Here is a 57,333-nt window from a genome sequence, read left to right on the forward strand (position 1 = left end):
TAATACCGATTATGTATTGCTTCGCCTGTTCGCTATCGCTCGGGTCAATATAGTCCAATAAATATCGGACTATTTTCATACTATATCGGCATTATGCCATATCTCTTTGGACTATAATAAAAATACGTTTGGTATAAGTTTTTTACTTAAAAACCACAAAAAACCCTGATATATTTGCTATATGCTTCTTTTTTAATAAAGTATTTTCTTAAAAAAACAATTATTTGCTAAAAATATTAATATATTTATCCTATTTACTAAAAATATTTATTATATTCGGCAATTCTATTTGTAATTAATTGAAAGTAGCTACATTATGATGAAAATAAACTTGCATTCAAGTGATAATTTGCCATATTGGAGCACTTGATTTTTTTAAATTTTATTAACTTAATAACCAACAAAAACTATGAACAAGAATTACCATTTATGGAAAGACAATTTAGGATTGACTTTCAGGGATCGTGCCGAAAAGCCTACGGTTAGGCAAACGGGCACGGCAAGGAAAACTATTTTATTACAATTAATGCTCCTAGCTATTATAATGGCTTGGAGTGGAACTGCTTTTGGGCAAGATACATTTACTAGTACGGGCTCTGGTAATTGGAATACTGCAGGGACTTGGTCTGGACAAGTATCAGATGCAGACGGAATACCGGATGCGGATGATAATGTAATAATTGCTGCTACACATACCATAACTATTGATGCCAATTCTGCCTGTATTAATATCACACTACAGGGTGTTACTACCGGTACACGACTTGCTATAGGAGATTTCACTCTTGAGGCTAGTGGCACACTAAATGGTGATGGTACTACCTTAAGTGCTACATTAATTACGACTGGCACTGGTAGATTAAAATTTATTGGAAATAGCCGTGCTTTATTTGGAGCAAACTGGGCAGGTACCACTCCAAGCTGGCGCTTTGAAGTTGCTTTAACTGCCGGACAAACTGGAACCGCTTCTACAAGCGTAAGCGCGGGTGATATAATTATTACTTCCGGCACTTTCGATTTATTACTAATCAGCGAATTACGTCCTAATAATAACGCAGCAAATACGGGTAGTTTGACTATTGAAACGGGTGCTGTTCTTAAATGTTTGCGTTTATCGCGAACTGGAACAGCTAATACCCCATTTGGTTCTATGACAATGAATGGAACAGCTAAATTCCAACCAAACTCTACTGCAGCCTCTTCCAATTATCTTCCTGCTGTATCGAGTGGTTTTCCGGTTTATACTTTTAGCCCAACTTCTGTAATTGAGTACGTAGGTTCTAGTTCAGGAACAATATCAGTGGTTCCTTACCAAAATCTTGCTGTAACACTTGCTAATTCTGGAGGTTCAAGAAGTTTTGGAGCTGCAAATTCTATTGCTGGAAATTTAATCGTTACTACCGGAACTGTTTCATTCACAACGGGAATAAATATTAATGTTGGAGGTAATGTGACAATTAATGGTGATGGTGTATTGACATCTGGTTCAGGTTCGTCAACACTTACTGGAAGTGGAGCGTCAAATACATTAACCGTAAATAATAATGGCATTCTACAAGTGGTCAACAGAAGTATCGCAGCAATACCACCTGCAGCAGGCTCAACCACTCCATTTTCAACTCAATATCCCGGATTTGAAACAATTACTCTTAACACAGGCTCAACAGTTGAGTATCGTGTTCCTGGTGGTACTCCGATGGGAACTCAGGATATACAAACCACGTATGGAGGAAATGCAATAAATTATCAAAACTTAACGGTATGTTTAGCGACAACTACTGCAAGTCAAAGTGCGACACAATATATTCCTGAGGGGCTTTCGATTGCAGGTAGATTGCGTATAACAATATTAAATTCAATTCTAGCAACAAATATTCAAGACGTAATTTTTAACAATACCAATGCCTTGACTGTTGGTTCTCTTGATATTACGAGAGTTACTGCCAGCTCTCTTGCTGTGCAAAATGTGAAATTTGCAGGTCAAACTTACAATGTCACTGGCGCAACTACACTAAATAATAGTGGCCCTTTATTCCAATCGAATGCTACAATTTTAAATTTCAATGGAGCAGTGACCACTTCGGGAACATTAACGAATCAAGGAATTTTCAGATTCAATAATTTTGCACCTACTATAAATTTCAACAATAACTTTACTGACGGTGCATCAGCAGCTGCATTTGCAGTTTCTGGCACCGAAGTTCCAGTTATTAATTTCAATAATGGTACCTTAGGCACACCTATGACTTCAACTACTGCTAACCTACGAGGTGCTGTAACTATAAATGGCTATCGTACAGTTTCGGGTAGTTTCCGCACATCGAATGCTACCGCATCAGCTTATTCAATGAACGTTGCTGGCACACTTAATCTTGGTGCAAGTACTTCAAACGCTACAAATAGTGGTGGCGGTACAAATACCATAAATGGTTCAGGAACAATTAGGCTTACTGGTGATTATGCAACTCAAGTTTCAGGATATTCAGCCAATAATTTCAATGGAACTGGAACGCTTCATTTTGCAGGTTCAAGTGCTCAAACAATTCCAGCTGGGACTTATGCAAATGTAATTGTTGATAATGCGGCTGGAGTAACTCTTGGTGGCAATGCAACTATAAATAATGCCTTAACACTTACTAGTGGTACACTCAGCACTGGAGTAAATACCCTAACTCTTAAAGGAGCAACTTCGGGTTCGGGTTTGATAGACACAGGTGTATCAGGTACTTTAGTTTACAATGGGGCTGTAGCTCAAACAGTATCGAACTTAACAGCTAGTACTGCCAATAACTTAACCGTCGATAATGCTGCCGGTGTTAGTGTAGGAGCTGATGCTACCGTGAATAATGATTTAACCATCACTTCAGGTTCTTTAACTGTAGTATCAGGTAAAGATTTGACTGTGAAAAATGCTGTAGTAAACAACGGAACTTTAACTATTGAGAACAATGCAAACCTGATTCAAGAAAATAACGTTGCAAACACAGGCTCAGGGAATACAATTGTAAAACGCAACAGCAATCCTTTGTATCGTTTGGATTACACCTTATGGTCCTCGCCCGTTTCTGGAACACAGACATTAGCCGGTTTTTCTCCATTGACCACAGTAGGAAGATTTTATACCTATGATTCAGGGACTGACAAATATACTGTTGCTGCACCCACCACTCCATTCGCCACTGGAACAGGCTATTTGATTCGTATGCCTAATACCGATCCAACAACAAATTATGATGCAGGAACAGCTACACTAGCTTATCCTGGAGGATTTACAGGAACTCCTAACAATGGAACTCTAAGTTTAAGTGGTCTTTCCTCAGATAAATATTATGCGGTAGGAAACCCGTATCCATCGACTATAGACGCCAGCTTATTTCTTGCAGGGAATTCAACTGGTGGAACCTTGTACTTTTGGAGAAAAACAAATGGTTTAGCGAATACTGCAGGTTCTACAGCTACGGGTACTGCTTATGCTACTTGGACAACTTTAGGAACGGCTGCGAGTGAGGCAGCTCCTAACAATATTACACCTGACGGTACAATAGCGGTTGGTCAAGGTTTTATAGTTAAAACTGGAGCAGCAACTACTTCATTGAATTTTAGTAATACCATGAGGACTGGCAATAATAGTGCAAAATTCTTCAAAACCAAACAAGCAGCTCAAAAAGACAGAGTTTGGTTGAACTTAACCAATTCGGCAGGCGCCTTTAGCCAAGCTTTAGTAGGTTATATGGATGGAGCGACTTTAGGAGTTGATAATGGAATTGATGGGAAATACATCAATGACAGTGCAGTAGCTTTGACTTCGAACATCGATAACCAAGAGTACACTATTCAAGGGCGTCCTGCATTCGACCCTGCTGATATTGTGGCATTAAACTTCAAAACAGATAAAGCAGGAGATTATACGATAGCCATAGATCATTTTGATGGTGTTTTTGCAGCGGGCCAAGATATTTATTTGGTCGATAGCAAAACTGGTGCTGAAACCGATTTGAAAGCGGGAGCTTATACTTTCGCTGCGACTGCTGGCGTGGATAATGCTAGATTCACATTGAAATACCAAAAAACTTTGAAAGTGGATGCGCCTATTTTCAACGATAATAGCGTGAAGGTGTACACTAACAATGGAACACTTTATGTGAATTCAGGCGATGTAGCAATGGCCAATGTTAAAGTGTTTGACATCCAAGGTAGAATGATAGCAGAGCTTAAGAATTTGAAAACCAATATGGCAAATATCAGCAATTTGAAAGCAACACGCCAAGTGTTGATTGTTAAAATCACCTCTCAGGACAATACAGTTGTTAATAAGAAAGTGGTGAATTAGAATTCTTTAGTATAGTCATAAATTTAATAAATAGTAAAAATGAAAAATAACATTTTAAAATATTACATAGCCGCAGCTTACTTATGTTCCACCTTTGTTGCTTTCGCAAACCCTGGAGATGATACTGCGGGTGGAGATTTACAAGACCCAGATACACCTGCGCCAATTGGAGATTACCTTTGGGTATTGGCATTAGTAGGTTTGATCTTTGTCTTTATGAAGTTCAGAGCGATGCACAATAAGAAAATTCAAGGATAAGAAAAGGTTTTTTGATACTAATCCCTATAAGTCGAATGATTTATAGGGATTTTTTATTGTCTTCTTAGGTCAGATAAGACATAAAAAAAACTCCTCAAAAATTGAGAAGTTTTTTTGTGGGCGATTGCTTGTTCCGATGCAATCGGAAAGAGCTTGTCCCGATACCATCGGGAGGTTCGAACCCCCGACCACTTCCGATGCAATCGGAATGCTCTGAACCAGCGGAGCTAATACCGATTATGTATTGCTTCGCCTGTTCGCTATCGCTCGGGTCAATATAGTCCAATAAATATCGGACTATTTTCATACTATATCGGCATTATACCATATCTCTTTGGACTAAAATAAAAATACGTTTGGTATAATTCATCCAATTTTATTGTCGAAATTCTTTGGATTTTCTTTATGAAATCCCATTGATTTGGAATTGGTTCAAGACTTTCTATATCGACGAAACAACTGTTTCCTTGTTCATAAGTTTTCTTATAGAGAGGAAGTGCTATCAAATTTCCAAATCCTTTTCCAGAAAGAAAATCTTGATTGGGAAACATTCGGTCAAAACTAGAACTTTTATCAAATAACGAAAAAACGCCTGTTTGCTCTAAAATTGAAATGAAAATCTTCCTACTTTTTATAGCAGGGTATGGTTGTTCAAAAAATATCCAAACGTGTCCGCCTTTGCCCGAACGAGAACGTTCCAAATAGGCAGGAATTCCTTTTTCATTGCAAGCATTTAGAAACTTTTTACAGTCCTCAACCCAATCGACTTTGTCAAAATCGGCAACAATAAACCAAGAAGTATTGTCTTTGAGCAAAGGATAAATACCAATATGTTGTTCGCCATTAAGGTGTTTTTCAATTTCTTTTTCAGTGAATGGTAAATATTCTTTATCTGCATAATTTTGAAGAGTTCCTCCATTCATTTTATGAGCTCGATACCGATATGGATCATAAAAATAGGCTGGCATATAACCACTTTTATTCCCTTTCTCCCAACGAATCGCAAACACATCTTCTCTTCCTGCGAAAACAGATTTGAATAGTTCAATGTTATTTATCGGGCTTGATGACGTAATTTAGATTATTCAAATAGTCTATCTTTAAAGAAATAGCAAGTGAGTTAGAATGCTAGATTTACGGTCTATTATTGATGTGCTGGAAATAATATGTTTTGCAATTTATCATACGCCTCTTTGTGTTTATGAGCAGGCATTTTTTCAAGATTTATCATTTTCCAAAGTACCGAAGGAAGATTAGCAATTGCAGCAACATTTTCCATTTTTAGTAAATTCCAATCAGGAGTTTTGTTTTTGAAAGACAAAAGAAATTTCTTTTCATTATCAGTCATTTGAGAATTGATTTGATGAATTAGATTTTCTCTAGCTTCTTCCAATTGTTCTAAAGGCACATCTACTTCAGCCATTTGTTTGAACTCTGTTTCGTAAATTTCGCTAATATCTTTTCTATTTGGTACTAACAGTTCAGACATTGGTCGTTGATGACTTATTAAAAATATTAAGAATGTTTTTCGTAAATTATCTGTTAAACCTTCGTTTTCAAGAAGGAATTTTACATCAAATAAATCTCTTGGATGTTGTCTGTCTAAAGCAGCACATAATTTACCAGCATATAAATCTGGAAGTGATGCTACTTGCATTTCTACATATCCAAACTCTCTTTCTACTTCTTCAACAACTTCCATTCTTACTTCTGGAAAAACAGTTCCTCTAATAACTGGCGATAATTCTACTTTGATTCGAATTTCATTTTGACTTACAATTAATCGTAGTGCATCACTTTGGTCGTGTGTGTTTTGTACTTTGGTTCCAGGTATTTTTTGTTGTATCAATTTGCTTATTCTTGATAAAGCTTCTCTAATATTTAGTAATGCTGTATCTCGGTCATCCATTGGTATGTATAGTAAATCGATGTCAACCGAAAGTCGAGGCAATGTTCTGTAAAACAAATTAATTGCAGTTCCACCTTTTAATGCAAAACATTTTTCTGTATCTACCAATGGTAAAACACGGACTAAAAGCTGTACTTGTCTTCGGTATATATTGTTTGTATCTAAAGCCATTCTGGAACTGATATTTTATATTTAGTATCTAATTTTCCACCTTTTATGAGCATTCTGTTTCCAGAACCCAATGTTATGTTTTCTCGATTTATTTTACCCAACCAAACATAATTTTGGCGGTCTGCAAACCAAAAGAAAAGTCGTTTTACTTTTACATTTTGACAGTATTCTAGTGTTTTTTGGAGATTTCTAGGCGATAAAGTTGTTAGCCCTTGCATTAATTGGTCAGCGTGTTCAAAAGTTGTTTTTTGTGGTACGTCTAGCAATACTTCGAGATATGCTCTTTCTGGCGAAGATAGGATTAGTTTTCTACTATCATTATCCCAATCTCTCTCTACTGTAAAAGGTTGTAATTGTTTGTTTTCCCCTGAATTTTTAGCAAATAAACTATTAGTAGTATGTCTAATAAATTTTACATTCAAATCTAAATTTGTAACCCATTCTGGCAGTACATCATTTCCAAATAAATGCACTATTTTATTTTCTGATAATGATAAGTAATGAGATAATCCCTGCATTTCAAGTGCTGTTAAACCACCTACAACAAAATCTGTTTTCAATATTGACTGCAAGGAGAAAACTACCGACTGCCAAGATATTTTACTAGTATTTCTAACATAGACCCCTTTACTTATGGATTCCAGTTGGTTACTTTTTACCAAATTGTCTATTGCGTGACGGGTTAAATTATTTTCCATAAGCCACTTATGAGTAGTTACTAAACCCTCGGGCATTATTTCGTATAACTCTTTTCTGCGTATTACATTAACAGCCATAATTTAAAAATTTAGTTTATTGCGGTGTTAATCGCCGTTATACAAATTTAATATAAATTATGTGATTTACAAAAGATTATTTTAACGGCGATAATCACCGTTGTTTTTAATTAATTTAAACTTTATAATTATAGATTTATAATTTAATTTCAATGATAACCCTTAAGGTATTCGAGTCGTTATTTACAGTAAAATTGGGATTGATCTGGGATATATAGAAAAACTAAAATAAATTTCGAACCAAAAAAAAACTCCAAAATCAATGACTTTGGAGGTTTGTAAATTTATGGTGGGCGATATAGATTTAAAATCGAATCAAGTACTTGATTTTGTGACGGTTATCGGTTCGATATGAGGCAAAAAAAATGACCTTAAAATAATTTAAGGTCATTGGTACAACTTGTGGGCGATGAGGGGTTCGAACCCCCGACCCCCTCGGTGTAAACGAGGTGCTCTGAACCAGCTGAGCTAATCGCCCTTTCGGGTTGCAATCTCTAGCGTTATTGCGAGTGCAAATATACATCACTTTTTGACATTCGCAAGCTAAAAACGTAAAAAATTATAAAATTTCTGCTACCACAAAGGTACTTCCGCCGATGTATATAAAGTCAGACTTTGTTGTATTTTGCACCGCTTTTGCATAAGATTCTAAAACAGAATTGTGTACGTCTCCTATCAGGTGGAATTCAGCTGCTTTTTGTTTTAAAATGGAAGCATCCAACCCACGTGGAATATTAGGCTTGCAGAAATAATAAATAGCCTCTTTTGGAAAAAGTGGTAGTATTTCAGCCAAATCTTTGTCATTGACTACTCCTAAAACAATATGTAAAGTTTCAAATTTTTCTTTTTGGATTTGCTTCATCACAATTTCCAAACCGTTTTTGTTGTGTGCTGTATCGCAAATAATTTTAGGTGATTCTCTCAATTGTTGCCATCTTCCGAGCAGTCCGGTGTTTCGAACAACATTTATTAAGCCTGATTCAATTTGGTTTTCCGAAATTTTGAATTCGTTTTGAGAATTGAGAATTGCAATAGTTTGAATAACCGTTTTTTTGTTGTGCATTTGATAGTCTCCCAGCAAATCGGATGGATATGTGTCTCCCACTAAATCGGATGCGAAATAGATTTCAGCATTATTTTCAGTGGCTTTTGTCAAAAAAACTGATTGTGTTTCGGCTGTATATTCTCCGATAACTACGGGGATGCCTGGTTTTATAATTCCTGCTTTTTCAAAAGCTATAGCTGCAAGGGTGTTTCCTAGAAATTGAGTGTGATCGAGTCCAATGTTTGTTATCACAGAAACTAGAGGAGTAATAATATTGGTTGCGTCCAATCGGCCACCCATTCCCACTTCTATTATCGCGATATCTACTTTTTCTTTTTCAAAATAGTCGAAAGCCAAACCTACCGTCATTTCGAAGAAACTCATATCATTGGCTTCAAAAAAATCTTTGTTGGCATTGATGAAATCACAAACAAAATCCTCCGAAATTTCAACGCCATTAATCTTGATGCGTTCTCTGTAGTCTTTTAAGTGTGGCGAAGTGTATAAACCCACTTTATATCCTGCTTCCTGAAGAATCGAGGCCAACATATGCGAGGTGGAGCCTTTGCCATTGGTTCCAGCAACGTGAATACATTTTATTTTTTTCTCTGGATTCCCAAGGTGATCTGACAGCAAGTACGCGTTAGTCAAATCTTTTTTATAAGCCGAAGCTCCCTGAAGTTGGTACATCGGGAGTTGGTTGAACATCCAATTGATTGTTTCTTGATAGTTCATTTTTAAAATACTATTGACAAATTGCTTACTGAGTCAATGTGAAATTATATATTATTTTGCCAGTTTGTATGTCTGGAGCTGTGGGATCGGGTTGCCATTTGGTATCTATAGCAGCTATTTTTGCTTGATCTAACAAGCATTTAACCTTATTTGTTGTTCCTTTTACCCCTGGATTTGCACTAATAACTTTTCCATTTTTATCAACTTTTATTTCAACTACAACTGTTCCTTGTTCCGTACAAGTGTATTTTGGTACTGGTTTAATTAGTGCTTTTCTGTTTCCAAGTTGATAGTTTCCAGTCCCGTTTTGGCCTCCTTTTCCATTGTCGTAACCTTGACCACCTTCGCCACCTTTACCTTTGCCACCGCTATATCCCTTTGCATTGGGATCGCCGCTCAGTTTTCCTTTATTGCCTCCTGATTTGTCGTTGCCATCACCAGCATTATTTGACCCATTCAATATGCTGGATAAAGCATCAGTAGTCGATTTTGATGGTTTTGGTGTTTCCTTGACAATCGGTTTTGGGGTATTTATTTTTTCTGTATTTTTCGGTTGAGAAATCACTGGGGCCTCTGCAGTTTCCTGCGTTAGCACTTTTTCAACATGTGTAACTGTTTTTACTGGAACTGATTTGGCTATAGGAGCAGACAAGTCTTTGGATTGGTAGTTTTTGCCTGAACCCACTTCGCTATTGCCAAAATTAATGGCAATTTCGCCCCCACCCCCACCGCCATCGAGTTCCTCAGGGAGGATTGCGACGCTGAGTTTAATCAATAGCAAGAACAAAAATAACAGTATAAAGAGTGTGACTGTTATCGCGAATGATTTTTTCTCGTGCTCAGTTTCTAAAATTTTCATTCTGCTTTTATTTTGGACTTACCGCCAATACAATTTTGAATTTGTTTCGATACGCAATATCCATTACACTAACTGCTTTTTCGATAGGAACTCCTTCCTCTACGTGTAAAAGTATGGTAGGATCTTGTTGATTGACAAGCATTGATTTTAGTTTTTCTTCCAAAGCATTTTCGGCAAATTTGTCTTTGTCGATGAAGTATTCTAAATTTTTATTGACACTGACCGCAACATTTTTTACTTCATCTGATTTGCCAGAAGATTTTGGTAAAACCAAATCTAGGGCATTATTCGACACAATCGTCGTGGATGCAATCATAAAAAAGATGAGTAGCAAAAACACTATATCCGTCATCGACGACATATTAAATTCGGCCGAGACTCTATTTCTTCCTCTTAGATTCATAATTAGGTTGGTTCGTTTAATAAATCTAGAAATTCAACCACATTCGCTTCCATTTGGTTTACAATTTTATCGGTTTTGGTTACCAAATGGTTGTAACCTACATAAGCAATAATTCCGACAATCAAACCCACAACGGTAGTCATCATCGCCGTGTAAATCCCTTCGGATAGGGTGCTCATTTCAATTTTACTATTGCCACTTTCAGCCATTTTATGAAAGGCAATAACCATTCCCACAACTGTTCCCAAGAAACCTGTCATCGGTCCAGCTCCCGAAATGGTGGCTAGCATACTGACATTTTTTTCGAGTTTGTATATTTCTAATTTTCCCGCGTTTTCTATCGCAGTATGAATGTCGGCAAGGGGTTTTCCAATTCTTGAAATCCCTTTTTCGATCAATCGAGCGACAGGTGAATTGGTTTTGGCGCAAAGCATTTTAGCAGCATCAATTTTACCTTTCATAATATTCATCTTGATATCATTCATAAAATTAGCATCAATTTTGGAGGCTGCATTGATGGCCATAAGTCTTTCGAAATACAAATAAATCGCGAAAAACAACATTATAAAAATAACAGCCATAATAGTTTGCCCTGCAATGCCGCCGCTAAAAACAATGTCCATAACGGATAATTCAGGTTTTGTGGCGGTTTTGTCTAATACTTGTGCCGCAACGGCAGTGGAATCAATTTGTAGAAAAGCTATCATTTTTTGATTGATTTAATGTTTTTGATAATGTAAATACAATGTTGTGTGTTTTGTTTTTAAGAACGGTCAAACTTACGATAAATTGTTATCTAACGAAATGTTCTATGGCGATAAAACAAAGTGCTCCAGCAATAAATCCAGCAAAGGCAAGCCAAGTTATTTTTTTGAGATACCAAATAAAATCTATTTTTTCCATTCCCATAGCGGCAACTCCTGCGGCCGATCCGATGATGAGCATACTGCCCCCTGTACCTGCGCAAAAAGCAATGAAATGCCAAACAGGGCTGTCGGTTTCAAAAGTGTACATTCCCATTGTCGCTGCAACCAACGGCACATTGTCTATGACTGAGGATAGTACTCCTAAGAGAATGATTACTATGTCCATATTCGGAATCGCACCGGACAGACTTTCTGCAGCATACCTCAAGGTGCCAACGGGGGTATTTTGAATGTTACCAAAAACCAATACTTCCAAGCAACCCACAGCCATTAAGATTCCTAAAAAGAACAAAATACTCGAAATTTCTATGCGGGATAAAGCCGTGTTTACCGAGAATCGTTTGTCATTTGCCTTGTCAAAATTCTCTTCAGGATGGATGTATTCTGAATACAACCAGACAATTCCAAGGCTAAAAATCATTCCTAAATAGGGAGGGAGGTGTGTAATGGTTTTGAAAATCGGGACGAATACAATTGCGCTTAGCCCAACATAAAGCATTTTGGAACTGCTTAATAATAGGTGCTCTTCGTCTTCTTCCGTTTCAGGAATCTCGACAGTTCCTTTGAAAACTTCTAATTTTGAAGAGATTAAAAAAGGGACTAAAAAGCAAAGGATAGATGGTACGATCATATATTCCATTAGTCCAAAAGCTGTAACTTTTTTTCCAATCCAAAGCATTGTAGTAGTAACATCTCCTATAGGAGACCAAGCTCCACCTGCATTTGTAGCAATAATTATTAGCGAAGCATACCAAATGCGATCTTCTCTTTGGTGAATTAGTTTTCTTAAAACTGTAATTAATACAATTGTTGCAGTTAAATTGTCGATGATAGCAGAGAGGAAAAAGCCAATAATTCCAAGAATCCAAAGTAATTTGATTTTGCTTTTGGTCCGTATGACATTTTTTATCACATCAAAACCTCGGTGTAAATCAATTAATTCAACAATGGTCATTGCGCCAATAAGAAATATCAAAATTTCGGCAGTTTCGCTAAATTTTTGGGTTAGCGTGTGTATAAAACCTTCGTGCTGTATTTCACTATTGTCGTTTAAAATTGAAAATACTATTCCATTTTCGTTTATCACAGAAAACCAACCAAGATTAAATCCGATGCCTAAAAGTGCCCACATTATCGAAGCCATCAATAAGGCAGGGACTGTTTTATCTAACTTTAAAGGGTGTTCGAGAGTAATAACCAAGTAACCAATAACAAAAATGGCAATAAGAATGACTTCCATAAATTAAGAATTGAATGATAAATGCAAAGGTATTTTTTTTAGCCTTATTCTTACTGATGTTTTTGTGTTTTTTGAAGTGTAAAAATGAGAAAAACTGTTTTAAAAATAATTAGCAAACTTGAAGATATTTAAATTTTAGACAGTATAAATTTCTCCCGAGCTATGATCCATTTTTGCCCCAGTGACACTGCATAAAGTGTTGATTTCTCCTCTAAGTTTCAATATCCCAAGCAGCGCAAAAATCAAAGCTTCCTTGTATTCTAAAATTTTAGCGGATGGAATGATGATTTTCATTTCGGTCAGATAAGACTCAATGCGTTCGATAATGAAATCATTGTAAGCGCCACCTCCGGTGATAAAAAGGCTTCCTTTTTTAGTAGGTAAGGCCAATGAAGTTTGATAAGCAATATGTTCTGTAAACGTGCGTAGTTTGTCTTCAATTCGAATTTCGTATTTTTCGATGATGGGCAAAACAACTCCTTTTACAAATTCGAAACCCAAAGATTTTGGAAAGGGTTGGTTATAGTATTCTAATGAATTTAATTCATTCAGTAAAAGTTTATATATGATTCCAGTTCGAGAAAGTTGGCCTTTGTCGTCGTACTTCAGACCTAGTTGATTCGCATAAAAATTCAAAACGGTATTTACTGGTGAAATGTCAAACGCAATTCGCTCGCCATTTTGTTCAAAAGACACGTTCGAAAAGCCACCTAAATTCATACAATAGTCATAATCCGAAAATAAAATTCGGTCACCAATCGGTACTAGCGGGGCGCCTTGACCACCCAGTTTTACATCCTGCACTCTAAAATTACAAACTACTGTTTGATTTGTAAAAGCAGCAATTTCTGGTAAATTACCAATTTGTAGTGTGATGCCATTTTTGGGTTGGTGTAAAATAGTATGCCCGTGAGAGCAAACTGCATCAAGATTTTCGATATGATGTTTGTCTACAAATGCAACAATTATAGAGGCAAGAAGTTTTGTGTAATCTTGATTTAATTTTTCGAGCTCCGCATCTGAATAATCAACCGCGACTTTCAGCTTATTAATCCAATTTTCGCTGTAGCCAATGGTTTCACTTTCAAGAATTTCAAAAGACCATTTATTGTTGTCTAAATGGAATGTAATATGTGCTAAATCGACCCCATCAAGTGAGGTTCCTGACATTAGTCCGATAACGTTGTAGTTATTTTTTTTCATTAGCCAAATTTACAGAATTAATATTTTATCTTTGTTGAAATTTTCACAAAAACCGCAATTTTTTATTAATTACTATTATGGATTTTAATCTTACCGAGGAGCATTTAATGATTCAGCAAGCAGCCAAAGATTTTGCTCAAACGGAGCTGTTGCCAGGCGTGATTGAGCGTGATGAGCATTCTATATTTCCAACTGAACAAGTAATGATGATGGCGGAACTCGGTTTTATGGGTATGATGGTAGATCCAAAGTATGGAGGTTCAGGATTGGACAGTATTTCTTACGTATTGGCAATGACTGAAATTGCAAAGGTCGATGCTTCGGCTGCGGTAATAATGTCTGTAAATAACTCGCTGGTTTGTGCCGGAATGGAAAAATATTGTAGCGAAGAACAAAAAATGAAATATTTAGTTCCGCTTGCAAAAGGAGATGTTATTGGTGCTTTTTGTTTGTCAGAGCCAGAGGCTGGAAGTGACGCTAGTTCTCAAAAAACTACTGCCATTGATATGGGGGATTACTATTTGCTAAACGGCACCAAAAACTGGATAACCAATGGAGGAACAGCATCAACTTATTTAGTAATTGCTCAAACGGATGTTGAAAAAGGGCATAAGGGAATAAATGCTTTTATTGTCGAAAAAGGTTGGCCAGGTTTTGATATTGGTCCAAAAGAAAAGAAAATGGGAATTCGAGGTTCTGACACACATTCCTTATTGTTTAATGATGTTAAAGTTCCCAAAGAAAACAGAATTGGCGCTGACGGTTTCGGTTTTACTTTTGCAATGAATGTGTTGAATGGCGGTAGAATAGGGATTGCCTCGCAAGCATTAGGGATTGCCACTGGAGCTTATGAGTTGGCTTTAAAATATTCGCAAGAGCGCAAAGCTTTTGGCAAAGAAATATTCAAACATCAAGCCATAGCTTTCAAATTGGCCGATATGTTTGTGAAAATTACTGCAGCCAAATTATTAATTATGAAAGCCGCTTGCGAAAAAGATGAAGGCAAAGACATTGCACATTCTGGTGCTATGGCAAAATTATACGCTTCTGAAATTGCTCTGGAAGTAGCAAATGAAGCAGTCCAAATTCACGGTGGAAACGGTTATGTGGCCGAATACCACGTAGAGCGGATGATGAGAGATTCGAAAATCACCCAAATATATGAGGGGACTTCGGAGATACAAAGAATCGTAATATCAAGAGGATTGGTTTCTTAATGTATAAATTATAAATTTTTATTGCCCTTTCTGATGTTAAATTAGAAAGGGTTTTTTGTTGGCTTTATAAAGACAGGGCATTCGCTTTTAAAAGTTTCCGCCACGAATTACACTAATAAACACGAATTAGAACTATTTTTTATTACACGAATTCTTAGAAATAAATAAAATTAGTGTAATTCAATTTTAAATTTGATAAAAAATTAGTGACAATTGGTGTGATTCGTGGCTAACTTTTTTTTTCTTTTTTTAAAAGCGAATGCCCTGTTATAAAGACTATAAAATGGCTTTTTTTAAAGATTTTGCTTATTTTCGCCTTATGAAATGAGCACCAAACAAATTTAGATGTTTAAGTAAGCTAGGTGTGCGAATTCCATTTTCCTTTTATAAAAAACAAACAGTAACTTCGAATGAAAAACATCATCATCACAGGAACATCACGAGGAATTGGTTACGAACTGGCTTTGCAGTTTGCCAATGCTGGTCATAATGTATTAGCCATCTCCAGAAAAACACCTCAAGCGCTGATCGAAAATCCAAAAATCACTTGCCTTTCCGTCCTTTTATCCGACGAAAACGAAATGCAAAAGGTTGAAAATTTCCTTTCTCATTCTTGGAAAAGCGTTGATATAATCATCCATAACGCTGGAGCTTTATTGCTAAAACCTTTTTCAGAAACTTCTCAAGAAGATTTCGAGAATATTTATAAAGTCAATGTTTTTGGCGTTGCCAATTTGACTCGTGTTTGTATTCCTTATTTGCAAAAAGGAAGCCACGTGGTAACCATCAGTTCGATGGGGGGAATTCAAGGAAGCCTTAAATTTGCAGGATTGGCAGCTTATAGTTCTAGTAAAGGAGCTGTAATTACCTTGTCGGAATTATTGGCTGAAGAATACAAAGAAAAAGGAATTTCGTTTAATGTTTTGGCTCTTGGAGCCGTTCAAACCGAAATGTTGCAAGAAGCATTTCCGGGATATGAAGCACCAATTTCGGCAAAGGATATGGCTAATTATATTTTCGATTTTGCCTTGACCGGAAACAAATATTACAACGGAAAAGTGCTTCAAGTTTCATCGACGAATCCGTAAATTCAAATTCCAATTATCAAATTCCAAATTCCAATTATCAAATTCCAATTATCAAATTCCAAATCCTAAAGCGTACAATTGTCCGAAACATTATCTAAATATCTCCCTGAACACGCCGTAAAACCAGTTTTTGAGTTGATTGTAGCCAATCAGGTGCATCTCAAAATTGTGAATGAACGGGTAACGCGTCACGGCGATTATCGAAAAGGTTTGAGTGGCAAACACGAAATTACGGTCAATGCCAACCTGAACAAATACCGATTCTTGATTACGCTGGTTCATGAAATTTCGCATTTAGTAGCGTTCGAAAAATTTGGTCGAAACATCAAACCACACGGACAAGAATGGAAGTATTCTTTTCAGCGCTTGATGATTCCGTTTATTCGTCCTGAAATATTTCCACATTCGGTATTACCATTAGTGGCCAATCATTTTAGAAATCCAACCGCTAGTAGTGATTCTGATGCAAGACTTTCTTTTGCTTTAAAGCAATTTGACGAGCGAAAACAAGATATTCATTATATTCATGAAGTGCCAAGCGGCAGTTTGTTTCGCATTAAAAACGGAAGAGTTTTCAAAAAACAAGGACTTCGTGTCAAACGATATGAGTGTCTTGAAGTGAAAACGGGTCGATTATTTTTATTCAATGCCAATGCTGAGGTAGAAATAATTCCGGGTTAATGTTAGTTGAACCTTAAAAAATGTCGTTTTACCGAAAGATAGAAGTCATTTGTACTTTTGATGCTTTGTTTTAGATTATAATAAATACATTTGCAACTATACAAGTAGTTTATTATAAAATAAAAACATAAAATGAACAATAATTATTACGCAATATTGATGGCCGGTGGAGTTGGATCTCGATTTTGGCCAGTAAGTACTACAGAATTCCCAAAACAATTTCACGATATGTTGGGCGCTGGTGACACTTTAATCCAGAAGACTTTCAGCAGATTATCAAAATTAATTCCTGTGGAAAATATTTTGATTTTAACCAATGAGCGCTACAACGACATTGTTTTAGAGCAATTACCTATGGTAAAACAAGAGCAAGTATTGCTAGAGCCTGCAATGCGAAATACCGCTCCTTGTATTTTATATGCTTCGCTAAAAATTCAAAAACAAAATCCAGATGCAGTTATGGTGGTGGCACCAAGCGATCATTGGATTGAAGACGAAACTACTTTTGCTCAAAATTTACAGCAATGTTTCGATTTTTGTGCCAAGGAAAATGCCTTGATGACTCTAGGAATTCAACCAACCTATCCAAACACGGGCTTTGGTTATATAGAATATGATAAAGCAGATACCAATCCCATTAAAAAAGTATCGCAATTCCGTGAAAAACCAGATTATACAACGGCTAAATCTTTTCTAGAGGCTGGTAATTTCTTGTGGAACGGTGGTATTTTTATTTGGAGTGCCAAATCAATTACCGAGGCTTTCGAAAAGTTTCAACCTCGAATGAATGAATTATTTCTGAAAGGAGTGGAAAGCTACAACACCGCAGCTGAAAAGTCATTTATTGTGGAAAATTATGCGCTTGCCGAAAATGTTTCAATCGATTATGCGGTAATGGAAAGTGCCAAAAACGTATATGTTTTGCCTGCTACTTTCGATTGGAATGACCTAGGAACTTGGGGTCAACTTCACGAAAAACTGGATAAAGATGATAATGAAAATGGCGTTATTAATGCGAAAGTGGTGTTAGAAAATGCCTCTGGTAATATCATCAGGTCTGATGCCAACAAGCTCATCGTTGTTGATGGTTTGCACGATTATATTATTGTTGATAGAGAAGGGGTTTTGCTGATTTACCCGAAAAGTAAAGAACAGGATATAAAAAGAATTACTGCTTTGGCTAATAAGCTTTAATTTCGTTATTTATTTACGATTATTATTCAGTTCGTATAAAAGATTACGCAAATTTAAAAACGGGTTCTATCTGAATATTTAGATAGAACTTTTTTTATTCCTTTAAATAAGCTTCTCTAACTTTTTTGAACAAATTTGAAGAATAAACAAAGTCAACTACAGCTTCATTATCTGTTCTGAAAATATCTTCTTTTGTACCTTCCCAAGCTTTAAGTCCGTTTTTAAGAAATAAAATATTCTCTCCAATCTCCATTACGGAGTTCATGTCGTGGGTGTTGATGACGGTAGTAATATTGTATTCTTCGGTAATCTCTTTGATAAGATTATCAATCAAGGTCGCTGTATTTGGATCAAGTCCTGAATTGGGCTCGTCGCAAAAAAGATATTTAGGATTGTTTACGATGGCGCGCGCAATGGCAACACGCTTTTGCATTCCACCCGAAATTTCAGAAGGTAATTTATGATGCGCATTGACTAGTGCTACTCTATTTAAAACAAAATCTACACGATCCTGAATTTTATGTTTGTCGTCATTGGTAAACATTCGCAAAGGGAATGCTACATTTTCGGATACGGTCATCGAATCAAAAAGTGCACTTCCCTGAAAAAGCATACCAATTTCGGTTCTTAACTCTCGTTTTTCATCAGAGTTAAGTGTAGAATAAATTCGACCGTCAAAAGAAATGGTTCCAACTTCAGGTGTGTGAATTCCGAGTAATGATTTTAACAATACTGTTTTCCCTGAACCACTTTGACCTATGATCAAATTTGTTTTTCCAGCTTCGAAAACCGTCGAAACTCCTTTCAGAATTTTGGTATCACCAAATGATTTTTCGATATTTTTTATTTCTATCATTAGGCTAAAAGTAATTGTGTTAGAATATAATTGACCAAAATAATCATGACCGATGTCCAAACAAAGGCAACTGTACTCGCTTTTCCAACTTCAAGTGCGCCACCTTTCATATAATAGCCGTGAAATGAGGGAATTGAAGCAAGTAATAGTCCAAAAATAAATGTTTTAATAAAAGCATAGGTGATGTGAAAAGGTATAAAATTGATTTGTAAACCTTCAACAAAATCGGTGCTATCTCCAAATCCTCCATAAACAGCAGCTACATAACCTCCAAAAACGCCTAAAAACATACTAATTCCTATGACAAAAGGATACAATAAAATGGCAATTAGCTTAGGGAAAACAAGATAGTTTAAGGAGTTTACTCCCATAACTTCTAAGGCATCAATTTGCTCTGTAACACGCATAGAGCCAATGCTAGAGGTAATAAATGAACCCATTTTACCTGCCATAATTACTGAAATAAAAGTAGGGGCAAATTCCAAAATCACGGATTCCCTTGTTGCATAACCGATAAGGTTTTTTGGAATCAAGGGGTTATTCAAATTCAATGCTGTTTGGATGGCAACCACACCTCCAACAAAGAAGGAAATGAAAGCTACAATGCCAAGGGAGCCAATGATTAAATCGTCTATTTCTTTGAAGATAAGTCCTTTCATAACAGACCATTTCGTCTGTTTGCTGAAAATTTCTTTCCACATTAAGAAGTATTTTCCAATTTGTGATAAATAGCGAAGAAGCATCATTTGTTGTATGTTCAGGTTACAATGAGCCATATTCAGTCAAGAATACAACTACGCAAAAATACTGTATTTTGTTGGAATTATAGATTTTGTTTTTAATTTCAGGAAGACGAAATATTAAAACAATTTCTCTTTCATTTTCTTCAAACGATAGTTTCTAATGAATTTGGCTTGTTCAGGATTGACCAACATCGTTTTTTTTGCTGATTTTGCCAACCAAAAACCTTTGATATAATCCAAAAATAAGAAAGGTTTTTTCTTCATCATCGACAATTTAGCCGACGCAATGGCGGTAATCCAAAATCCATAGCCCAAGGTGTAAAAAGCTTCGCCTTGTTTGTATCGAGCGGTTTTGTTGTAATTAGCTCCCGTTGGTTTAAGGTGTTTTACGTGCAAACTTTCGTCGGTAACCACTTTCCAATTGTAGAATTTGCAAAGCAATTCGTCAACCGTGTCCCAACCCATTGCGGGTTTCAATCCTCCAATTTGTTTAAAACATTCTTTTCGGTACGCTTTGAGTGCGCCTCGAATATGATCTTTGTCTGTGAGATTTTCTAGAACCCAATCCCCATTTTTTTCGATATAACAAAACCCACCAGCCATTCCAATTTTGGAATCCGATTGAAAATGTTTGATGACGGTTTCGAAATAATTCGCGGGAAAAATCAAATCGGCATCCAGTTTTACAATGATGTCGTAATCGTTATCCAATGTTTCGAATCCTTTCTGGAAGGCTTGAATGACCTTGCTTCCCGGTAAATGGATGTTTTCTGAAGTTTTGTTGACCAAAGAAATATAGGGATTTTCTTTGGCGAAAGCCAAAACTACTTCGGCAGTTTTGTCGGTTGAATTATCATTAACCACCACAATTTTTGAAGGCAAAACAGTTTGCGAAATCAAAGATTGCAAGGTCAAGGGGATGAGTGCTTCTTCGTTATAAGATGGAATGACGATGTAGTATTTCATTTTAAGAATTTTAGATTTCAGATTTCAGATTTCAGATTAGCTCGCGTCTAATAAGAAAATCAGAAATCAAAAATCGTTAATCTGCAATCTTAAATCTTTATTTTTTCTGCATAAACAATATAATACCTCGGAGTGAAATATCGTAACAAAGGTCTAAAACCAATCTTTTTTACCGGATGTGTGAATTTTTCTCTATCCATAATTTTCCAACCCGTTTTTTCTAAAAGCCAATCCAATTGCCAATCTTCAAATTCGTGGTAATGTCTGTCCCACATGTCGGTTTTGCTGCGATAAGCGGATGAAAACCACAATCGCAAGGGGATAGAAATGAGTAATTTATCACATTTTACATTTTCTAAAACAGTAAACGGATTCAATAAATGTTCGAAAATTTCGAAAGCGGTAAAAACAGTATAGCTTTCATTTTGTAATGCTGATTGATTGTTGTCGATATCTTCACCAGTTGTGTTTTTTACGGTGAATCCGTTTTCAATCATTATTTTAGAAAAAGGGTTTGGAACTCCTAAGTCGAAAATGGTTTCCGATGTGGTAATGTGTTTTTGTAAAAATTCTAAAGTGTGTTTGAATCTTTTATTGGGGAATGTTTTTTCGTACATAAACTGTTGTTTGTAGTTTGTAGTTTATGGTTTATAGTTGTAAGGAAACTATAAACCATAAGCGCTAAACTTTTTAATATCGATAAACAAAGGCGTTCACATTCATTCCTGCTCCAACCGATGCAAAAATGATAATATCTCCCTTATTGATTTCGTGGTTTTCTAATTTGCCTTGTAAAATAAGATCATAAAGTGTAGGAACCGTAGCTACACTACTATTTCCTAAATCGTGAATACTCATTGGCATTATATCCTTTGGAGGTGTTTTGCCGTATAATTTGTAAAAACGATGAATAATAGCTTCGTCCATTTTTTCGTTGGCTTGGTGAATAAGGATTTTTTTCACTTCATCAATTGCAACGCCGCTTTTGTCAAGACAACTTTTCATCGCAGCTGGAACATTACTTAAAGCGAATTCATAAATTTTTCGACCAAACATTTTAATGTATTTAATGTCGGGGTCTAAATCAGGATTGTATGATTTTCCGAAAAATAAATAGCCAGCTTCCTCATTAGCAAAGGTGGCGCTTTCGTAGGACAGCATTCCTGTTTCATCGTCAGACGCTTCGACGATTGTTGCTCCAGCACCGTCGGAGTAGATCATAGAATCTCTGTCATGATCATCGACCACTCTCGAAAGGGTTTCGGCGCCAATGACTAAGCAACGTTTTGCCATGCCCGAAAGGATAAAAGCATTGGCTTGAAGAACACCTTCTACCCAGCCCGGACATCCAAAGAGAATGTCGTAAGCTACGCATTTTGGATTTTTTATTTGCAATTTATGTTTAACTCGGGTTGCCAAACTTGGAATGATATCCGATTGAATAGTTCCAGCTTTTACATCGCCAAAATTATGAGCAAAAATGATATAGTCTATGGTTTCTGCATCGATACCGGCATTTTTAATAGCTTTTTCTGAAGCTAAAAAGGCTAAATCTGAAGCACTTTGATCTGGATTGGCATAGCGCCTTTGTTCGATTCCTGTAATACCTTTAAATTTTCCGATCACCACTTCATTTGGATATCCAAAAGGACTGCCGTCTTCATTCAAAAATGTGTGTTGGCCAAAATCAGAATTGGCTACTTTTAGCTCGGGAATATAACTCCCAACACCTGATATTTTAATTTTCATTGGAAATAAATAAATAATAAGATGCTAAATTATAGATAAAAAATGAGAAATTCAGATAAAATATACTATGCATGCATATAATTATCAAATAATTTCTATTTTTAACGAATAGCAAACTATTTAGCATTAAAAAGTGTGTAAATATCACATTTTTATTTTCATTACAGTCGCGATACTCAAGGCTCTGGTTTTCATGTTTTCGGCAATTTGACCTGCGAAGTTTTCATCAATGGTCAAATTGAAATAGTTAAGCCAAATATCAAAATGTGCACCAGAAAGTTTAGATTTTTGGTTGAGGTCGGTATGCAGCTGCAATACATTTTTGCGATAGTTGCCTCTGTCAAAAAGCATTTGTTCCCAAAAATCGACCAGTTCCCATAAATGAGGTTTTAAATCTATTTTGGCTACGTTGGTAAAAAGATAATTTATTCTATTGTCGGCGAGTAATTTCTTGTAGAATTCACTCATCAATACGTGTAAATCTTCTCGGGATTGGATGTCGTTCATTTTAATAGTGTCCTCTTAGTGAATGGACTATGATAGTATTTAATTCTTCATCAATTTCATACACTAATCTATGTTCTTTGTCAATTCGTCTGCTCCATAAACCAGACAGTCTGTGCTTTAAAGCTTCAGGTTTTCCGATGCCAGAATAGGGGGTTTCTTGAATGGAAAATAATAGTAGATTGATTTTCTTTTGAATAGATTTATTGCCTGATTTCATCCAAAACGACAGTCAGATTTGGCTTCAGCAGTGTAATCTATTTCCATAAATCTTCCATCTTAATCCTTGTTACATTTCCTTCTTTAAGTTGTTGTCTGCTTCTTTCGATTTTAGCAACAAATTCGGGGTCGTACAGGTGTTCTTCTTCGTTTGAAATAGTTTTTGTTTCGAATTTTACTTTTATCGAGTCCAAAAAATCCTTAATGATTTGGATTTTATCGTCTTCTGTATGAATGATTAAAGTTTTCATGACATTGAATTATTTAGTACAAAAATACTAATTATTTTAATTGAAAAAGGTTTCAAGTTATACAAACTTAAAACCTTTAACTATAATCCGGATAGTAGTTTTTAGAATCTAACTTTCCATATAAGCTTCAATTGGAGCACAACTGCAAACCAAGTTTCTGTCGCCATAAGCATCGTCAGCTCTGCGGACAGTTGGCCAGAATTTATTTTCTGCTATATATTCTAATGGGAAAGCAGCTTGTTCTCTTGTGTATGGAAAGTTCCAAACATCTGCTGTAAGCATCGCTAATGTATGTGGAGAATTTTTCAAAACATTGTTTTTGTCTTCTAATGTAGAAGCTTCAATTTCTTTTCTAATAGAAATCATAGCGTCACAAAAACGGTCTAATTCTTCTAGGTTTTCGCTTTCAGTGGGTTCGATCATCAAAGTTCCTGCCACTGGGAAAGAAACTGTTGGCGCGTGAAAACCATAATCCATCAAACGTTTTGCGATATCCGTAACTTCGATTCCTTTTTGTTTGAAGGGACGACATTCCAAAATCATTTCGTGCGCCGCGCGGCCCATTTCTCCAGAATATAGGGTTTCGTAATGCCCGTTTAATTTTTCTTTGATATAATTAGCGTTCAAGATGGCGTGCTCTGTAGATTCTTTCAATCCATCTGCTCCAAGCATTGAGATATAACCATAGGAAATCAAACAAACTAAAGCAGAGCCCCAAGGAGCAGCTGAAATGGCTGTAATAGCGTTTTCGCCACCAGTTGGAATGATTGGATTGGTTGGTAAGAACGGAACTAAATGTTCGGCTACACAAATTGGTCCAACTCCTGGTCCACCGCCACCGTGAGGAATAGCGAAAGTTTTGTGTAGATTCAAGTGACAAACGTCAGCGCCAATGGTTGCAGGATTGGTCAAACCAACTTGCGCATTCATATTGGCACCATCCATATAAACTTGCCCTCCGTTGTCGTGGATGATTTTTGTAATTTCGCAAATTGCGCTTTCAAAAACACCGTGAGTAGAAGGGTAAGTGACCATCAAACAAGACAAATCATCTTTGTGCTCAATAGCTTTTTCACGTAAATCTTCTACGTCTATATTTCCGTTTTCTAATGTTTTGGTTACGATTACTTTCATTCCCGCCATTGCTGCCGAAGCTGGATTGGTTCCGTGAGCCGACGAAGGAATAAGAGCCACATTTCTGTGATGGTCTCCACGAGATTGATGATAGGCTCGAATCACCATCAAACCTGCGTATTCACCTTGAGCGCCAGAATTGGGTTGCAAAGTTGTGCCGGCAAAACCTGTAATGACATTCAATTGTTGTTCTAATTTAGACAACATTTCTTGATACCCTTGCGCCTGATGCAAAGGAGCAAAAGGGTGAATGTTATTCCAATTGGCATTGCTTAAGGGTAACATTTCTGCCGCAGCATTCAATTTCATCGTGCAAGAACCCAACGAAATCATAGAATGATTTAAAGACAAATCTTTGCGTTCTAATTTTTTGATATAGCGCATCAAATCAGTTTCTGAATGATGTTTATTGAAAACATCGTGTTGCAAAAATGCTGATGTTCTCGCTAAATGTTCAGGAAAGTGACTTACTTCTGTTACTGTTTCGATAGTACTCACTTTCGTTCCGTTTGCGGAAGCAAAAACGAAAAGAATAGTATTGATGTCGGCTATGCTTGTAGTTTCATTCAACGAGATAGAAACCGTATTTTCGTCTACATAATAAAAGTTGACTTGATTTTGTTCTGCAATGGCCTTTACTTTTTTGGCATCGGCTTTTACCGCAATGGTGTCGAAAAATGCAGTATTGATTTGCTGGTAGCCTATTTTTTCTAATTCATTCGACAACGTTGCCGCTAAGGAATGAATTTTATTGGCTATGTATTTCAATCCTTCTGGCCCGTGAAAAACAGCGTACATTCCCGCCATAACTGACAATAAAACTTGGGCAGTACAGATATTTGAAGTTGCTTTATCACGTTTGATGTGCTGTTCTCTGGTTTGTAAAGCCATTCGAAGTGCACGGTTTCCATCAGTATCTATTGTTACGCCAATGATTCTGCCAGGCATACTTCTTTTGAAATCTTCCTTCGTAGCAAAATAGGCAGCGTGCGGACCACCATAACCTAGAGGAATTCCAAAACGTTGCGTAGTACCAACTACTACTGCAGCTCCCATTTCTCCTGGAGGGGTCAAGGTTGTTAAACTTAAAATATCAGCAGCTACAGCTACTTTTATTTCGTTTTGATTAGCTTTAGCGATAAAATCAGTATAGTCGTAAACTTGACCGTGTTTACCAGGGTATTGTAGAATGGCTCCAAAAAAATCAGTCGAAAAATCGAAAGTTTCATGGTTACCAACAACCAATTCAACGCCAATTGGTGTAGAACGAGTTTCTAGAACAGATAGGGTTTGAGGTAATAATTCTTCTGAGACAAAGAATTTATTGACGTTGTTTTTCTTTTGGTCACGGGAACGAACGTCAAAAAGTAATGCCATTGCTTCTGCAGCAGCGGTACCTTCGTCAAGTAAGGACGCGTTGGCAATTTCCATTCCGGTCAATTCAATTACCATCGTTTGGAAATTTAAAATAGCTTCTAAACGACCTTGAGCAATTTCAGCTTGGTAAGGGGTGTAAGCAGTATACCAACCTGGATTTTCAAAAATATTTCTTTGAATCACCGCAGGAACAATCGCTTGATTGTATCCTAAACCAATGTACGATTTAAAAACTTTATTTTTGCTTCCCAACTCAGCGATATGATTAGCATATTCGTATTCGGTCATAGCTAGGTCTAAAACGAGTGGGGTTTTTAGGAGAATATCATCCGGAAGTGTTTCGTAAACAAGTCGTTCGATAGACTCAACTCCGATGGTTTTTAGCATATGTTGCAAGTCAGTTTCTCTTGGGCCAATGTGTCTTAAAGCAAAAGCATCTGTTTTCATGTAAAAAAATAAATAGTGTTGTTTTTTTGAGCCGCAAATTTATGGATAATTATCAAAAAAACAGGTTCTCAAGCCATTGATTTTTAGGAATTTTTCAACTAAATTCAGGTCTTGTTAACAGTTTTGTTATTTTTGTGGAATGAAGATTTTCAGAAAAATATTCGATTTTTATTTAGATGGTAGTATTCACGTGGCATTGTCTTGTTTTTGTTTAGTAAAGGTAAGTCAGCTGCACTTCAACATTTCTAAAGATTTTATTACAACATATTTTGCTTTTTTCGGCACCATTGTCGGTTATAATTTTGTAAAATATGTAGCCTTATTGGAAAAAAAAGAGGCAAAAATCCGACCGAAACTAAAAGCAATTACAGCATTTAGTATTTTTTCTTTTTTGTTGGTTGGATTTTATTTTTTTCAGCTGCAGAGAATTACTCAAATAAGCTCCATTGTTGTTTTGGTTTTGACCTTATTGTATGCACTTCCTTTTTTTCCGAGTAAAAAAAATACTCGAAATTGGGCAGGAGTCAAAATTTACTTTGTGGCCTTGTGTTGGGTAGGAGTAACCGTTGTGCTGCCTGTTTTGAATGCTGAAATTGATTTTAGTGTTGATTTTTATCTTCAATGCCTTCAGCGATTTATTATAATTTTTGTCCTGATATTAATTTTCGAAATCATCGATTTGGCGAAAGACGACCCTCATTTGCAAACAGTGCCACAGCAAATAGGAGTGAAGAAGACTAGAACATTGGGTTACGTCTTGTTGACAGTTTTTGGTCTATTGGAACTTTTCAATAGCAATAACAATAATCAATTTTTGTCTTTGCTATTGACTTTTGCTATTGCTGTTGCCTTGGCTTTTGCCAATGAAAAAAGGTCTAAATATTACACTTCTTTTTGGGTAGAAAGTATTCCTGTTGTGTGGTGGCTTTTACTTGAAGTTCTTTAATTTATCCAATACTGGTGAATGTATTCGCCAATTAATATATAAAACTAGTGAATATATTCACCAAATAGCATATAAAATTGGTGAATATAAAATATTTTTTTTATATTTGTAAAAATTCAAAAAGATGATTTTTAGAGATTTAACATCCAATTTAAAGAATAAATTACACAAAGGCAAAGTAATTATTCTTATAGGGCCGCGTCAAGTTGGAAAAACAACCTTGATAACTGCATTATTAGAAAACACCGTTTACTTATTTCTTGATGGAGATGATAATACCGTAGCCGAAACTTTATCGAATGCCAACACTGAGACTTTGAAAAGTATTATTGGCAATTATAAATATGTTTTTATTGATGAAGTACAACGCATTCCAAATATTGGTTTAAAGTTGAAAATTATCGTCGATCAAATTAAGGATGTTCAAGTAATTGTGAGTGGCTCTTCGGCATTAGATAGTAATAACCTAACACAAGAGCCGTTGACTGGTCGTAAATTTGAATACCAATTGTTTCCGATTTCGTGGAATGAATTCGAGAACAATGTGGGCTACATCAAAGCACAGCAACAACTGGAATTACGAATGTTGTATGGAATGTATCCTGATGTGATCAATAATTTTGGTAACGAATATGAGATACTTAAAAATTTGGTTTCGAGTTATTTATACAAAGATATTTTGGCACTGACGGGCATCAGAAAATCTGATGTTTTAGGGAAAATCCTCCAAGCATTGGCGATGCAAATTGGTAATGAAGTGAGTTATAATGAAATTGCTCAATTGGTGGGTGTGGATAAAAACACGGTTAACAATTACATTGATTTGCTCGAAAAAAGCTTTGTGATTTTCAAGTTGAATAGTTTTAGTAAAAACCTTCGTAACGAGATTAAAGCCAACAAGAAAATTTATTTCTACGACAATGGCTTGCGAAATATGATTATTGGAAATTTTAATAACTTGGAATTTAGGCAGGACAAAGGGGCTTTATGGGAAAACTTTATGATTTCCGAGCGAATGAAAGTCTTGTCTTATGCTCAAAGTGTGGCGAGGCCTTATTTTTGGCGCACTACACAACAACAAGAAATAGACTATATTGAAATTGAAGCAGATTCCGTTACTGCATTTGAATTCAAATGGTCGTCAGTTAAAAAGGTGAAACTACCAAAGTCGTTTCAAGAAGCCTACCAAGCTAATTTTTTAGTGGTGAACAAAGAAAATTTCAGGGAGTTTTTGAAGATTTAGTGCTCGGAAAATGATTTCAGTGCCTGATTTCTATTGAGAAGGAATTTTGTAAAATGCTTTTTTAAAAATAAAACATCAAATACCTTTCCTAATAATCCGAACGGAGTTTCATATTGCAGTTGATCTGTCATTGTGGTCACTCCGTATCATCTTTTGGTATTTTTAACTGCTTTATTTTAAGAAAAAAATGATTTCACTTGATCCACATCAAACGATTTTTTCTCTTCATCAACTGCTATAATACTAGTGGCAACTGCTTTCTTTTTGCCTTGTAATAATGTAATTTTTTCCTCGATAGTGTCTTTGCAAATCATTCGGTACGCCATTACTTTTTGCTTTTGTCCAATGCGGTAGCAGCGATCAATGGCTTGGTTTTCAACGGCGGGATTCCACCAAGGATCCACCAAGAATACGTAATCGGCTTCGGTTAAATTAAGTCCTGTTCCTCCTGCTTTCAGGCTTATCAAAAACACTCGAACATCTTTATTGTTTTGAAAATTATTTACTTTATCTTCTCTGTTAGTCGTTTGTCCGTCAAGGTATTCGTAGTAAATTTGCTCTTCGTCTAATCGAGTTTTGATGAGTTGTAGCATTTTTACGAACTGTGAAAACACCAATATTTTATGATTCCCTGTTTTTTCTTTGATGTTTTCAAGTAACAAATCCAGTTTGACGGATTGATTTCCGTAGTCTTCCTCATCCGAAATTAAGGCAGGCGAATTGCAAATTTGTCGCAGTTTAGTCAATCCTTCCAAAATGTACATTTGGGCGTTTTCTACTCCGTTTTCGTCAATTTTATTGATGAGGTAGTCTCGATATTTGTTTTTGAAACTATCATAGACCTTGCGTTGTTCGTTGCCCATTTCGCAGTATATAATGCTTTCGGTTTTCTCTGGAAGTTCTTTTGCTACTTGTTCTTTGGTTCTTCGAAGTAAGAAAGGAGCAATCATTTTACTCAACAAATAGGAGGCTTCGTGGTTTTTTTCTTTGTCAATTGCATCTGAAAATTGGGTTTTGAAATGTGTCATATTACCTAATAAACCAGGATTGATAAAGTTCATTTGAGCATACAAATCGAAAGTATTGTTCTCGATAGGAGTCCCGGTCAGCACCAAACGATTATAAGACTTCAATAAGCGAACGGCTTTATAACGTTTTGAATTGGGGTTTTTTATCGCCTGACTTTCATCTAAAATAATGTAATTGAATTTGAAATCTTTCATAAATTCCACATCATTCAACAAGGAGCCATATGTAGAGATAATTAGGTCGTATTTAGAGAAATCGTCTTTGTTTTCCATACGATTTCCGCCAACAAATACGAGCATCTTTAAGGTTGGGCAAAATTTAGCAATTTCGTTTTTCCAGTTAAAAATTAAAGATGTGGGTGCAATAATTAACGAAGGCAAACATTTTTTGTCTTTTAGTTTCAAATACTGCAAGAACGTGATGGCTTGCAATGTTTTCCCCAATCCCATATCATCTGCCAAGCAGCCCCCGAGTTGGTATTTGTCTAAAAATGCCAACCAATTCAATCCGTGATGCTGATATTCTCTTAATTTGGCTTTGATGCCTTTGGGTATGGCGATTTCTTCTATATTGGAGATGTTTTGTAAGCGTTTCTTTTTTTCTAATAATTCGACTAGAAATGGCGGTTTTTTCTCAATCTCTTCAAATAATTCGTCGATAATTCCGAATTGATAATTTGAAATTTTTATACCGTCTTTCTTGATTTCTCCAACTTTAAAATAATTAGAGAATTTCTTCATCCAATCTTCTGGCAGTATTCCAAGTGTTCCATCGCCAAGTGCAACATAATTGCTTTTCTTTAAAAAAGCTTTTTGGAGTTCCTTCAATCCTGCTTTTTGATTGCCAAAACTGATGTCGATTTCGATGTCAAACCAATCTATATCCGACTTTAAATTGACTTTGATAACAGCCTTGTTCAAATTGAACTTGAATGATTTCAAATTATTGGCTCCAAAAACCTTCATTTCCTGTTGGTGCATTCTATCGGTGGCGTGAATCATCCAATAGTTTTCCATCAGTTGATCGGGTGTAAGGAAAAAGAATTCGTCCTGCTCGGCAAAGGCGGGATGCAACCCTCGAAATTCCTCTATGAAGTTATCCTCAAAAGACTGATTTCGTTCTTGGAATAAAATGTTTTTATTGGCTTCGTCCTTATTTAACTCTTCGACAAGTATTTCATTAGAAAATACCGGAATTAATTGATTTGGATATTGAACAGCAGGTTTGAAAACTATATATTGTCCTTCAAAATCGGTAATGTAAACGTGTTTTTCAATAGCTGATTCCTCTATTTTAGCTTTGCTTTTTTTGAAAATTTCCGTTTGAATTTCAAATTTTTCGGATATTGGTTTTACTATTTTTTCAAAAAAATCAGGGGTGTCTTTTTTTAGATAATTAATCTCTGCATAATTGCTAAAATGGTTAAGATATATCGAAAGTTTGGCATCGTTGATGGGTACAATTACATTATCAACAAAAATGTATAAAGGGGTAATTTGAATTGCAGCAGCGTCTAAATTGTAGTTCTTGTCGTTTAGAGAAACTTTAGCTTTTAGTGTGTAGAAATGAGCCGTTTCATTTATCGTAAAAAACAACTTTATTGTTTTGCTGTCATAGCTACAAGGGGTTAAGTTTTTGCAAACCAAAGTTTTGCTGCTATCATAGGTATAGCTGAATTTTTCTTGTAAAATGGCTAAAAGTTCTTTGTTTGCATCAATAGCTTTTTTTAAATAATTTACATCTCTAGAAGATTTAAATTTGGACACTGCGGTGTTGATTTGCATCGTTTTTACAATCAAACTTTGCTCTTGAGCAGAGCTGTAAACCATCAAAGTGTCTTCTAAGTTATAGGTGTTTATTCTGGTAATTGAGGAAGAAAAATCGGTTCTGGTCTTGTTGTATTTGGCTTGAAAAAGTATCAATTCTTGGAATTTTTTTCTTTCAAATTCAAAACAAACCCCTAAGCCAAAATCGTCATCTTTGTTTACCCCTGCTGGTAGGTTTATTATTGTTTCTACTTCTGCAGTTTTGAATATTTTGGAGTAATCTCTGGAATCGGTTGTAATGTTTTTGGCTTTTATCTTAGTTTCAAATCCTTTTGGACTGATTTTAAAACTAAAAATACTATCATAATCATCATCAATTGTGAAGCCATATTTTGCTATGGCGAATTTTATGTTTTCTTCATAATAATCTGTAGCAAACAAATTTTCGCCAAATACATTATTTATTTCTTCTAAAGCTTTGCTAATGTGTTCGCAGGATTTTTTTGTTTTGGTGCAACTACATTCAAATTCTAAAATTTCGGTTTCGGGGTCGTACTTAAATGTTTGTTGGCAGGATGTCCATCCAGAGTTTTTTGTGGTTACTTCGGTTTGAGATGCGGCTACTATTTTGTAATCATCATAACCATAACCTCGGTATCTAGGTGATACTTTCCAATTATTAATGGTGTTTAATGTAATAACACCATTTATCAGTTTGGTTTGGTTGGTTTTGAGTTTGTTATTTTCGCTATTGTTGGCTTTTTCAAAAGGAAGTTCTTCGAATAAAGTATACGCTTTTAGATCCTTGTCCGGCACTACAGTGGGCATCGCACCATTATAATCTTCTATAATTATCTTTAATGAGGCAATGACGTGTTTGCAAATACCCGAGTAACTGTTTTTGTATGGACAAGTGCAAGAAGTGCTAATGTTATTGTTTTCTATGTCTATTTTTATGATGTAGTCACCATAACTTCCTTCGCATTCAAATTCAAATTTAGTCGAAGAGTATTCCGTAATTATGGGATATACATAATTTGCGTTACTTCTTGAATTGGGATTGCTATGTAGTTTGATGTATTTTTTTATTGCGGTGATATCCATTCTGATGCTTGTTTTGCCAAATGTAGCGAAAGATTTATTTTCTTTAAAGTGGAATTAAAAAAAAACCGAAGTAGTGTTGCTTCGGTTTAAATCTGGATTCTAAAATCTGCAATCTGCAATCTTTTTATATCAACCCCGCTCTCTTCAACAAAGCATCTGGTTTTGGCTCTTGTCCTCTAAAGCGTTTGTACAATTCCATAGGAAGTTCCGTTCCGCCTTTTGAAAGGACGTTGTCTTTAAATTTTGTAGCCACTTCTTTATTGAAAATGCCTTTTTCTTGGAAATAAGCAAAAGCATCAGCATCGAGAACTTCGGCCCATTTGTAGCTGTAATATCCCGATGAATAGCCTCCTTGAAAAATATGAGAGAAAGATACCGACATACAGTTATCGGCGACGTCTGGGTATAAGATTGTGCCTTCAAAAGCGGTTTTTTCAAATGCTTTTACGTTGGTGATTTCGGTTGGATCGTTGCTATGGAAAGCCATATCCAATAATCCAAAACTCAATTGACGCAAAGTGGCCATTCCTTCCTGAAAACTGGCACTTTCCTTGATTTTTTCGACAAATTCTTGTGGAATAATTTCCCCAGTTTCATAGTGTTTGGCAAACAAAGCCAAAGCTTCTGGCTCGTAGCACCAGTTTTCCATTACCTGGCTTGGCAATTCCACAAAATCCCAATAAACCGATGTTCCAGATAAACTTGGGTAAGTGGTGTTGGCCAACATTCCGTGTAATCCGTGACCAAATTCGTGGAATAAAGTTGTTACTTCGTTGAAAGTTAATAGTGAAGGTTTGGTTTCTGTAGGTTTTGTAAAGTTGCAAACATTCGAAATATGTGGTCTTTCGTTGATGCCGTCTTTTATAGATTGTGATTTGAAAGAAGTCATCCAAGCACCATTTCGTTTCCCTTTTCTTGGGAAGAAATCGGCGTAAAAAATAGCAACGAGTTCGCCAAATTCGTCTTTGACTTCATAAGTAGTTACTTCTTCGTGGTATTTATCAATGTCGAAAATTTCTGTAAAAGTCAATCCGAATAATTTATTAGCAATGGTAAAAGCTCCCTCGAGAACTTTCTCCAATTGAAAATAGGGTTTCAGTTTTTCATCATCCAAATTGAATAATTTTTGTTTCAATTTCTCTGAATAATAGGTGCCATCCCATTTTTCGAGTTGTTCAATTCCGTCCAGTTCTTTGGCGAAAGCGGTCAATTCAGCAAATTCTCTTTGCGCTGCAGGTTTTGCTTTGGCCAATAAATCATTCAAAAAGGATTTTACTTTATCAGGATTTTGCGCCATTCTTTCTTCGAGAACAAAATGAGAGTGGGTTGCATAACCTAATAAATTAGCTCTTTCAAAACGTAGTTTGGCAATCTTCAAAGTGATTTCTTGATTGTCGAATTCGTTGTTTTGGAATGCTTTTTTACCTGCGGCTATTGCGATTTCCTTTCGCAATTCGCGATTGTCGGCATAAGTTACAAACGGAATATAACTTGGGAAATCCAAAGTAAAAATCCAACCTTCTAACTCTTTGCTTTTTGCCAATGATTTTGCGGCTTCAACGGTTCCTTCTGGAAGTCCTTTTAAATCACTTTCGTTCGTAATATGCAATTGATAGGCGTTGGTTTCGGCTAAAACATTTTCGCCGTATGTCAATTTTAGTTTTGCTAATTCCGTGTCGATTTCACGTAGTTTCGATTTTTTATCTTCCGAAAGTAAAGCGCCATTTCTGGAGAAACTTTTGAATTTTTTGTCCAATAAGGTGGCTTGTTCCGGTGATAATTTCAGGTTGTTTTTTTGTTCGTAAACGACTTTTATTCTTTTGAATAAATCTTCGTTTAGAGTAATATCGTTGCTAAATTCCGTCAATAAAGGCGAAATTTCCTGAGCGATTTTTTGCATTTCTTCGCAAGTTTCCGCCGAATTTAAATTGAAGAAAATTGAAGATAATCGATCTAAAGCATTACCGGAAAACTCAAGTGATTCGATGGTATTTTCGAATGTTGGAGCTTCAGGATTATTAATTATGGTATCAATTTCGGCTTTTGCAGCAGCGATATTTTCGATAAAAGCAGGTTTGTAATCGTCTAGTTTTATCTGCGAAAATGGTGCAGTATTGTGTTTGGTATCGAAATGTTCAGTAAGTATTTTCATTTTTTTTAACCGCTAAGACGCAAAGGCGCAAAGATTTTTAATTTATTTTATTAAAGATTTACACAGAAATTGAATTCCTATTTTTTTAATCCTTCGGCGGCTTTGTTAACTGCTGCTTTCAAGCCTTCTTTATATAAGATGATTTTGTCTAAAACACATTTGTCCGAAGTCCCGATGATTTGTGCTGCTAAGATTCCAGCATTTTTTGATCCGTTTAAGGCAACAGTCGCAACGGGAACACCACCTGGCATTTGTAAAATCGATAATACAGAATCCCAACCATCAATAGAATTGCTTGATTTTACAGGAACTCCAATTACGGGAAGTGGTGACATTGAAGCTACCATTCCCGGTAAATGTGCCGCGCCACCAGCTCCAGCAATAATCACCGAAATCCCGCGAGTGTGGGCGTTTTTACTAAAATCGAACAATTTTTCAGGTGTACGGTGCGCCGAAACAATATCGACTTCGGTTTCTATATCAAATCCTTTTAGGATGTCGATGGCTTCTTGCATTACGGGCATATCGGATATGCTTCCCATTATTACTGCTACTTTGCTCATTTGGTCTGTGTTTGATTATTTATTACTAATTACCCTAATCATCTTTTTTACATCGGCAGCGATGCGTCTTGCTTCGGCCATATTTTCGTTAACAATAGTTACGTGTCCCATTTTGCGGAAAGGTCTTGTTTCTTTCTTGCCGTAAATGTGTGGGGTTACGCCATCTATTGCCATTATTTTTTCTATATTTTCATAAACTACATTTCCTGAAAAACCTTCTGCGCCGACTAAATTGACCATAATTCCAGCCACTTTACTATCAGTATTGCCTAGTGGCAGATCTAATACCGCGCGCAAATGATTCTCAAATTGCGAAGTATAACTGGCTTCGATGGTATGATGACCCGAATTGTGTGGGCGAGGGGCTACTTCGTTTACCAAGATTTCATCGTCTTGTGTTTGGAACATTTCTACTGCAAGAAGGCCAACGTGGTTGAATTTTTCGGAAACATTCAATGCAATGGCTCTTGCTTTGGCTGCCACTTTTTCGTCGATTCGAGCAGGACAAATCACATATTCTACTTGGTTGGCTTCAGGATGAAATTCCATTTCGACCACAGGATAGGTTCTAATTTCGCCAGACGGATTTCGACAAACGATTACCGATAATTCATTTTTGAAAGGAATCATTGCTTCCGAAATACATTCTACATTAGGCAAAGTATCTATGTCCTCAATAGTTCTTATGATTTTTACCCCATTGCCGTCGTAGCCAAACTCAGTGCATTTCCATACAAACGGTAAATTTAGATTACTGATTTTAGACTTTAGATTGTCTAGATTCGAAAATTTTTCAAAAGGAGCTGTTGGAATGTTATTTTTGGCATAGAATTCTTTCTGAATTCCTTTGTTTTGTATGAGTCTCAAGGTTTTTGGCGAAGGAAATACTTTTAATCCTTCACTTTCTAATTTTTCTAAGGCTTCAAGATTGACCAATTCAATTTCGAAGGTTAAAACATCAACTTGCTTACCAAAATTATAAACGGTATCGAAATCGGTCAAACTGCCTTGAAAGAATTTATTACAAGCTATTTTGCAAGGGGCTTCGTCGCTTGGGTCTAACACATAAGTTTGAATATCAAATTTTCTGGTATCAAATAACAGCATTTTGCCCAATTGTCCGCCACCGAGGATTCCTAATTTAAAATGGGAAGAGAAATAATTCATTTGTTTTAGTTATTGTTTATTAACGGTTAAATGCAGTCGCTTCGCTAGTGTCATTTAGTTATTGTGTTTAAAAATTCGTCTGGAGTGAAAACGTTGATTTCTGAAAATTTAAAATCTTTCAAATCTCTTGTTATGATACAATCCATTGTGTTTATTGACTGTGCTGCGGTAATTTGAATGGCGTCTTCGAAATCTTTATGACTGGATTTGAGGCTTTTTTTAATAATAGTAATATCTACAGGAATGATTGTGATTGCATTAGTTATTTCATCTAAAGCCATTCTAATTTTATCTTCTTGGATAAATTTTTTCAATAGATAATGTAGGGTAGATATTGTGTTTGAAGAAGTGTAAAACAGTACTTTTTTACTCAAACCAAGTTTGTAAATGGCTGAAGATGATTTATAAAAAGGTTGTCTATTTGCCAAAATATCCATTAAAACATTGGTGTCTAAGAAAACATTTTTCATTTTAAATATTTTTCTTCTAAATAGTCTTGAACAGCTTTCTTTTCATCAAAATCTGGAGGTAAGTTTACAATGCCAGTAATTTTTTTTATCCTAGATTCAAATTCATCCTCGTTGTTTGCATCATTATTTGAATTAGACATCAAACTTTTAAAATAATTTTCCACCATTTCAGATAAACTTCTACCAGTTCCTTTGGCATAGATTTTTGCATTTTCAATAACGCTTTTTTCTAACGATAAAGTGAGTTTAGTGTTCATATACGTATAGTTTTTACAAAGGTACGGATATTTATTATTTCTGTTTGTTAATTTTTTTTAAAATCTCTCTTCCAACGGCTTTGTAGGCTGCAGAATGGTTGTTGTAATCTTTGTCTAAAATAACTTTCAATTCAGGATGAATCCAGTTGAAATGATTGCCCAACAGATGCAAAGCTCGAATGGAATAGCATTTTGAAGCGACTTTTGTATTCGTGATCAGCCAGTCAAAGCAGGTTTCTGTGATTTGTTGCAACTGATTTTCGGTTAGTGAAATTTCTTTTTTCTTGAAATGGGAAATAGTCAGCAACAAACCTATTTTTGCAGCAGGACGGATAGCGCTATCGTGTGTTAAATTTTTAATATTGGAACAAAAAAAATCCAAATGCGGAACGAGCCATTCAAGTTTTTCATAGCATATCAGTTCTAAAATCCAAAAAGCTTTCGGCGCACTTTTGTTAGAAAATTGGAAACACAGCTCAATTAGTTCACTGAAAAGGCTTTGATTTTCGATAATTTCGCTTGCCAATTCATTTCTAACGACCCTATGGGCAGTTACTAATTGTAATTTTTTTTGAAGATCCGATGGCATTTTTAGCAAATTTGATTTAAAAGTACAAATCAATTGTCAAATGTCAATGCTGAAATCCCTATCTTTGCAAATTATTTTTAAATTGAAAAAAGTGATACAACTACACGATAAACAATTTGTTCCGTTTATTTCAGCTCAAGAAATAGACTTTGCTATTGCAAAAATAGCCGCCTCGGTTGAAGATGATTTTGCCGATGAAACGCCTATTTTCATTGGTGTTTTGAATGGTGCTTTTATGGTAGTTTCTGATTTTATGAAACATTACAAAGCCCCTTGTGAAGTAAGTTTTATAAAAATGGCTTCTTATGAAGGGATGACTTCAACTAATGAAGTGAAACAATTGATAGGACTAGATAGAGATTTGACCGGAAAAACGGTGGTTGTAATCGAAGATATTGTGGATACGGGTAACACTTTGGTGGCATTGAAAGAATTATTCAAGAAGCAAAATGTAAAACACTTTAAGATCGCAACGCTTTTCTTCAAGCCAGAAGCCTTAGTAAACGACATCAAAATTGACTATGTTGGAATCAGAATCCCAAATAAATTTATTGTTGGATTCGGATTGGACTATGACGGATTAGGTAGAAATTTACCTGAAGTATATAAATTAAAAGAATAAAATATAACACAACTACCATATACAATTTAATAATGATTAACATAGTTTTATTTGGGAAACCAGGAGCGGGAAAAGGAACTCAAGCCGAGTTTTTAAAAGAAAAATACAATTTGATGCATCTTTCTACGGGAGATATTTTTAGATTTAATATTAAAAACGAAACAGCATTAGGGAAATTAGCCAAAACATATATAGATAAAGGCGATTTGGTACCTGATGAAGTTACTATAAAAATGTTGGAAGATACGGTAAATAAAAATCTTGATGTTGCGGGATTTTTATTTGATGGTTTTCCAAGAACATTGGCCCAAGCGATTGAATTAGACACTTTTTTAGATTCGAAAAATTGGAAAATCACGGCTACTATTGCACTTGAAGCAAACGATGAAGTCTTAGTTCAACGTATACTTGAAAGAGGAAAAACAAGTGGAAGATCTGATGATCAAGATGAAGAAAAAATCAGACATCGTTACCAAGAATACAACGAAAAAACTGCTCCTTTGATCGAGTATTACAAAAATCAAAATAAATTTTATCCTGTAGATGGGATTGGTTCAATTGCCGAAATTACCGAGCGATTAAGCAAAGTGATTGATCATTTTTAAAAAAGTTTTAGTTTATGGATTAGTTGTTGATTGTTGCCAATTCAACAACTAGCTATAAACAAAAAAACAGTAAACATACCAATGGAAATTCTAATAATTCTTTTTTTAATCATTCTGAACGGAATTTTTTCAATGTCCGAAATTGCATTGATTTCTGCTCGAAAAAATCGATTGGAAACAGCGGCTAAAAAAGGGAGTAAAAATGCACAAATTGCATTAGATTTAGCTAATTCCCCTAACAAGTTCTTATCTACGGTTCAAATAGGGATTACACTAATCGGAATACTTACTGGTATTTATTCAGGGGAAAAAATTACCCACGATGTGCAAGCTTTTGTGGGAAGTTTTGAGATATTAAAGCCCTTTTCAGAATCAATTGGCGTCGGAATAGTTGTAGTGATTTTGACTTTTTTTTCGTTGGTTTTAGGGGAATTGTTGCCTAAAAGAATTGGGTTGAATCATCCTGAAGCCATTGCGAAAGCTGTAGCATTGCCAATGAAAATTGTTTCAATTATTACAGCTCCATTCATTTGGTTGTTGACACATTCGACAGAGTTTTTATTAGATATTTTGCAAATAAAACCCACAGCCGACGGTAAAGTAACCGAAGAGGAAATCAAAGCGATTATCAAAGAAGGAACCGAAGTGGGCGAAGTTCAAGAAATCGAACAGGATATCGTAGAGCGTGTTTTTCATATCGGTGACCGAAAGATAAATTCTTTAATGACTCACCGAAAATCAGTGATGATTTTGCCTTTGCACTCCAATAAAGAAAAGGTTAGAGAGTTTATGCTTAAAGAGCTACATTCTATTTATCCTGTTTATGGAGAGAATCATGATGATATTTTAGGGGTTGTAAGTTTAAAAAATATATTTGCTCATTTTGAGAATGAAAATTTCAATTTGCCTGAAATCATGACCGAAGCTCCTTTTATGATGGAGCAAACTACGGCTTATAAGGCTTTGGAGCAGTTCAAGAATACTGGCATTCATTATGCTTTGGTGTCAGATGAATATGGCGTTTTTCAGGGGATTATTACTTTGAATGATATTTTAGAGGCCTTGGTGGGTGACGCATCTGATTTTTATAAAGATGATTTTAAATTAGTCGAAAGAGAAGACGGAACTTGGTTGGTTGATGGGCATTATTCATTGCACGATTTCTTGACCTATTTCGAGTTAGACGAATTAATAAATGATTACGAAGTTACTACGGTTAGTGGCTTAATAATGACTGAATTATCGCATATACCAAAAGAAGGTGAAATACTGATTTGGCAAAAATTTGAGTTAGAAGTCCTTGATATGGATGGGGTGAAGATTGATAAAGTGTCGGTGAAAGCCATAAAATAATAGTGTTCAGTATTCAGTTTTTAGTATTCAGTGGCGCGCTGACCACTAAAAGACTGACCACTAAAAACAGATGGCAGTTTGTAGATTTCAGTTTTTTGGAATCTAAAATCTAAAATCTAAAATCTAAAATTAAAATGACAGAAGGTAACTTTGTAGATTACGTAAAAATATTTGTTTCTTCTGGAAAAGGAGGAAAGGGCTCCACGCATTTGCATAGAGAAAAGTTTATTCAATATGGAGGTCCAGATGGCGGTGATGGTGGCCGAGGAGGACATGTTTATTTGGTTGGAAACAAAGCTCTTTGGACATTGTTTCACCTAAAATTTGCGCGTCATATCAAAGGGGGTTACGGAGGGGACGGAAGTGGAGACCGCAGTACGGGGGCTGATGGAGAAGATAAATACATCGAAGTGCCATTAGGTACTGTGGTAAAAGACAAAGAAACAGGTGAAACATTATTTGAAATTACCGAAGATGGAGAAAAAAGAATTCTTTGTCAAGGAGGAAAAGGAGGTTTAGGGAACTGGCATTTCAGAAGTTCGACCAATCAAACACCAAGATATGCCCAGCCTGGTTTGCCAGGGGTAGAACTGGATGTAATACTGGAACTTAAAGTATTGGCAGACGTCGGTTTGGTAGGTTTTCCAAATGCAGGAAAATCGACTTTATTGTCGGTTTTGACTTCAGCGAAACCCAAAATTGCCGATTATCCTTTTACCACTTTAAAACCCAATCTCGGAATTGTTGCTTACAGAGATTTTCAATCTTTTGTAATTGCCGATATTCCGGGAATTATAGAAGGTGCTGCCGAAGGAAAAGGTCTTGGCCATTATTTCTTGCGACATATCGAAAGAAATTCTACTTTACTTTTCTTGGTTCCTGTTGATACGCCTGACATTAAAGGCGAATATGATATTCTAGTAAACGAATTGACAAAATACAATCCAGAAATGCTGGATAAAGAACGTTTGTTGGTCATTTCAAAATGCGATATGCTCGATGATGAACTCAAAGCAGAATTGAAAATTCAATTAGATAAAGAGTTCAAAGGCATTCCATATTTATTTATTTCATCGGTGGCACAACAAGGGTTAACGGATCTGAAAGACAAGCTTTGGAAAATGTTGAATGAGTAAAAATTGTTAATTTTTTATAGAAAGAAGGTGTTCTAGAAATAGAGCGCTTTTTTTATGCAATTAAGGACAACTTTAATTTTTTTGGTGATTATATGCTGTGAATATTTTATCAAATCCTTAATTATCATTACTTTTGCTCGGCTATTTTTAGTGAATAATCTGTTTTGGTATAAGAAATTGGTTTTTCGATTTATAGTATGTGTTTATTCAATCTTAATATTTTAAAAAATGAAAAAATTTATTTTTGCCCTGATTGCAGGGATAATGCTTGTGCCCGCTTCTGTTAAAGCAGATGAAGGAATGTGGTTCCTAATGTTTATCGAACGTTTGAATCACCGTGATATGCAAAAAATGGGATTGCAGTTGACAACCGAAGAAATTTACAGCATCAATCACAGTAGTTTGAAAGATGCCGTGGTGCAATTCAATGGGGGATGTACTGCCGAAATCGTTTCGAAAGAAGGATTAGTTTTGACCAATCATCACTGCGGATACAGCGCTATTGCAGAACTTTCATCGGCCGAACAAAACTATTTGAAAGATGGTTTTTGGGCAAAGGACAAAAGCGCCGAAATGAAACCAAAATCTTTATACGTTCGATTTTTTGTAAGAATGGATGATGTTTCGAAAAGAATTTTATCTAAAGTGAATGATAAAATGACCGAAACAGAGCGAAATAAAACCATTCAACAAGAGATTGTTTTGATTGAAAAAGAGAACAGCGAAGGTGGGAAATACACGGTTTCGGTTCGTCCTTTCTTTAAAGGAAATGAATATTATTATTTTGTTTATCAAGATTATAAAGACGTTCGTTTGGTAGGAACACCACCAGAAAGTCTAGGGAAGTTTGGAAAAGACACCGACAACTGGGAGTGGCCGCGTCACACCGCCGATTTTTCTATGTTTAGAGTGTATGCCGATAAAGACGGGAATCCAGCCGAATATTCTACAGAGAATGTACCTCTGAAACCTAAACATCATTTGCCAATAAGTTTAAATGGTGTAAAAGAAAATGATTTTGCCATGATTTTAGGTTATCCAGGGAGAACCAATCGTTGGATGCCAGCTAATGGTATTGAACAAAATATAAAGTATGCCTATCCTGCTTGGGTTGAAGGAGCAAAAATGGGAATGGACAGAATGAAAGTCTATATGGATAAGGATGCAACTGTCAATTTGCAATATGCATCAAAATATGCTTCGACGGCTAATTACTGGAAAAACCGTCAAGGAATGATTGATGCCTTGACCAAATCAGGCACGGTAAAAACGAAAACTGTAGAAGAAGCTAAATTTAATACTTGGGCCAATAAACCGGAGAATAAAGCTAAATATGGTAATGTAATTGCAGTGATTAATGAGTATTATGCCAAAACAAATCTGAAAGCACGTCACGATAATTACTTGGCACAGTTGATGAGAACAACCTCTTATGGTCCTTCACCTGCAAATGTTGGGAATGCGCTTTTAGGGTATTACAAAGAAAATGAGGCTAAAAGAGCTGAAATGCTTCCAAGGTTAAATGCTTTGATTGAAACAGTTTACGGAAAATTTTACGCTCCATTAGAAAAAGATGTTTTTACCGCGCAGTTGAATTTATATACTTCAAAAGGTTCAGAATATGGGCTTTCTCCGATGGTATCAAAATTGAAACAAGAAAATAATGGTGACTTCACAAATTTTGTAAACGAAGCAGTTGCTAAAAGTATTTTTACTTCCAAAGAAACTATTTTGGTCTTTATGAAAGATCCAAAACCAGAAAACATTAGCTCGGATCCATTGTACCTTATTTCAAATGACTTGGCTCAAAAAGCAAGAACGAAATCAGAGGAACAACAAAAATTAGACGATAGTTTCGAAAAAGCGTTCCGTAATTTGGTAGAAGGTTTGCGCGAATCTAAAATAAACACCATTCAGTATCCAGATGCCAACTCGACTTTGAGATTGTCTTATGGCAAAGTAAATGCTTTGCCAGCAGACAAAAGAAATGATGCAAAAGTCAACAATTATACGACTATGACCGGATTGGTTAATAAGTACAAAGCTGGCGACGATGAATTTGATCTACCAGCTCGCATATTAGAGATGAACAAAGCAAAAGATTTCGGTAAATATGCGGACAAAGCAGGATACATGCCAGTCAATTTCTTGACAGATAATGATATCACGGGTGGTAATTCAGGTTCTCCAGTTTTAAATGGAAAAGGCGAATTGATTGGACTTGCTTTTGATGGTAATATCGAGGGGATTGCTGGAGATGTTATTTTTGATAAAAAACAACAAAGAACAATCAACGTCGATATTCGATTCGTACTTTGGTTGATTGATAAATATGCCGGAGCAAAACATATTGTCGATGAAATGACAATAGCTAAATAGTAGTATTTTTTTTAATTTATAACCCGTTGCAAAATTATTTGCGACGGGTTTTTTTTATAATTTGTTTTGACTCACATTAGCTTTTATTATAGGTGTCAAACAAAAACTGCAAAGTCTCAGGAATAGTATTGGCTTGCATTTTTGGATAAATGACAATTGAGTTGAGCCAATTTTCGATAATTTCATCAAAATTGTCTCCTACTTCATAAACAACAGGAATCCCCATTTTCTTTAAAGCTGCCGCATTACATTCTTGCTCATAATGATCTCGAATGGGAATACTTAATACTTTTTTTCGAAGATACAAAGCTTCGGCAGGGGTTTCAAATCCACCGCCGGTAATGATGCCGCAACAATTGATTAAACTTTCATTAAATAGTTTTTGATTGACTGGAAAGTATGTAATGTTCCCTACGGTATGTTTCGTCTGAACATCATTCAAAAACCAATGAAATTGCACATCCGATAGTTTATGGAACGCTTTTTCCAAACAATCTTTTTGAAAAGACGGTAAATAAACAGTGATATGATTTAGGTTTTTAGGTTCCGCTTGTACAATTTCGTCCTTTATGATTGGGGGATGAATAAAGGAATCGTATTTTTCAAAATGCAATCCAATATGTTTGGGCGAAGGAGCATAATGTTTAAGAATCATTTCACCCATCACGCTTCTTTTTTCAGGTCTTGGCGTATTTTCAGACACAAAACTAGCTTGATGACCAAATTGCACCGAATGTACTTTCTGCATTTTGCACGCCAATGAGGTAATGGAATCAAAATCATTGATAACGACATCGTAGTTTTTCAATGGCAGTGATTTGGCATCTTTATACATTTGAAGCGGTTGAATATTTTTGGCTATATCCCAATAATTCAAACCACCACATTTGCTGTAATGCAAACTACAACCAGCACTTCTGAATTTTATAGGCAAGTCAGCATTCAAACTGGCATTATTTCCACTCAAAAAGAAATCTACTTCGCCAAATTTTTTCAAATAAGGATACAATTGGGTGGCTCTACTGATGTGTCCGTTGCCCGTGGCTTGTATTGCATAAAATATTTTCATAGATTTAGATTTAGAAAGTAATTGGATTAAAAAATGGCTTCTTAATTCGATAAAATTTTCGCAACAATATCATTCATATTTTTATCATACTTAGGGTCTTCATGTGAAAAATCAGATTTTTTGTAGTGAAAAATTTTCCATTTTTCTTTTTTATATTCCAATGCCGTGAGGTTTTCCACCCAATCACCACTGTTCAAATACATCACTTTTCCGTGTTTGGTCTTCACCATTTTTTTTTGAGGCATATGAATGTGTCCGCAAACCACATAACTGTATTTTTTCTCGATGGCAATTTCGGCTGCTGTGGTTTCAAAATTGGATACAAAGGCAACAGCTTTCTTTACACTATTTTTAATAACTTTCGAAAAACTTCTTTTTTCTCTTCCAAGTGATACCAAAATCCAATTAACAAGACTGTTAATCAAAATCAACAAATCATAACCTTTACCACCTAATTTTGCCAAGAATTTAGCATACCCTTTTGTCGAAGAATCGAATACATCGCCGTGAAAAATCCAAGTTTTCTTTCCGTCCAAATCCAAGATGAGTTTATCGACTAATTCTAGATTTCCTAGTATAAAATCCGAGTATTTTCGTAAGGCTTCGTCGTGGTTTCCGGTGATGTAAACCACACGAGTTCCGGAATTGGACATTTTTATGATATAACGCAAGACTTCCATATGGGCAACAGGAAAATAGCGTTTGCTAAAACTCCACATATCAATAATATCTCCGTTGAGGACTAAAGTTTTGGGCTGAATGGATTTTAAATACTGTAATAATTCTTTGGCGTGGCAGCCGTAAGTACCTAAGTGAACATCACTTATAACCACTAAGGGTATTTTTCTTTTACGATTCATATAAAGTTTTTACGAAAGTAAGGGGGCAATGTTAGGTGAATGTTTGTTTAGTATTAAGATTAAGTTGGTTTTTAAGCAAAAAATCCGCCAAGTTTATTGAAAACGAGACGAATTTTTTAATGGATTGAAAGGGCTTTTATTTTTTTACATTCACTCGAATTCCTTTGGTATGGCTAGTGAATTCTGGAGCATACATGCTTTCGATGGTCGTAATTCCGTTGGAGAAATTACCTTGATTATTTACTCGAATGTCGTATTCCAAAACATAAGTTCCTTTGTTGATGGAGTCAAAAAAGAAATGAGTCGCAGCATCTTTGGTACTCATATAAAATCCCAGTCCGCCTTTGAATTGGTATTCCGAAAGCACATTTACGGGTTCAAAACAAGAAGCACGCATATCTTTTAAGTGAACAAATTCCATATCTTCTTTGGCAGAAATGACTAGTCGAACGGAAACTAAATCGCCAAGTTGTAATGGATTGGTAGTAGAAATTCGTTCCAGTTTTTCGCCTTTATCGGTGCTTTTCTTCAAATACAATTCTTTGGAAACCGATAATGAAGCTCCAGAATTGGTTTTGATTTTATCCAAATCCTCAAAATACTGCCAATAAACTCCACCAAAACCAGGAACTTTCGATTTATTTTCGACCGAAATAGTTGCCATTTCCTTTTTGATTTCGTCGGCTTTCCAGTTGAGTTTTACATAGCCCGTTTCGGCTTCTTTTTCGTTTTCGGATAGTTTTTTGGTTAAGATTTTCTCCGCTCCAACTTTGATTACTGTATTGTCTTTCAAGCTCAACCAATCGGTTCCTTGCATCAACAAAGCATAAACAGCTTCGGTGGTGGATTTTGTTGTCGGCCAATTTTTTGTTTGTTTGTTTTTCAGCAACCAGACTTTCATTGCATTCACCGATTTATTGTCGTTGGTCACTTCGGCGAAAGCCTCAATCAAGAGCGCTTGGGTTTCAATTGGCGCTTGATACCAATAGCAACCTGCTTTATTAGCAATCCAATACATTCCCCAATCTTCATTGTTCGAAGCGGTTTCTTTCAGGCTTTCGATGATTTTTTTGGCAGTTGCTGCCTCGCCAAAGCGATTTAAAGTCAAAGCAGCCAATCCTTTTTCGTATAAAGAATAGTTCAACCAATCTTTTTTGGCAGTTTCGAGATACAATTTTGTTGCTTTTTTCAAAGTATCCGAAAGCGGATAATTTTCTAAATAAAAACTTCGAGTATATAAATAATGCAAATCAGAATACGGATTAATCCAAATCAATTTGTCGGTTGTTTTTAAGTTTTGGGTTCTGCTTTTATGGTATTGCAAAAACTTTTGGTCCAAAAACGGAATGCCGGTTGCCGCAATTTGTTTGGTTTTGGCAGCGTTATTTTCGTTCTTGCTTAGTTTCGAAAGATGTCCCAAACCGGCCAAAATGTGTCTCGTAATATATTCGTTTTCGTCGCTGCCGTCAAACCAGGCGAAACCTCCAGAGGCTTTTTGCTTTTGTTTTAATTTGTCAAAAGTCGCTTCTTGGGAAGTTTTCATTTTTTCTAAATCGAAAAGTAGCGCTAGGTTTTTCTTTTTCTCGTCTTCAGATTGAGCATCGTTGAGCCAAGGCGTTTCGGCCAAAATTATCGATTTCAGTTCTTCGTTTTCTTCGAGTTTCGAATTCAATTTACCGTTTTTTCTCCAAGTTTCAAATAAGCTGGCGATTTTAGGATTACTCAAAATAATCTCCGCAGCCAAAGCATTGGCATAAAACCGAGCGAAAGTTTGTTCGGCACATTCGTGTTCGTATTCCATCAAATAAGGCAGAGATTGAATAGCAATCCAAGACGGATTCGAAGTGTACTCCAACGTAAATTTATGGTTTCGTAAACTGGTCGAATTGTTGTTTTTTAGATTTTCGAAAGTATATTCTTTCTTCGAATTCTCTCGAACCCAAATCGGAATACTTTCGGTAACGAGCATATTGTTGGTCAAAACAGGTAAAATATTTTCTTCACCATCCGAAAAGTTTCCTGCCTTTGCCAAAACTTTGTACTGAACACCTTGCAATCCTTCTGGAATATAGATTTTCCAACTCACAGTTGTGTTGCCATAAGCAGCAATATTGAAGTTCTTGATGATATTGGTATTTGCCATTTTGGCATCAATGGCTTGCATTGTAGTCGCGTCGAAAAGTTGCAAAACAGCGATTCCAGTTTTGGCATCTTTGGTAATATTGGCCACTTTTGCAGTGATAACAATCGAATCTTTTTCCCTGAAAAAACGAGGAAAATTGGGAGTGAGCATCAGCTCTTTTTGGGTAATGACACTTTTTTCTAAATAACCTGTAACCGCATCTTTATTGTGTGCCAACAATCGTAATTTCCAAGCCGTCAAAGCTTCTGGTGAGGTGAAATTGAAACTCAGTTTCCCTTTAGCATCTGTTTTTAAATTAGGATAAAAGAAAGCCGTTTCAGATAGATTTTTTCTAGCTTTTACTTGGGTTAAAGCTTCAAGCGCTTTTTTGGTCGTGATGATGATGACACCGTTTGCAGCTTTACTTCCGTATAAAGCGGTGGCTTTGTCTCCTTTTAGAACATCGATTGAAATAATATCGGTTGGTGAAAGTAATTTGAATTGTTCTTCGGTTATTGGTATGCCATCTAATAAATACAAAGGAATAGCTTTACTGCCAGTCAAAGATGAAGTTCCCCTGATTTGAACACCAGCAGCTCTTGCTTGCATTACATCTTCTAATCTCATATCTATTCCAGCGGAATTGTACACAGTATTGTCTTCTTCAATCACAGCAGAAACAGATCCAACTACATCTTTCTTTTTGACACTTCCATATCCCACAACAACTACTTCCTCTAAACTATTACTTGATTCTGTTAATTGTAGGTCAATAACTTTAGAGTTGATGATGATTTTTTTTGTTTCAAGTCCAATGTAAGAGAACGTTAATTCTTCTCCAATGGCGGCCTCTATTTGGTAATAACCATCAAAATCAGTTTGAGTACCTCGCTGGATTCCTTTTATGACAACACTTACGCCGGGTAGAGGACCACTTTTATCAGAAACAATTCCCGAAATCATTTTTGCATTTAGCGGTTTTTTGCTTTTGTTGTTTAATTCTTTTTGATATTCTCGAAGTTGCAGTGGTGTGAAGGAATCGTTGAAGTTGAATCCAAACCATATTAATTTGGTTGCTTCGTCTTGAAGGTTGAGTGGAGCCAAATTCGGATTCAAATTTCTTAAAGGAGTATGAGTTATTTCAAAACCCATACTAGTTTTATAATTTAAATAGTTGTATTCATTCGTTTTAAAAGCTAGTTTGTCCCAATCCATTTTTGTGATTTTGTCCAAAGAACTATCGTACATCGAGGCGAGAATTTCGGCTTCTTTTGTGGTGTTTTTGGTTTTCAATTTAAAAGACCAATTTTCTGAACTTCCCGGCTGGATTTTATTTCTGAAACTTTCGACCATAATTTCCATATTCGGTTCTTCTTTCGGCAATTGTACTTCTATTTCGTTGTTGAAACTTTGGTTGTCATAAAAGCATTGAAAGCCTATTTTTAAGGGTTTTTCAAATCCTTTTTTAATTGGAATTTTTACCAATAACTCTCCATTTTGTAAAAAGGCATTTTCTTCAAAAAACAATTTATTTTGATAATTAGCCATAATTGAAAGGTATAATTCTGGAATGGCCGAAGTGATTTTTACCAAAGCAAAACCATCTTTTAGAGGATTTGTGTTGACTTGATTTATCGTGAATAATTGTTTCGGATTGAGTCTGTCTTTGCTTTGAATGATTTGAAAATCACTGGTACTTTCAATACCATTATTAAAACTGTCTTTACAAGAAAAAACAACTTTGTAATTTCCGGATTGATAATTGGAAATAAAATCTAACGCTAATTTTTTATCTTTTTCAGTATCAATTTTTTTAGAAAAAATTAAAGTCCCAAAATCTTTCTCTGTTAAAGGTTTTTGATTGTCTTCAAAAGGGAATAATCGCTCGAAATCTTCGTTGATGATGCTTTCGATGTCGGGTTTTGGAAAAACTCTCTTTTTGAATTTTTTTGAAAAAGCACGTACAAAGTAGATTTTAATTTCACCTTGAATAGGTAAAAATTCACCATTGAGGTTAGTACTGTTCAATATTATTTCGTTTTTATCTTTGGTTTCAATTCTTTGCGGAATAGTTGCAGTAAGTTTTAAGGAATGATATCCAATATTAATATTTGTATACGTTTTGTGCGTTTCGCCATTGATGTCGGTGACTGTTGCTGCAATGCGGTATTCAAAAATGGGTAGCTTTTCTTTTGTGGCATTTTCAAATGGTTTGGCAATGAAATTTATTTCAAATTTCCCCGATGCATCTGTTTGAGTTTCGCCAACTAAGATGGATTCAGATTGGCCATTGGGATTGTAATAATTACCTTTGTTTAAAGTATAAGGAGTAAGCCTAACTTCGTATTTCACTTTTGCATCCGAGATATTGCTTCCTGAAAAAGCTTTAGCAGTTCCTTTAATTTTAACTGTTTGATTAACTTGAAATATTTCTTTTGTGGGTTCAAAATTTGCTTCAAATTTGGGACGTTTGTATTCTTCGACTTTGAAACTTATCTTAGAATATTCAAATCCAGAACCGTCCCAAAGAGGATGTTCGCCTTTTATTTTGTCATAAATAGTTTTGTTGTCGTAGGGATAATGGCCTACGGCTTCAATTTTAAATGTGCCAGTCAAGCCAGTTTTTGGCAAAACAAACTCTCCTGAAAACGAACCAAATTCATTGGTAACAGCATCAAAAGTCTTGATTTCTTGATTGTTGGCATCCTTGACTTTAATTTTAAAAGAAGTATTGGTAATAATTTTTGTTTTGTTTTGTTTTTTTAAAAATGCAATTCCTTTATAGTAAACAGTTTGCCCGGGACGATAAATGGCTCTGTCCAAATAAAATTCGAGTTTGGCTTTTGTTTCATTTTCGTTAGCATAAGGATTGAAGTTGCTAAGATAGTTTTTGTTGAGTTGAATGGAATCTCCTTCGTGAACCAATTCAATATTTTCGTATCTATAATCGTAACTATTGGTGTTTTTTCTTTCGAAAACAGCAATCCCATTTTTTCCTGTTTTAATTGAAAATGTTGGGGTTTTTAGGCTGACATTTTCTAGCGGTTTGCCTGTTTTTCTGTCTAGAACTTGATAGTTTTCTTCCTTGTCTTTTTGCCAAGCCAATAAGGCTATATTGGAAACGGTAATTGTTTCATAGGCAAATGTCTTTTTGCCTTTTGTACCAGATTCACTTTCAAAGCGAACTAAATAGCTTCCTGTCTTGAGTTGGGGCAAAAGTACTTCCGTGGTATATTCAAGATAGTTTTTTTTATTTTCTAAAAGATAATTTTTGGCAGCTACCACTTTTTTGTCATTGATGATCGTACTGGCAAAAATGTCTTTGTTGTAACGAGAATTATGAAACTCTTTTATGGTTTTTTGGTCAATTTCATAAATAGTTATAGATAGGCTATCCAAGTTTTTGTACGAAATAAAAGCTCTGGTATTCTCATCGGGATGACTGTATTTTTGGAGCTGGATGTTAAGTGTTTTGGAATTTATATCTTGCTTTTTTTGTAAAGCTAGTTTTTGCGCATTCGAACGATTGTTGATTTTTATAATACTGTCAAGTGTTGCAATGGCTTGTATTTTGTAATCGGGATGCGCTACTTTCGAAGCTATATTGTTGAGAATGACGGCTTTTTCGAATTGTATTTTTTGGGTCAAGATTAGGTCTTTGGATTCTTTTTGAAGAAGAATTAATGACTTCATAAATACATCTTTAGAATCTAGTAAATAAGTATTGCAAAATTGCATTCTGTCGAATTGATTTTCTAAAGTTGCAGCATTGATTTCCTGCTTTTGATACAATACAAGTACTTTTTTTAGGTTTTCATCTTTTATAAAATCGAAATTCAATTTTATGAAATCTGTCGATTTTCCCAAGAGTTCCTTTTCGTGTATTATGAATTTTCTTTTTTGAATACTCCATTGTTCTATTTTTTTGGTGTAAAAAGAAATATTTTCTTGTTGGAGATAATCGAATATGCTTTCTTTCTTGAATTCTTCTAAAGTTATGATATCGAAAATTTCTTCATATTGGGCTAGTGAAGTTGATTTTAGAATGTCTTCATCTTTTAAAGTGTTTTCAAAAGAAGTGTTGATTTTGTTGGTAAAATCAGTACGTGTCCAAGTTGAGAAATCATCATCAAGACTTAAAGTATTGGTTCTGCTATAAACTAAGTTGTAGTTTTGCTTTTGATAATCACTCAAACACTTGGCATAAACCAAATTTAAAATCGCTTTCGAAGGGATGGAAGCTTTCTCTATTTCGGCATTTAAATTGTTTATGATTTTGGTTTGCGCATTTTCATCAACTACTTGTAAATATTTCGATTCATAGAAAAAACACTTGATGATTTGCACCTCGTTTTTGTCGGCAATAGCTTTTTTGTGAATTTTGTTGACAATGGCATTGGCCGATTTAATTTTGCCGTTATTTTCATTTTCGATTACTTTATTCCAGTTTTTCTCATAATTTTGAGCATAGAATGACGTTGAAATCAGAAGGAAAGCAAATAAGATTTTTTTCATTGTAGGTTTTCGGTATTGATGTTCAATAACAGTCAATATTTTCTGTTACAATTTACTAAATTTTACTTAAATACTAACGAAAATTCCTGTATTTTCTTATTTTTGAAAGATGAAAAAAATAATAGTGGTCTTTTTGGTATTCCCTTTATTAATTTTGGCTCAACCCAATTTCGATAAAGGCGAGAAATTATTCAAAGAAGGAAAATACGAACAGGCACAACCTGTTTTTGAGAGTTCTCTAAAAGAAAATCCTAATCATTTAAAAACGTTAGAATACTTGGGAGACATTGCCGGGCATCAAAAAGCTTGGGACAAAGCCATTGTATATTATAAAAAGCTAAAACTATTGAAGCCGTCCGAAGCCAATTATTATTTCAAATACGGTGGTGTACTTGGGATGAAAGCCAAAGAATCCAATAAATTCAGGGCTCTCGGTCTGATTGGTGAAGTGAAAGCATCTTTCGAAAAAGCAATTGCGTTGAATCCAAAACACATTGAAGCACGTTGGGCATTGGTGATGATATACATTCAATTACCTGGAATTGTAGGTGGAAGCGAAACAAAAGCCATTAAATATTCGAATGAATTGCTTAAATTGTCGCCTGTTGACGGGTTCTTGTCCAGAGGCCAAATTGAAGAACATTTCGAAAGATACCCATCGGCAGAAACACAATATAAAAAAGCAATTGCTGCGGGAAGTACTAAAACGGGCAATAAAATGTTAGCTAGTTTGTACAAGAATAAAATGAATCAGCCTGAAAAAGCGGCTAAAATTAAAATATAAAGAACTAAGAAATTATGAGAACTCATTTTATTGCCATTGGCGGAAGCGCGATGCACAATCTGGCTTTGGCTTTACACAACAAAGGATATCAAGTTACGGGAAGCGACGATGCCATTTTTGAACCTTCGAAAACGCGTTTGGCCAAAAAAGGAATTTTGCCAGCCGAAATGGGTTGGTTTCCCGAAAAAATAACTCAAGATATCGAAGCCGTAATTCTCGGAATGCACGCCAAAGCCGATAATCCAGAATTGCTAAAAGCACAAGAATTGGGTTTGAAAATTTATTCCTATCCAGAATTTTTGTACGAACAATCCAAAAACAAAACCCGCGTGGTGATTGGTGGTTCACACGGAAAAACTACGATTACTTCGATGATTTTGCACGTAATGCATTATCATAATATTGAAGTCGATTATATGGTTGGGGCTCAATTGGAAGGTTTTGATACGATGGTTCATCTTACCGAAGAGAATGATTTTATCGTTCTCGAAGGCGATGAATATTTGTCTTCGCCAATAGACCGAAGACCAAAATTCCATTTGTATCAGCCGAATATCGCCTTGATTTCTGGAATCGCTTGGGATCATATTAATGTTTTTCCAACTTATGATTTCTATGTGGAACAGTTTGAAACCTTCATAGCCAAAATTACAAATGGAGGGATTTTAGTATACAATGAAGAAGATTCTGAAGTGAAAAAAGTGGCTGAAGCTGCCACGAATCCAATTCGAAAAATACCATACACGACCCCAAAATACGAAGTGAAAGATGGAGTTACACTTTTGGAAACCCCAGAAGGCGCAATGCCAATCGAAGTTTTTGGAGCACATAATTTGAACAATTTGGCTGGAGCCAAATGGATTTGCCAAAATATGGGTGTTGACGAAGCTGATTTTTATGAAGCGATTGCGAGTTTCAAAGGCGCATCCAAACGTTTGGAAAAAATTGCAGAAGGGAAAGGGAAAGTTGCATACAAAGATTTCGCCCATTCACCAAGCAAAGTAGCCGCCACCACAAAAGCCGTGAAAGAACAATATCCAAACCGAACTTTGGTGGCTTGTTTGGAATTGCACACCTACAGCAGTTTAAATGCAGAATTTCTGAAAGAATATGAAGGCGCATTAGAATATGCTGATGTTGCGGTGGTTTTCTATTCGCCAGATGCGGTAAAAATCAAGCAACTCGAAGAAGTGACTTATGAGCAAATCGCCAAGGCTTTCAATAGGGAAGATTTGATTATTTATACGAATCCAGCTGAATTTAAAACCTTTTTATTCAATCAAAATCTAGAGAATTCTGCTTTGTTGTTGATGAGCTCCGGAAACTATGGCGGATTAAATTTTGATGAGGTGAAAGATTTAGTAATCAAGTAGCAGATTTCAGACGGCAGTTTAGCAACTACCTGAAATCTGTAAACTGCAAACTGCAAACTTAAAAATGGAACAAACTAATTTTCCGATAACGAATTGGTCCGAAGACGATAAACCTCGTGAAAAACTAATGCTGAAAGGCAAAAGTGCTTTGAGCGATGCTGAATTGATTGCCATTTTGATTGGTTCTGGAAGCCGAAACGAATCGGCGGTGGGATTGAGCAAAAGGATTTTGGCGAGTGTCGACAACAATTTGAATGCTTTGGGGAAATTAACCATTTCGCAGTTGATGACATTCAAGGGAATAGGTGAGGCCAAAGCCATTTCGATTATGGCCGCGATGGAATTAGGAAGACGCAGAAGGGCAGAAGAGGCCATCGAATTGAAGAAAATTTCTTCAAGTAAAATGATTTTCGAATTGATGCAACCCATCATTGGCGAATTGCCACACGAAGAATTTTGGGTTTTGTATTTGAATAATTCGAACAAAGTGCTTTCGAAATCGCAACAAGGAAAAGGGGGAATCACAGGAACTTTAGTCGATGTGCGTTTGGTTTTTAAAACCGCTCTCGAATTGGGTGCTACTGCATTAATCTTATGCCATAACCATCCTTCGGGAACATTGATTCCGAGTGATGCCGACAAACAGATTACCAAAAAGTTAAAAGAAGCAGGGAGAAATTTGGATATTAATGTGCTCGATCATATTATTGTTACCGAGAATGGCTTTTTTAGCTTTAACGATGAAGGAATTTTTTAAGAAATGAAAACAATGAATAGTACTATTACAGACGTCTTTTTTGATCTAGATCATACGCTTTGGGATTTCGAAAAGAATTCAGCCTTAGCATTTGAAACCGTTTTCAAAATGCAGGAGTTGGATGTGGATATGAACGAATTCTTGAAGTTTTACGTGCCAATAAATCGGGAATATTGGGAACGCTATCGCAAAGATGAAATTACCCAAAAGCAACTTCGTTACGGTAGATTAAAGGATGCATTTGACTTGATTCATTTTCCTATTTCCGATGAAGTAATTGAGGTACTATCGGTAGAATATATTCATTATTTACCAAAATTCAATCATTTGTTTGATGGGACCATCGAAATATTGGATTATTTAAAGGGAAAATATAATTTGCATATCATCACCAATGGTTTTGCAGAAATTCAGGGAAATAAATTAGATAATTCGTATATTTCGCATTATTTCAAAACCATGACCAATTCGGAAATGGCTGGGGTGAAAAAACCCAATCAACAAATTTTTGATTATGCCTTAGATTTGGCGCAAGCAAAAAAGGAGAATAGCATTATGATTGGAGATTGCATCGAAGCCGATGTGCAAGGCGCATTGGATGCTGGTTTGGATGCTATTTTTTTTAATGAAAATAATGTTCCAGTGGCCGAAAACATTAAACAGATTAACCATTTAATAGAACTTAAAAAACACCTATAATTATGAAATCGCCACTATTAAGGAGTTTGTTGCAAACAAACACTAATAAGAAATAAGGCGATAACATATTTGACCGCTAAAAAATTTAAATTTATATATATGAAAAAGAATATTTTGATACTGTTGCTTTTGTTTGCCAACTTTGGTTTTGCGCAATCTATAAATGATTATAAAGGTGTGATTATCCCTTTGAAATATGATTTTCAAAAAACGGATAACCAATACCGACTTCAGACAATTACAAAAATGAATTTGCAAAAAGCGCATTTCCAGGCTTTTTATGCCACCGAAACTATCCCAGGTGATATTACGGATCGTTGCAGCCTTTTGTATATTAATGTAGAGAAGGATAATGCCTTTTTGGTGACTAAACTTTTTATTACTTTTAAAGATTGCTATGGTACCGAGGTTTACAAATCACCTATCGGAAAAAGTAGAGAAAAAGAGTTTGAAGCTGCGTATGCGGATGCTTTGAATTTAGCATTTGACAACGTGTATGGTTTGAATTATGCCTACAATGGGAATACAAATTTTAGTCCTAAAGGAGGCTTGACTGCTCAATCGGTACCTGTAATGGCTGCTCCTGCCATTCCTGCTCCAACTTCGGCGGTTCCTTCAGTGACAATGCTTCCTGCGGCCGCGGCCGTTGCGATTCCAGTTACTACTCCAGCTCCAGCTGCTGTCGCCGTTCCTGTTGTTGCTGTGCCAACTACAACTGCAGCGACTACAACAATAGATAAAAAATCAAGCGGATTGCTTTATGCGCAACCAACTTCCTACGGTTATCAACTAATCGATAGTGAGCCAAAAGTGGTGATGAAGGTCTATAAAACTTCGAATGCCAATAGTTATATGGCTAAAAAAGGCGATATTCAAGGAGCCTTAGTTTCTAAAGGCAATGAGTGGTTTTTTGAATATTATCAAAATGACCAATTGATTTCTGAAAAAATAGACGTTAAGTTTTAGCAGTATAAATGAATTTTATAATCTAAAAATAAAGTTATGAATCTGATCACACAACGCAACAATATTGTTCACAGGATTTTAGATGTTTCTGATTTGACATTGCTAAATCAAATAGAAGAATTACTTGATAAGGATGTTTTTACATATACAACTTCCGGTAAGCCACTCTCTGTAAAACAATATAAAAATCATTTAGACGAAATAATGATTGCCTCAGATTCAGGGGCCGTTGGTTTTTCAACCACCGAGGCAAAAAGCAAATTGAAACGCAAATGAAACCCGTAGAATGGTCAGAAGATTCTATATTTTCTATGCAATCTATTTATGATTACATTTTTGAAGAAAGTCCTCAAAATGCGGATTTAGTTGTAGATACTTTGTTTGATTTGGGAGATAAACTAAATAGTCATTCCTTAAAAACAAATTAACAATCTGATTGTTAATAACTTGTGATAAAATAATATTAAAAAAGGCTCTGTTAAATTGCCAAAAAGTGTATATTTCGGTATAAAAAAGTGGCAATATG

49 protein-coding genes and 1 tRNA gene are annotated in these 57,333 nt (G+C 35.6%); 20 read left to right on the forward strand and 30 right to left on the reverse strand.

The features are described from left to right. Nucleotides 1–409: 409 nt before the first annotated feature. Together ACIQ1E_RS03075 and ACIQ1E_RS03080 are read left to right on the forward strand one after the other, a co-directional pair. On the forward strand, nt 410–4,330 hold the full coding sequence (locus ACIQ1E_RS03075) for a T9SS sorting signal type C domain-containing protein (RefSeq protein ID WP_396168587.1): 3,921 nt from the start codon (nt 410–412) through the stop codon (nt 4,328–4,330). A 39-nt stretch (nt 4,331–4,369) separates the two neighbouring features. Beyond that, a complete protein-coding gene (locus ACIQ1E_RS03080) occupies nt 4,370–4,588 on the forward strand; it encodes a hypothetical protein (protein WP_396168588.1) in 219 nt (72 codons plus the stop codon). A 94-nt stretch (nt 4,589–4,682) separates the two neighbouring features. Here the strand turns inward: ACIQ1E_RS03080 and ACIQ1E_RS03085 are convergent, their stop codons facing one another. The 11 genes from ACIQ1E_RS03085 to ACIQ1E_RS03135 form a co-directional block, all read right to left on the reverse strand. Beyond that, nucleotides 4,683–4,895 carry a hypothetical protein gene (locus tag ACIQ1E_RS03085; protein WP_396168590.1) on the reverse strand — a complete coding sequence of 71 codons (213 nt, stop codon included), beginning with the start codon at nt 4,893–4,895 and terminating at the stop codon, nt 4,683–4,685. A gap of 1 nt (nt 4,896) precedes the next feature. After that, on the reverse strand, nt 4,897–5,664 hold the full coding sequence (locus ACIQ1E_RS03090; RefSeq protein WP_396168674.1) for a TOTE conflict system archaeo-eukaryotic primase domain-containing protein: 768 nt from the start codon (nt 5,662–5,664) through the stop codon (nt 4,897–4,899). Nucleotides 5,665–5,732: 68 nt separating this feature from the next. Next, on the reverse strand, nt 5,733–6,668 hold the full coding sequence (locus ACIQ1E_RS03095) for a nucleotidyl transferase AbiEii/AbiGii toxin family protein (RefSeq protein ID WP_396168592.1): 936 nt from the start codon (nt 6,666–6,668) through the stop codon (nt 5,733–5,735). Then, nucleotides 6,659–7,444: a type IV toxin-antitoxin system AbiEi family antitoxin domain-containing protein gene (locus ACIQ1E_RS03100; protein ID WP_396168593.1), complete on the reverse strand. Its 786-nt coding sequence runs from the start codon at nt 7,442–7,444 to the stop codon at nt 6,659–6,661. Before ACIQ1E_RS03100 ends, ACIQ1E_RS03095 begins: the two co-directional genes overlap by 10 nt. Before the next feature lie 403 nt (nt 7,445–7,847). Further along, nucleotides 7,848–7,922 (reverse strand) — tRNA-Val (locus ACIQ1E_RS03105). Nucleotides 7,923–8,003: 81 nt separating this feature from the next. Next, nucleotides 8,004–9,224, reverse strand: coding sequence for a bifunctional folylpolyglutamate synthase/dihydrofolate synthase (locus ACIQ1E_RS03110; protein ID WP_396168595.1), 1,221 nt, complete (start codon nt 9,222–9,224; stop codon nt 8,004–8,006). Nucleotides 9,225–9,249: 25 nt separating this feature from the next. Beyond that, on the reverse strand, nt 9,250–10,083 hold the full coding sequence (locus tag ACIQ1E_RS03115) for an energy transducer TonB (RefSeq protein ID WP_396168597.1): 834 nt from the start codon (nt 10,081–10,083) through the stop codon (nt 9,250–9,252). Between the two features lie 7 nt (nt 10,084–10,090). Continuing rightward, entirely contained in the window at nt 10,091–10,486 is a 396-nt protein-coding gene (locus ACIQ1E_RS03120; RefSeq protein WP_396168599.1) for an ExbD/TolR family protein, read from the reverse strand. A gap of 2 nt (nt 10,487–10,488) precedes the next feature. Further along, a complete protein-coding gene (locus ACIQ1E_RS03125; RefSeq protein ID WP_396168601.1) occupies nt 10,489–11,193 on the reverse strand; it encodes a MotA/TolQ/ExbB proton channel family protein in 705 nt (234 codons plus the stop codon). 85 nt (nt 11,194–11,278) lie between these two features. Then, complete coding sequence (gene nhaD, locus ACIQ1E_RS03130; protein ID WP_396168602.1) at nt 11,279–12,652, reverse strand: sodium:proton antiporter NhaD; 1,374 nt, start codon at nt 12,650–12,652, stop codon at nt 11,279–11,281. Nucleotides 12,653–12,787: 135 nt separating this feature from the next. After that, nucleotides 12,788–13,855, reverse strand: coding sequence for an anhydro-N-acetylmuramic acid kinase (locus ACIQ1E_RS03135; protein WP_396168604.1), 1,068 nt, complete (start codon nt 13,853–13,855; stop codon nt 12,788–12,790). 77 nt (nt 13,856–13,932) lie between these two features. Here ACIQ1E_RS03135 and ACIQ1E_RS03140 point away from each other — a divergent pair, with 77 nt between their 5' ends. From ACIQ1E_RS03140 to ACIQ1E_RS03155, 4 genes are all read left to right on the forward strand, one after another. Continuing rightward, complete coding sequence (locus ACIQ1E_RS03140; protein ID WP_396168606.1) at nt 13,933–15,072, forward strand: acyl-CoA dehydrogenase family protein; 1,140 nt, start codon at nt 13,933–13,935, stop codon at nt 15,070–15,072. A 410-nt stretch (nt 15,073–15,482) separates the two neighbouring features. Continuing rightward, nucleotides 15,483–16,160, forward strand: coding sequence for an SDR family NAD(P)-dependent oxidoreductase (locus ACIQ1E_RS03145; protein ID WP_396168608.1), 678 nt, complete (start codon nt 15,483–15,485; stop codon nt 16,158–16,160). 78 nt (nt 16,161–16,238) lie between these two features. Next, on the forward strand, nt 16,239–16,841 hold the full coding sequence (locus ACIQ1E_RS03150) for a SprT-like domain-containing protein (protein ID WP_396168610.1): 603 nt from the start codon (nt 16,239–16,241) through the stop codon (nt 16,839–16,841). A 132-nt stretch (nt 16,842–16,973) separates the two neighbouring features. Continuing rightward, entirely contained in the window at nt 16,974–18,035 is a 1,062-nt protein-coding gene (locus ACIQ1E_RS03155) for a mannose-1-phosphate guanylyltransferase (RefSeq protein ID WP_396168612.1), read from the forward strand. 94 nt (nt 18,036–18,129) lie between these two features. Here the strand turns inward: ACIQ1E_RS03155 and ACIQ1E_RS03160 are convergent, their stop codons facing one another. The 9 genes from ACIQ1E_RS03160 to gcvP all read right to left on the reverse strand — a co-directional run bounded on the left by ACIQ1E_RS03160 (nt 18,130) and on the right by gcvP (nt 26,281). Continuing rightward, nucleotides 18,130–18,891: an ABC transporter ATP-binding protein gene (locus ACIQ1E_RS03160; RefSeq protein WP_396168614.1), complete on the reverse strand. Its 762-nt coding sequence runs from the start codon at nt 18,889–18,891 to the stop codon at nt 18,130–18,132. Continuing rightward, nucleotides 18,891–19,637: an MlaE family ABC transporter permease gene (locus ACIQ1E_RS03165; RefSeq protein WP_396168676.1), complete on the reverse strand. Its 747-nt coding sequence runs from the start codon at nt 19,635–19,637 to the stop codon at nt 18,891–18,893. The genes ACIQ1E_RS03160 and ACIQ1E_RS03165 overlap by 1 nt, the downstream gene beginning before the upstream one ends. A gap of 114 nt (nt 19,638–19,751) precedes the next feature. Continuing rightward, a complete protein-coding gene (locus ACIQ1E_RS03170) occupies nt 19,752–20,600 on the reverse strand; it encodes a glycosyltransferase family 2 protein (RefSeq protein ID WP_396168615.1) in 849 nt (282 codons plus the stop codon). A gap of 89 nt (nt 20,601–20,689) precedes the next feature. Further along, complete coding sequence (locus ACIQ1E_RS03175) at nt 20,690–21,217, reverse strand: methyltransferase (protein ID WP_396168617.1); 528 nt, start codon at nt 21,215–21,217, stop codon at nt 20,690–20,692. A 73-nt stretch (nt 21,218–21,290) separates the two neighbouring features. Further along, complete coding sequence (locus tag ACIQ1E_RS03180; protein WP_396168619.1) at nt 21,291–22,349, reverse strand: 3-oxoacyl-ACP synthase III family protein; 1,059 nt, start codon at nt 22,347–22,349, stop codon at nt 21,291–21,293. 144 nt (nt 22,350–22,493) lie between these two features. Further along, the gene (locus tag ACIQ1E_RS03185; protein WP_396168621.1) at nt 22,494–22,856 is read right to left on the reverse strand and encodes a group III truncated hemoglobin; all 363 of its coding nucleotides are present in this window, start codon (nt 22,854–22,856) and stop codon (nt 22,494–22,496) included. 1 nt (nt 22,857) lies between these two features. After that, a complete protein-coding gene (locus ACIQ1E_RS03190; protein WP_396168623.1) occupies nt 22,858–23,073 on the reverse strand; it encodes a Txe/YoeB family addiction module toxin in 216 nt (71 codons plus the stop codon). A 37-nt stretch (nt 23,074–23,110) separates the two neighbouring features. After that, nucleotides 23,111–23,323 (reverse strand): DUF2683 family protein, encoded by a 213-nt coding sequence (locus ACIQ1E_RS03195; protein WP_396168625.1) that lies wholly within the window; start codon nt 23,321–23,323, stop codon nt 23,111–23,113. A gap of 108 nt (nt 23,324–23,431) precedes the next feature. Continuing rightward, on the reverse strand, nt 23,432–26,281 hold the full coding sequence (gcvP, locus tag ACIQ1E_RS03200) for an aminomethyl-transferring glycine dehydrogenase (protein WP_396168627.1): 2,850 nt from the start codon (nt 26,279–26,281) through the stop codon (nt 23,432–23,434). Nucleotides 26,282–26,420: 139 nt separating this feature from the next. Between gcvP and ACIQ1E_RS03205 the strand changes: the two genes are divergently transcribed. After that, nucleotides 26,421–27,227 carry a hypothetical protein gene (locus ACIQ1E_RS03205; protein ID WP_396168629.1) on the forward strand — a complete coding sequence of 269 codons (807 nt, stop codon included), beginning with the start codon at nt 26,421–26,423 and terminating at the stop codon, nt 27,225–27,227. A gap of 124 nt (nt 27,228–27,351) precedes the next feature. Further along, nucleotides 27,352–28,470: an ATP-binding protein gene (locus ACIQ1E_RS03210; protein ID WP_396168631.1), complete on the forward strand. Its 1,119-nt coding sequence runs from the start codon at nt 27,352–27,354 to the stop codon at nt 28,468–28,470. 176 nt (nt 28,471–28,646) lie between these two features. Here the strand turns inward: ACIQ1E_RS03210 and ACIQ1E_RS03215 are convergent, their stop codons facing one another. From ACIQ1E_RS03215 to ACIQ1E_RS03245, 7 genes are all read right to left on the reverse strand, one after another. Next, entirely contained in the window at nt 28,647–32,369 is a 3,723-nt protein-coding gene (locus ACIQ1E_RS03215; RefSeq protein ID WP_396168633.1) for an SNF2-related protein, read from the reverse strand. Nucleotides 32,370–32,493: 124 nt separating this feature from the next. Beyond that, a complete protein-coding gene (locus ACIQ1E_RS03220) occupies nt 32,494–34,521 on the reverse strand; it encodes a M3 family metallopeptidase (protein WP_396168635.1) in 2,028 nt (675 codons plus the stop codon). Nucleotides 34,522–34,598: 77 nt separating this feature from the next. After that, nucleotides 34,599–35,084 (reverse strand): 5-(carboxyamino)imidazole ribonucleotide mutase, encoded by a 486-nt coding sequence (purE, locus tag ACIQ1E_RS03225; RefSeq protein WP_396168637.1) that lies wholly within the window; start codon nt 35,082–35,084, stop codon nt 34,599–34,601. A gap of 15 nt (nt 35,085–35,099) precedes the next feature. After that, a complete protein-coding gene (locus ACIQ1E_RS03230) occupies nt 35,100–36,251 on the reverse strand; it encodes a 5-(carboxyamino)imidazole ribonucleotide synthase (protein WP_396168639.1) in 1,152 nt (383 codons plus the stop codon). Between the two features lie 50 nt (nt 36,252–36,301). Continuing rightward, nucleotides 36,302–36,721 carry a type II toxin-antitoxin system VapC family toxin gene (locus tag ACIQ1E_RS03235; protein ID WP_396168641.1) on the reverse strand — a complete coding sequence of 140 codons (420 nt, stop codon included), beginning with the start codon at nt 36,719–36,721 and terminating at the stop codon, nt 36,302–36,304. Then, on the reverse strand, nt 36,718–36,978 hold the full coding sequence (locus tag ACIQ1E_RS03240) for a DUF6364 family protein (RefSeq protein ID WP_396168643.1): 261 nt from the start codon (nt 36,976–36,978) through the stop codon (nt 36,718–36,720). Before ACIQ1E_RS03240 ends, ACIQ1E_RS03235 begins: the two co-directional genes overlap by 4 nt. Nucleotides 36,979–37,012: 34 nt before the next feature. Continuing rightward, the gene (locus ACIQ1E_RS03245) at nt 37,013–37,567 is read right to left on the reverse strand and encodes a hypothetical protein (RefSeq protein ID WP_396168645.1); all 555 of its coding nucleotides are present in this window, start codon (nt 37,565–37,567) and stop codon (nt 37,013–37,015) included. 91 nt (nt 37,568–37,658) lie between these two features. Between ACIQ1E_RS03245 and hpt the strand changes: the two genes are divergently transcribed. The 5 genes from hpt to ACIQ1E_RS03270 all read left to right on the forward strand — a co-directional run bounded on the left by hpt (nt 37,659) and on the right by ACIQ1E_RS03270 (nt 43,662). Next, nucleotides 37,659–38,189 (forward strand): hypoxanthine phosphoribosyltransferase, encoded by a 531-nt coding sequence (gene hpt / locus ACIQ1E_RS03250; RefSeq protein ID WP_396168647.1) that lies wholly within the window; start codon nt 37,659–37,661, stop codon nt 38,187–38,189. A 32-nt stretch (nt 38,190–38,221) separates the two neighbouring features. After that, nucleotides 38,222–38,794 (forward strand): adenylate kinase, encoded by a 573-nt coding sequence (locus ACIQ1E_RS03255; RefSeq protein ID WP_396168649.1) that lies wholly within the window; start codon nt 38,222–38,224, stop codon nt 38,792–38,794. A gap of 81 nt (nt 38,795–38,875) precedes the next feature. Beyond that, nucleotides 38,876–40,147, forward strand: a complete 1,272-nt coding sequence (locus tag ACIQ1E_RS03260; RefSeq protein WP_396168651.1) for a hemolysin family protein — start codon at nt 38,876–38,878, stop codon at nt 40,145–40,147. Nucleotides 40,148–40,281: 134 nt separating this feature from the next. Beyond that, the gene (gene obgE / locus ACIQ1E_RS03265; RefSeq protein WP_396168653.1) at nt 40,282–41,283 is read left to right on the forward strand and encodes a GTPase ObgE; all 1,002 of its coding nucleotides are present in this window, start codon (nt 40,282–40,284) and stop codon (nt 41,281–41,283) included. Nucleotides 41,284–41,511: 228 nt separating this feature from the next. Next, nucleotides 41,512–43,662 carry a S46 family peptidase gene (locus ACIQ1E_RS03270; RefSeq protein ID WP_396168655.1) on the forward strand — a complete coding sequence of 717 codons (2,151 nt, stop codon included), beginning with the start codon at nt 41,512–41,514 and terminating at the stop codon, nt 43,660–43,662. Between the two features lie 76 nt (nt 43,663–43,738). Here ACIQ1E_RS03270 and ACIQ1E_RS03275 read toward each other — a convergent pair whose 3' ends face one another. From ACIQ1E_RS03275 to ACIQ1E_RS03285, 3 genes are all read right to left on the reverse strand, one after another. Beyond that, nucleotides 43,739–44,731 (reverse strand): glycosyltransferase family protein, encoded by a 993-nt coding sequence (locus ACIQ1E_RS03275; RefSeq protein ID WP_396168657.1) that lies wholly within the window; start codon nt 44,729–44,731, stop codon nt 43,739–43,741. A gap of 41 nt (nt 44,732–44,772) precedes the next feature. Further along, the gene (locus ACIQ1E_RS03280) at nt 44,773–45,591 is read right to left on the reverse strand and encodes a UDP-2,3-diacylglucosamine diphosphatase (RefSeq protein ID WP_396168659.1); all 819 of its coding nucleotides are present in this window, start codon (nt 45,589–45,591) and stop codon (nt 44,773–44,775) included. Between the two features lie 136 nt (nt 45,592–45,727). After that, nucleotides 45,728–52,228, reverse strand: a complete 6,501-nt coding sequence (locus tag ACIQ1E_RS03285) for an alpha-2-macroglobulin family protein (RefSeq protein WP_396168660.1) — start codon at nt 52,226–52,228, stop codon at nt 45,728–45,730. A gap of 109 nt (nt 52,229–52,337) precedes the next feature. Between ACIQ1E_RS03285 and ACIQ1E_RS03290 the strand changes: the two genes are divergently transcribed. The 7 genes from ACIQ1E_RS03290 to ACIQ1E_RS03320 all read left to right on the forward strand — a co-directional run bounded on the left by ACIQ1E_RS03290 (nt 52,338) and on the right by ACIQ1E_RS03320 (nt 57,235). Next, on the forward strand, nt 52,338–53,012 hold the full coding sequence (locus ACIQ1E_RS03290; protein WP_396168662.1) for a tetratricopeptide repeat protein: 675 nt from the start codon (nt 52,338–52,340) through the stop codon (nt 53,010–53,012). A gap of 14 nt (nt 53,013–53,026) precedes the next feature. After that, entirely contained in the window at nt 53,027–54,385 is a 1,359-nt protein-coding gene (gene murC, locus ACIQ1E_RS03295; protein ID WP_396168664.1) for a UDP-N-acetylmuramate--L-alanine ligase, read from the forward strand. Between the two features lie 64 nt (nt 54,386–54,449). Next, the gene (radC, locus tag ACIQ1E_RS03300; RefSeq protein ID WP_396168665.1) at nt 54,450–55,142 is read left to right on the forward strand and encodes a DNA repair protein RadC; all 693 of its coding nucleotides are present in this window, start codon (nt 54,450–54,452) and stop codon (nt 55,140–55,142) included. Between the two features lie 12 nt (nt 55,143–55,154). Continuing rightward, nucleotides 55,155–55,841, forward strand: coding sequence for a YjjG family noncanonical pyrimidine nucleotidase (locus ACIQ1E_RS03305; RefSeq protein ID WP_396168667.1), 687 nt, complete (start codon nt 55,155–55,157; stop codon nt 55,839–55,841). Nucleotides 55,842–55,940: 99 nt separating this feature from the next. After that, on the forward strand, nt 55,941–56,807 hold the full coding sequence (locus ACIQ1E_RS03310) for a hypothetical protein (RefSeq protein WP_396168669.1): 867 nt from the start codon (nt 55,941–55,943) through the stop codon (nt 56,805–56,807). Between the two features lie 36 nt (nt 56,808–56,843). Then, complete coding sequence (locus ACIQ1E_RS03315) at nt 56,844–57,083, forward strand: hypothetical protein (protein WP_396168671.1); 240 nt, start codon at nt 56,844–56,846, stop codon at nt 57,081–57,083. Beyond that, nucleotides 57,080–57,235: a hypothetical protein gene (locus ACIQ1E_RS03320; protein ID WP_396168673.1), complete on the forward strand. Its 156-nt coding sequence runs from the start codon at nt 57,080–57,082 to the stop codon at nt 57,233–57,235. Before ACIQ1E_RS03315 ends, ACIQ1E_RS03320 begins: the two co-directional genes overlap by 4 nt. Nucleotides 57,236–57,333: the final 98 nt, after the last annotated feature.

Source organism: Flavobacterium sp., assembly GCF_044348915.1.
Classification (GTDB): Bacteria; Bacteroidota; Bacteroidia; order Flavobacteriales; family Flavobacteriaceae; genus Flavobacterium.

What these genes read in the sequence shown, in the direction of transcription:
- purE (WP_396168637.1), bottom strand. Translation starts at nt 35,084, where the DNA reads ATGAGCAAAGTAGCAGTAATAATGGGAAGCATATCCGATATGCCCGTA.
- ACIQ1E_RS03075 (WP_396168587.1), top strand. Translation starts at nt 410, where the DNA reads ATGAACAAGAATTACCATTTATGGAAAGACAATTTAGGATTGACTTTC.
- ACIQ1E_RS03145 (WP_396168608.1), top strand. Translation starts at nt 15,483, where the DNA reads ATGAAAAACATCATCATCACAGGAACATCACGAGGAATTGGTTACGAA.
- ACIQ1E_RS03220 (WP_396168635.1), bottom strand. Translation starts at nt 34,521, where the DNA reads ATGAAAATACTTACTGAACATTTCGATACCAAACACAATACTGCACCA.
- ACIQ1E_RS03125 (WP_396168601.1), bottom strand. Translation starts at nt 11,193, where the DNA reads ATGATAGCTTTTCTACAAATTGATTCCACTGCCGTTGCGGCACAAGTA.
- ACIQ1E_RS03175 (WP_396168617.1), bottom strand. Translation starts at nt 21,217, where the DNA reads ATGTACGAAAAAACATTCCCCAATAAAAGATTCAAACACACTTTAGAA.
- murC (WP_396168664.1), top strand. Translation starts at nt 53,027, where the DNA reads ATGAGAACTCATTTTATTGCCATTGGCGGAAGCGCGATGCACAATCTG.
- ACIQ1E_RS03195 (WP_396168625.1), bottom strand. Translation starts at nt 23,323, where the DNA reads ATGAAAACTTTAATCATTCATACAGAAGACGATAAAATCCAAATCATT.
- ACIQ1E_RS03275 (WP_396168657.1), bottom strand. Translation starts at nt 44,731, where the DNA reads ATGAAAATATTTTATGCAATACAAGCCACGGGCAACGGACACATCAGT.
- ACIQ1E_RS03120 (WP_396168599.1), bottom strand. Translation starts at nt 10,486, where the DNA reads ATGAATCTAAGAGGAAGAAATAGAGTCTCGGCCGAATTTAATATGTCG.
- ACIQ1E_RS03215 (WP_396168633.1), bottom strand. Translation starts at nt 32,369, where the DNA reads ATGGATATCACCGCAATAAAAAAATACATCAAACTACATAGCAATCCC.
- ACIQ1E_RS03270 (WP_396168655.1), top strand. Translation starts at nt 41,512, where the DNA reads ATGAAAAAATTTATTTTTGCCCTGATTGCAGGGATAATGCTTGTGCCC.
- ACIQ1E_RS03240 (WP_396168643.1), bottom strand. Translation starts at nt 36,978, where the DNA reads ATGAACACTAAACTCACTTTATCGTTAGAAAAAAGCGTTATTGAAAAT.
- ACIQ1E_RS03155 (WP_396168612.1), top strand. Translation starts at nt 16,974, where the DNA reads ATGAACAATAATTATTACGCAATATTGATGGCCGGTGGAGTTGGATCT.
- gcvP (WP_396168627.1), bottom strand. Translation starts at nt 26,281, where the DNA reads ATGAAAACAGATGCTTTTGCTTTAAGACACATTGGCCCAAGAGAAACT.
- ACIQ1E_RS03190 (WP_396168623.1), bottom strand. Translation starts at nt 23,073, where the DNA reads ATGAAATCAGGCAATAAATCTATTCAAAAGAAAATCAATCTACTATTA.
- ACIQ1E_RS03100 (WP_396168593.1), bottom strand. Translation starts at nt 7,444, where the DNA reads ATGGCTGTTAATGTAATACGCAGAAAAGAGTTATACGAAATAATGCCC.
- ACIQ1E_RS03305 (WP_396168667.1), top strand. Translation starts at nt 55,155, where the DNA reads ATGAATAGTACTATTACAGACGTCTTTTTTGATCTAGATCATACGCTT.
- ACIQ1E_RS03205 (WP_396168629.1), top strand. Translation starts at nt 26,421, where the DNA reads ATGAAGATTTTCAGAAAAATATTCGATTTTTATTTAGATGGTAGTATT.
- ACIQ1E_RS03185 (WP_396168621.1), bottom strand. Translation starts at nt 22,856, where the DNA reads ATGAACGACATCCAATCCCGAGAAGATTTACACGTATTGATGAGTGAA.
- ACIQ1E_RS03310 (WP_396168669.1), top strand. Translation starts at nt 55,941, where the DNA reads ATGAAAAAGAATATTTTGATACTGTTGCTTTTGTTTGCCAACTTTGGT.
- ACIQ1E_RS03255 (WP_396168649.1), top strand. Translation starts at nt 38,222, where the DNA reads ATGATTAACATAGTTTTATTTGGGAAACCAGGAGCGGGAAAAGGAACT.
- nhaD (WP_396168602.1), bottom strand. Translation starts at nt 12,652, where the DNA reads ATGGAAGTCATTCTTATTGCCATTTTTGTTATTGGTTACTTGGTTATT.
- ACIQ1E_RS03165 (WP_396168676.1), bottom strand. Translation starts at nt 19,637, where the DNA reads ATGATGCTTCTTCGCTATTTATCACAAATTGGAAAATACTTCTTAATG.
- ACIQ1E_RS03080 (WP_396168588.1), top strand. Translation starts at nt 4,370, where the DNA reads ATGAAAAATAACATTTTAAAATATTACATAGCCGCAGCTTACTTATGT.
- ACIQ1E_RS03160 (WP_396168614.1), bottom strand. Translation starts at nt 18,891, where the DNA reads ATGATAGAAATAAAAAATATCGAAAAATCATTTGGTGATACCAAAATT.
- ACIQ1E_RS03095 (WP_396168592.1), bottom strand. Translation starts at nt 6,668, where the DNA reads ATGGCTTTAGATACAAACAATATATACCGAAGACAAGTACAGCTTTTA.
- ACIQ1E_RS03245 (WP_396168645.1), bottom strand. Translation starts at nt 37,567, where the DNA reads ATGCCATCGGATCTTCAAAAAAAATTACAATTAGTAACTGCCCATAGG.
- ACIQ1E_RS03110 (WP_396168595.1), bottom strand. Translation starts at nt 9,224, where the DNA reads ATGAACTATCAAGAAACAATCAATTGGATGTTCAACCAACTCCCGATG.
- ACIQ1E_RS03170 (WP_396168615.1), bottom strand. Translation starts at nt 20,600, where the DNA reads ATGAAATACTACATCGTCATTCCATCTTATAACGAAGAAGCACTCATC.
- ACIQ1E_RS03315 (WP_396168671.1), top strand. Translation starts at nt 56,844, where the DNA reads ATGAATCTGATCACACAACGCAACAATATTGTTCACAGGATTTTAGAT.
- ACIQ1E_RS03115 (WP_396168597.1), bottom strand. Translation starts at nt 10,083, where the DNA reads ATGAAAATTTTAGAAACTGAGCACGAGAAAAAATCATTCGCGATAACA.
- ACIQ1E_RS03135 (WP_396168604.1), bottom strand. Translation starts at nt 13,855, where the DNA reads ATGAAAAAAAATAACTACAACGTTATCGGACTAATGTCAGGAACCTCA.
- ACIQ1E_RS03320 (WP_396168673.1), top strand. Translation starts at nt 57,080, where the DNA reads ATGAAACCCGTAGAATGGTCAGAAGATTCTATATTTTCTATGCAATCT.
- ACIQ1E_RS03140 (WP_396168606.1), top strand. Translation starts at nt 13,933, where the DNA reads ATGGATTTTAATCTTACCGAGGAGCATTTAATGATTCAGCAAGCAGCC.
- ACIQ1E_RS03210 (WP_396168631.1), top strand. Translation starts at nt 27,352, where the DNA reads ATGATTTTTAGAGATTTAACATCCAATTTAAAGAATAAATTACACAAA.
- ACIQ1E_RS03230 (WP_396168639.1), bottom strand. Translation starts at nt 36,251, where the DNA reads ATGAATTATTTCTCTTCCCATTTTAAATTAGGAATCCTCGGTGGCGGA.
- ACIQ1E_RS03285 (WP_396168660.1), bottom strand. Translation starts at nt 52,228, where the DNA reads ATGAAAAAAATCTTATTTGCTTTCCTTCTGATTTCAACGTCATTCTAT.
- radC (WP_396168665.1), top strand. Translation starts at nt 54,450, where the DNA reads ATGGAACAAACTAATTTTCCGATAACGAATTGGTCCGAAGACGATAAA.
- ACIQ1E_RS03085 (WP_396168590.1), bottom strand. Translation starts at nt 4,895, where the DNA reads ATGAAAATAGTCCGATATTTATTGGACTATATTGACCCGAGCGATAGC.
- obgE (WP_396168653.1), top strand. Translation starts at nt 40,282, where the DNA reads ATGACAGAAGGTAACTTTGTAGATTACGTAAAAATATTTGTTTCTTCT.
- ACIQ1E_RS03280 (WP_396168659.1), bottom strand. Translation starts at nt 45,591, where the DNA reads ATGAATCGTAAAAGAAAAATACCCTTAGTGGTTATAAGTGATGTTCAC.
- ACIQ1E_RS03260 (WP_396168651.1), top strand. Translation starts at nt 38,876, where the DNA reads ATGGAAATTCTAATAATTCTTTTTTTAATCATTCTGAACGGAATTTTT.
- ACIQ1E_RS03290 (WP_396168662.1), top strand. Translation starts at nt 52,338, where the DNA reads ATGAAAAAAATAATAGTGGTCTTTTTGGTATTCCCTTTATTAATTTTG.
- ACIQ1E_RS03180 (WP_396168619.1), bottom strand. Translation starts at nt 22,349, where the DNA reads ATGAAAATTAAAATATCAGGTGTTGGGAGTTATATTCCCGAGCTAAAA.
- ACIQ1E_RS03235 (WP_396168641.1), bottom strand. Translation starts at nt 36,721, where the DNA reads ATGAAAAATGTTTTCTTAGACACCAATGTTTTAATGGATATTTTGGCA.